A 43,838-nucleotide genomic window follows, 5' to 3' on the forward strand; every position below is an offset into this window, starting at 1 on the left:
AAGGTAATCAGCTCGGCTTCAACAAGATCAATATGCTTTTCTTTGCGGCTCATGCCGCTAAAATAGTTGATCTATTCTAAATTTGCCTAATTACTTAGTTGGTTTGTGTTAATTAAGACGATTTTTCAAATTGAAACTATATAACGTCAACTAAACAATTCGAGAAGGGTTACCTGAGCAGTTGTTGACTTCTCAAGTAGTGTTATCATCACTTTCAATTCGAGAACCACCAAACATAACACAAGAACACAAAAAAGCCGCTTCGATTGGAGCGGCTTGCGTGCACTCGTAGGAATTTGAAGACAGGTGCGTCCTGCACTTCTCACCTATCCGGATGAAGCCCCTACTTGGTCTGATTACCGCGTAGTTGCCCTGAACCCTAAAGAATACTGCTTAACTTTAGCTCGCTTCATTCTGTCCGCTTCGTTATGAATAGCCTGATCCTCAAAGTAATTCTCATGCCTTCCGTCATGGCGATGGTAACCTTAGTCATTCGTAGGTGGGGACCTAAAATCGGGGGGTTAGTTGGGAGTATGCCCTGGGTGGCGGGCCCTATTCTGTTGTTTTTTATCCTCGAACAGGGAAAGGCGTTTGGCATTCAATCCATCCCCGGCGTGATGACGGGCATCCTGGCCCTGATCAGCTTTTGCTACGCGTATGCAGCCCTCTGCCGAACGTTGTTCTGGTTACCTGCGCTGCTTTTGTCCTACGGGGCCTACATCACCACGGCCTTGTTCTTCACCTATCTTCCACTAAGCTTACCCGTCAGGTATGGCCTCGTAATTGGGTGTGTCGTGCTGGCGCTGCGGTTCTTTCCCCAGCCCGGCAGTCAGTCACCAAACGTTCGGCGCTTACCGTTCGACATTCTAATTCGTATGTTGTTGGCCACCCTGTTCGTTTTATTAGTGACGGCCTTAGCGACAGCCCTGGGACCAACCTGGAGCGGGGTTTTAACTCCATTCCCGATTTTAACGACGGTGTTAGCTATTTTCTCCCATACTTTGCAAGGTAGTGATGCGACCATAACCACGCTGCGGGGCTTAGTGATGGGGTTAGTGGGGTTCACCACCTTTCTATTTCTACAGGCTTTTTTGTTGCCCACGTTTTCGGTTGGCAGCTCATTTGGCGTGGCGCTGCTGATTAATGTGGTTATTAATGTAGTGGCTCATCGGGTGTGGTGAGGGCCTATATGGTCAACGTCTGCGGCTATTCAGATTCATAGCGTCCAGGGTCAGTTGATGTGCGGTATTGACGTGTCACCAATACCGAAGGGCGCATCCAGGACACCGAGCCGGTATCAAGCGAGTGGTAGCTCTACGGTCCTGACTGATAACCGAACCGGATGCGGTAGTACAAAGACAGACGATGTGCATGCCATGAAGTACCTGGCTTATTACCGAACTTCTGCCGTAGACTAAGCTGACCTGATAGCAGAAACCTGCGTACCTGCTTATGAGCCCCCGTTCTCACGGATTTTCGCTCAATAAAGCAAGTGTTTTGTTATCCGGAACTCCTTCATAATACCTGGCCAAAACCGCTTCAAAGACGGGATCGGTCGGTTTCACCACGCTAAACAGCGTCATACTGGACTTTACTTTGATGTCGTCCGGACTCCCTAAAATCTGAGTGGCTGTTTTCCCCGCAACACCGAGCAGCGCGTTGGCGATCTCAATGAGTCGGGTGCCCAAGACGGGATGGGCTACGTACTGGGCGGCCTCCTGAAGGTTTTTGATGGCGTAGAATTGAGCCATTTCACTGTAGCCTAAGCCCGCCAACTGGGGGAAAATATACCATATCCAATGGGTTTGCTTGCGGCCGTTTCTAATTTCGGCTAAGGCGCGGGGGTAGTCCCTGGCCTGAGCGTCCAGAAAGCGTAGTAGATTAGGTTCTGGTTGCATAGCGATAGATTCTGCTCAGCAAAGATGGATGATACGGGTTTATTCGCCCCGTAGTTGAGCGGGCGTCAATTCGTTTAGTAACGGCTCTTCCCGGCTAATCCGTTGTGCGTTCTCTCCAAAAATGGCGTACACCCGTTCCAGAAAGCGCGGACTGCCACTGGAGCCGGAGATGTGGGGCGTCATCAGCACGTTGGGCAGGCTCCAGAGCGGATGATCGGGCGGCATGGGATAGTGATAATGCGTGTCGAGCGCGGCCCCGGTAATCCACCCTTCGCGCAGGGCACGCAACAGGGCGTGTTCCTGAACCAACGGGCCACGCGCCGGATTGAGCAAAAACGCGCCCGGCGGTAGCAACCGCAGCTCAGCCTCGCCAACGATGCCCGTCGTGCTGCTGGTCTGGGGAATAGCCAGAATCAGGAAATCCAGCCCCCGGAGAAATTCTTCCTTGTCGGCTTCCCGAAATACGCGGTCGGGCAGTACGCCGTCTGGGTCGCCAGTGCCGGGAACGCAGTAAGTATTAGCTCGCGGACCGATGTCGTGCCGGGCCAGCACGTGAACAGTCATGCCCAGCGCTTTGGCCAAACGGGCGGTTTCGCGCCCGATGCCCCCGTACCCCCAAATGCCCACGACCGATCCCCGAATCTCTTTTTGAAACCGAACCGACCGATCCCAAACACCAGCTTCCTGATTCCTGACCAATCCGCGCACGTCGCGGGCCAGATTGATCATCATTGCCACGTTCCACTCGCCAATTGGCACGTCGAACACACCCAGTGAGTTGCAGGCCCGGATGCCGCGCTCGGTCAATCCTTTGTTCACCAACTGACTATAGCCAGCCGAACTAATCTGAATGAGTTTGAGCTGGGTCATTTCTTCCAGGTTCTCCGGCGGAAACGTGCAAAAAAGCAGGTCGCAGTCGCGGACCAGCTTGGTGGGCAACCGGCGCGATTTCTCTTCCGGGTTTTCCACCGTTCGCACCACCATCCCCGGCAGTGCTTGTAAGGCATTCAGGGCGGGCGGATAGGCGGGCATGTCGATGAGGATATTCACAAGAGGATAGAATTTCAGGTGGTCAGAATTTTGCCGGGTACGCTGTTGAATTCGCCACTGCCGGGCACGAACGGAAAACGCCGGATGGTTTCGGGCCGTAGCTCGATCCCCAGACCGGGCTTTTCGGGGGGCAGGGCGTAACCGTCGCGCAGTTGTAGGCTGTCGCCGATTACTTCGCTGTGCAGCGGCCCGTAGGCTGGGGCTACTTCCAAAATCACCGTATTGGGGCAGGCAAAACCCCCGTGCACATTCTGCATCTGCGAACCTCCCGCTCCCCAGGCGTGGGGAGCGATGCTGTGCCCGCGCCCGGCCAGCAGCGAAGCCACCTCCATAAACGAGTTTAACCCCGCTGTAAACGATGCGTCGGGCTGCCCGATCTGAAAACTATCCTGGTCGATGAAACTTTGCCACTCGCAAACGGCGGTCAGGCACTCGCCCCCGGCAATGGGCGTGGTGGTGTTCCGGCGCAGTTCGGCGTACCAGTCGGGGCGGGTATAGGGGAGGGGTTCTTCGAGCAAAAACAGCCCGTACGGTTCCAGCGCCCGCGCCACGGCGGTGGCCGTTTCGGGTCCCCAGTTACCCACGGGGCTGTTTCCCATGTGCGCGTCGAACAGCAGCCACAAGTCAGGGCCAAAATGCTGCCGGATAAATGCTGCTTTTCCCGCTTCCAAATCAGCCGCGGCTGCGGGTTCGTTCGAGATCGCAAAACCGATGTCTTTCCAGTAGGCCCCGGCGCCAATTTTCACCCCCCGGAACCCCAGCGATTGGTAGTAGTCGATTTTTCCAGCCAGTTTTTCCAGCGGGTAATTGCTGGGACCGCCCGTGGCGTAGCACGGAATTCGGTCGTGGCGGGCGGTGGGTTGGGCAAACCGATCCTGCCAGGCATCGCTCAGCAGTTTGTACACCGGCACGTTGAGCGCTTTCCCTTTCAAATCCCACAGAGCCGCTTCGATGCCCGCCAGCACGATGGCTCCCAACCCCACCCGGCACCAGAAATTGCCGCAGTGGTACATCCGTTGCCACAATTGGGGAATGTCATCGACCGAGTTACCGAGCAGAATAGGCTTGAAAAACTCGACGATGGGCGGTACGCCTTCCGGAAAAAAATACCCAGCGTAGGTTTCGCCCAGCCCGTCGATACCCGAGTCGGTCGTGATTCGGATGAAGGCCGCGCTCCGTAAGGTTCGGGCCTCAGACAGGTACGGGTCGTCCGTGCAGGGACCCGTTAACAAAATGGTTTCAACGTTGGTAATTTTCATGGATGAGCGCGGGCCTACGCTTGTTTGGGCCGAACGGCGAGTTCGATGCAGGCGAGGGTAAGCGGCTGTTTTCCGCCGTTCTCGACCACGATGTCGTTCCAGCCGTCGCGCACCAGCGAAACGGGGAAGCGGTAGTTGTAGCCAACGTGGTCCTTGGTGAAGTGGGTCAGCGGGCCGCAGGGAAACAGAAGGGCCTCCGTGCGTTCGTTGTCAAGTTGGGGCCAGCACCCATTGAACGAAACCGGCAGGTACTTTAGCTCGTCTTCGGCTTTCAGCACGATCTGGACTGTCAACTCCAGGTCGCGGTTGCCCGGTTCGGCACACATGGCCGTTCTGAAGGGCCGCTGCCCGTTCGGTTCCAGCACCACCGGCAATTGCGCGGGTAGCTCAAACGGAGTCAGGTTGAAGGACGTTCCGCCCACGGCAAAAGAATAGTGCTTGGGTTGCCCCCGTAGGGTGTCGAGCTGGGCAATGTTACGCATCGCCGAATAATCGGCCCGCATACCGGGAATGTTAGGCTGGTCGGTGCAGTAGAAATTGAACCACTCAATGCCGTCGGCACCCAGCGCTAATTTACCGGCCGCGTTGGCCCGCAAAATTTCGGGGCTGGCCGAAATGTACCGCATCCGCTGACTCAAGTCCCGTTGCCGGTCTATTGTGGCCAGGCCGTTGGCACCGTCCTCAATAACGCCGTGAATGGCCACCCGGTCGCCGAGTTGCTGGCGCAGGGCGTCGTGGGGCATGTCCCAGGTGGTGCACCAGAAGCCGGACGGGCAAACCAGGTCGATGGTACCTTCTCGGCAGAGGGTTACCACGTCGAGGCCAATGCTTTTGAGAATACCCAACCGGCCGGGAATGCGCAGACTGAGCGGGTAAGGCCGCCCGGTTTTTTTGGCCCGGCGTTGCGTGAGGGTGCGAATTTCCCGAATCCAATCGTTCATCAGGGCCAGCGTTTCCGGCGTGGCGTTGGGTTCGCAGCAAAGCGGTTGCCGCCACCAGTCCAGTTCCAACCCCTCGAAATCATAGTCTTCGACCACTTCCCGAATTTGCTCGAACATGAGTTTGCGCACTTCCGGTTTTTCGTAGTTAAGGCCCTGGCGGTAGAGGGCATTCTGCGCCCCGTAGGAGCTGCGCTGCAACCGCATGTCGGGTTGCTTGAGCAGCGGCACGTTGAAAAAACTACCGTCAAAGTTGTTGCTGCCGTGCAGGTCGTTCATGCGGATGCTCACCCAGGGCGAAATGCCCCGCCGTCGGCAGGCTTTGGTCGTTTCGGCCAGCCAGTCTACGCCCGCGTCGAGCAGGTCCTGGTAGCGGTTCATGAAGAGCGAGAACGAATCGAGGAATTCTTCGACGGCTTCGGGTTCGGTGATGCCCTGACAGATGGCGTGACCCCGGAAAAAGTTACGGTCGCCCCGTTTGTACCCGTCCAGAATGCCAGGAATGGTTTTGCTGGGATACCACGCCCGTGACGCGTTGGCGTTGATGATAAACGTGTCGATACCATTGTCGGCCAGCACGTCCACGTACCGATGAATGGCTTTGGTGGAAAACGGCCCACCCTCTGCCGTGGGCTTGGCATTCAGTTTGCCGGTACGCGGATTGGGGTGAATTTTAAACGTGTAATCCTCCGGCTGCCACAGTTCCGGGTTATAAAAGTAGACGCAGCTATCGCCGTTGAACAGGTTGCGGTGCTTCGCCTTCACCGGGTTGGGCTTTTCTCTTGCTGCGGCCCCCGAAGGAGCTATCAACTCGGGAACTGGATTGCCAAACCCCGGCGATACACCCGGCGCAGCGACGGCCCCGACTACTGTGGTTTTCAGGAAATTTCGGCGGGTGGTTCCCCCATCGTTTGTGTTCATAAGCAATGGGCCGACGAGCCGTCAGCGTCTTCGCCGGGCCTGACCCGGCCGCTTGTTTACTGGTTGTTAACAAGAAATTCCGGCAGCAGTTTCCGGGCCGTCCGCCGAATGGCGTTGACTTCACCGGAGTCGACGCCCCGATAAGGCCAGCGCAGGCGGGTTCCTACTGCGCACCACCCACCCACGGCGGCCAAGAGTTTGTCGAGTGCCGAATCGCAATACCCCGCGTAGTGAAACGGCAGGATGCATTCCCGAAAGAATTGTCCCAACCAACCCTCAACCCGGAGCGCTTCCTCCGGGTCATGTTGCATAAGGTCGTACCACTGCCGGGCACCCGCCGGGCTTAGGCAGGCCACATTGGAATACGACCCCACGCCAACGCGTTCGGCCAGGCCCGTTGCCAGCCGGTGGCCAGGCACGAAAACCGCCAGCGCCGTCGCGTGTTCCCGCATGGCCGCGTACCAGGCCCCGTCGCCGGCCGCCACTTTCACGCCAATCAACTCGGGAACGGCATCGGACAGGCGTCGGAAATCAGCGGGTTGCAGCCTCGCTTTGGCGTGGGGTGGATGGTACAGCACCAGTGGAACCGGTTCGGCTGCCCTGGCCATTCGTCGCAGAAAATCGACCTGCTCGTCCGGGTTCAGCACCAACCAGTCCGGCAGAATTACCTGGAACGCGCCGGGCTGGAGCGATTTTGTTCGCCCGATGCGCTCCAGCGACAGCACCGGACTCGACTGACACGCCCCCAATTGAAACGGCACTTGAAACGCCCGGCATTTGTCCGCGACCAATTCACTGATTTGGTCGTATTCGGCTTCCGTCTGATTATAAAACTCCCCCGCCGAACCGTTCGTGTAAATGCCGTCAATTCCGGAACGTACCAGGATGTCAAGTTCCTCGTCCAGCGCGGCATAGTCGATGCGTTCGTCGGCCTGAATTGGGAGCAGCACCGTGCCCCAGGTCCCCTTCAGCGTGGATTTCGTTAACAGAGCAGTCGAAGCATGCGGTTGCATCAGTAGCCCTGATTTTGTTTTACCTGCGGTTCTAAACTCAGCGTAACGGTCGAGATGGGGAAGAGCAGGGCGTTGTCCTGGCCTTTTTTGCTCACGAGGGAAGGCACGAGATCGAACGCTTTCCCGAACCGGCGCAGGTCCCACCAGCGTTTGCCTTCGTACACTAATTCGAGCAGTCGTTCCTGCAAAATAGCGTCGTCGTTCTGTTCTTTGGTGCCGCTCACGAACAGACGCGAGGCCGAATTGGCTCCGTAAGCCCGCGCCCGTACCAGGTTTATTTCGGGCCCCGGGTCCTGACCGAGGGCATTTTTGGCTTCGGCTTTCAGCAGCAGCACGTCAGCGTAACGGTATAGAACAATATCGCTGGCGAAGTACCGCACGTTATTCTCCACGGTGCCTACGCCTTTCACGATGATGGTGGTGTACAGCCTCCGGGTGCCGGTCGCGTCCATTGTGTAGAGTTCGCGGAAGGTGGCGTTGCGCCGTAGATCATCGGTCGCAAACTGACTTTTGACCACCGCCGACGGACTCCAGACGCTGTTGCCGCCGGGCGTACCCAGCATGGTCACGCTGCTCGGTTCGAGGGTGGTGGGGATGGCCCCGTTTGCCACGTACCCGTTGTTGAAATAATTGTCGACCGACTCTAAGGCCTGAAACCGGACGCCCATCAGCACTTCTTTGTTGCCTTTGTTACCATACTCGAACAGGCTGGCGAAATTGGGCAGCAGGCTTACGTCGGCCGTTTGAACCGCGTTGCAGGCTTCCAGCGCCGTCGTGAAATCCGCCTGACCACCGCTCAACTGTTTGCCCGTCCACAGATATACATCGGCTTTCAGGGCATTGGCGGCTGGTTTCGACCAGATATTGCGCCCGGTGGGAAACGTATTGGTGGAATACAAACCCACGGCTTTGTCTAAATCAGCTTTTATCAGTGCGAACACCTCTTGCACCGACGAACGCCCAATCTGAATCGTCTGTGCGTCGTAGCCTTCAATGGGTTCTGTGCGCAACGGCAGGTCGCCCCAGGTGCGGACCATCGCGTAGTACATGAAGGCGCGGGTCGTGTAGGCCTGCGCCAGGATGTCGTTGCGGCTGGTCTCCGTTCGGAACGGGGTCGTGGGCGTGTATTTGATGAGCAGGTTGGCCGCGTTCACGACTGAATACATGGTTTGCCAGTTGATAAGCAGCCCGAAGTTGGCGTCGAGCGAATTCTGATAGTACCGATCGAAGCTCAGCGTTCCGACCAGCGCCGAGGTGAGCGTTTCGCTCCGCGCTTCGCCCAGCACAAACAGGTTCGATACGGCTTCGCTCCGCAGGCGGATGTACATGCCGTAGAGGGCGCCCCTGGCGTCGTCTTCCTTAGCCCAGAACGAGTCGGTGGTGATGAGGCTGGTGGGTTCAACGTCCAGAGCGTCCTGGCAGGCGGAGCCGGTTCCGAGCAGAATAACGGCCAGCCCGGTGGCTATTTTATGGCGTAAGGTGCGCATGGTGTCGACGGGGTTAGAATGAAACAGTGGCGCCAAAAATGATGTTGCGGGGGTTGGGGAACCGGCCCCGGTCGCCCCAGGTGTTGGGGTTGGTGGTGTAGCCACCATCTTCGGGGTTCAGCCCCTTGTAGCCCGTGAAATAGTGTAGGTTGTTGCCCGTCACGTTGAGCCGGAGGTTGCTCAGTTTGGCCCGCTGGAGAATTTTGGTGGGAACCGTGTAGCTCAGCGTCACTTCGCGCAGGCAGAGGAAATCGAGTTTCTCCACGTAGTTGGAGTTGATACCGGTGTTGCCATTACCCCGCCAGATGTTTTGCTGGGTCTGGTCCTGCCAGTAGTAGCGGGGTACGTCGGTTACGTCACCCTGCTTTTTCCACGATTTTTCGGCAAACTCCCGCGTCATGTTCACGTCGCCCTGCCAGTTGCCGTCCTGGTAGGCGCGGGCGTAATTGTAGGTGCTGTGGCCGGTGGTGTAGTCGGCCCGGACCAGAAACTGGAGGTTCTTGTACGAAAAAGTGTTGGTGAAACCGCCCGTCCAGGTTGGGAACGCATTGCCCACGTATACCTTGTCGCGCTGGTCGATCAGGCCGTTGCCGTCGGTATCCTGCCAGATCACGTCGCCCCCGAACTTGGTTTTGTTGGCCCCGATCACGTTGTCGGTGGGGGCGGCTTTGGCGGCTTCGTCGGTGGCGTAAACGCCGAGGGCTTTGTAGGCGTACCAGTCGCCCAAGCGGCTGCCTTCCATCAGGCCCGCGTTGGCGGGAACCCACACGTAAGTCTTCGACGCGGCATCCCACACTTCAATGCCCCCAACCCGGTTGAACTCGATCCCGTTGTCGGGCAGGCGCAGAATTTTGTTGCGGACCTTCGACGCGTTAAACGCCAGGTTCCACTGGAAACCCGATGGGCGCGACAGAATCTGGGCGTTCATCTCCAGTTCAAGCCCCCTGTTTTCCAAACTGGCTAAGTTGGTGAAGATGCTGGTAAAACCCGTCGACTGGGGCAGCGTAAGGTTTGTGAGCAGGTCGTCGGTCACCCGGCGGTAATAATCGAAGAGGAAGGTGACCCGGTTGTTGAACAAACTCAGATCGGCTCCTACGTCGAAGGTTTTGGAACGCTCCCATTTCAAATCGGCGTTGGGCAGCACAATCTGCTGAATGCCGGGAACCCCGCCGTAGCGCTGCTGCCCCGTGGTGGTCGACAGGCCATACTCGCCCCGCGACTGGAAATCGGTCAGCCCGCTGATGTTGCCGTTCACCCCGTAGCTGCCCCGCAGTTTCAGGCGCGAAATAGCGGACGGAACGTTCTGCCAAAAATCTTCCTGATGGATGTTCCAGCCCACGGCCACGCCAGGGAAAAAGCCCCAGCGGTTGGTGGCTCCCAGGTTGGATGCCCCATCGTAGCGGGCGTTTACGGTTAGCAGGTAGCGCTGGCGGTAGTCGTAATTGATGCGCCCGAAATAGCCCAGAATGACCTGATCGCTAATCGTGCTGCTCACTACCGGAAACACCGCTGCCGCATTCAGCGTGGGGATCAGGTCAGTAGCCGCCCCCTGTCCGCTGGCATTTAACGCCGTTATTTTCCGGCCAAAGTACGAGTAACCCGCTTTCGCTTCCAGGTTATGCGCCGACCCAAATGATTTTACGTACGTGAGCACCGCGTCGGCCTGCGTCTGGAACCATTTGGAATTGAATACCGTCGCGCTCCGGGTGGTATTGAGGTTGGTGGGTCCCGCGCCCCCCTGAAACGAAGGTTGGAACGTGCGGGCTTCGTTGGTCAGCCGGTAGAGCGACACCTGGGGGTCGAAGGATAGGCCGGGTAAAATGTCCCAGTGTCCGCCCGTGGCCAGCGAAATGTTCTCCGAACCGCTCTGATCGTCCCGGTTCGGCAGGTGGTACGACGGATTGCCCAGTCCCCGGCTTTGGCCGGGGGCCAGGGTGCCGTCTTCAAACGTGTACTTGGAGGTTTTCGGCGCGGCAATCGACGTAAAGAAAATCTGACCGATGTTATATACATCAGTCGACGTTGAGTTCGTGAACAGAACCCGCCCGAAAACGCTCACGTTGTCGCGCACCTTCAGGGTTCCGTTCAGGTTGAACGTGAGCCGTTTGTAGCCCGTCGTGATAGCGATTCCCTGATTGCTCAAGTAGCCCAGGTTCGCGTTGAAGGTGGCTTTGTCGGTGCCGCCCGACAGTCCGACGTTGTGATTGTGCGAGTAGCCCGTCTGGAATAAATAATCTTGGTAGTCTGTTTCTTTGAAAATAATCGTTTTGGTTGGGTCAATGGGGTCGGGCATGCTTTGCCAGCCTTCGTTCAATTTCTGCTGATTGGCGGGCGACAGGTACTGGGGGGTGAAACCCGTGTTGTTGGTCAGGTCATTGCCCGTACCCATGCCGTTGGGCAGGATGAGCCGGTTGATGGCCGCCGGAATTTTTTGGGCCGTGGCCTGAATACCGAGCCGCCCCAGTTGAATGTAGTCGCGGGCGGAAGCCATGTCGTAGCGTTTTCCCACGTCGGACACGGTCAGGTCGTAGCCGTACGTAATCCGGGTTTTGCCTTCCTTGCCCGACTTAGTCGTCAGAATCACCACCCCGTTCGAGCCACGAGCGCCGTAGATGGCCGTGGCTGCGGCATCCTTCAGCACCTGCAGACTTTCGATGTCATCGGGGTTGATGTCGTTCATGTTCGTTCGGATGATGCCGTCGACGATGTAGAGGGGAGACGCCCCGTCCGGCCCGTTGATCGACGTACCACCCCGCACGATGACGCGGGGAGCCGCCCCCGGCTGGCCCGAGATGCTCTGCACCCGAACGCCCGACAGGGTGCCCTGCATGGCCGAGGCCGCATTGGCGTACGGAATGTTCTCCAGCACCCGGCTGTCGAGTTTGGTGACGGAGGTCGTTACCGTCTCGCGAGACTGGGTTCCGTAGCCCACAACCAGCACCTCATCCAGTGATTTGGCATCGCCATTCAGGGTAACGTCGATAGTTGTTCGCCCGTTACGGGGAATTTCCTGGGTGAGGTAGCCAATATAAGAAAATACCAGCGTGGCGTCCTCGGGCGTGTTCAGCGTGAACTGGCCCGACGCGTCCGTACTGGCCCCGTTGAGCGCTCCTTTCACGACGATGCTCACGCCCGGCAGCAACTCGCCATTAGCCGAGCGAACCGTACCCCGCACCGGCGAATCGGCCCGGAGGTACTGACTCCTGGTGATCATCGGACTAATTTCCGGGGCAGACAAACGCGGGTTGAGTGCACCCGTCAGGAGCGTTTGGGGCGTGGGGGGATGGGTCGGGCCAGCCGCTGCATCCCCATTTGCGGTTAGCACGGGCAATAGTTTGCTGACGAACAGGACGGTCAAAAGCCACCGAACTGCCTGCTGCGCACACTGTGTACGTAGACGTTTAGTAGTCATGGAGTAAACGGGTTTAGACGGAACGATTGGAGAATACACTGGAAGCATACGAACCCATGCGGGAATGGCATACGCTCCGAAAAATACGCACTAAGGACACCAGTAGTACAAAGGCAATGCAATCAAAAGTATAGGATCGAATCGGTCAATGCTGTTACTTTTATTCTGATTACTAATACTATTTTTTACTACAGTACTGGTGAGCACGCCACCACGATTCGCGGGTTGACCCGGTTAGCAAGTTCCGGCTTAGTTTCCTTCGTTAAAAAACACGGTCAGCCCATCTTTACCCGCCACGATCAGATCGGTTCGGCCCGTTTTGCGCAAATCGGCCAGCGCGAAGTAAATACCGGTGCCTTTGCCCACGCCCGCCGGTCCGTAGGCAATGGTGTGCTTGGTGAAGGCCCGGCCGTCCCACGTGAAATAGTACAGCCCCACCTCGTCGTAGCAGCCGGGATCGGTGTCGTTGTGGGCGCGGAACCGCTTGCCCGTGATGAGGTCGGGGCGTTTGTCGCCGTCAATATCCGCCCACTCTAAGCAATGGTACTGCGAGTTCTTTTCGTCGATAGCGTGCTTCACCCAACTTCGCCGACCCGCCTGCATCTGCTGTTCGTACCAGTGCAGCCCATAGCCGTGGCCCTGCCCCACGATGAGATCGTTTCGGTTGTCGCCGTTGAGGTCCGTCACGATAACCGGCACACTGGCCACGCCGAGGTCAAACTCATCGCGGAGTTCCCACCCGGTCTGCCGGTCCGGTTCGTTGCCGGGGTTTTCCAGCCAGCCTTTGCTGACGATGAAGTCGCCTTTTCCGTCGCCATTGATGTCGCCGAAACCCAGCCCGTGCCCCTGAGTGGGCGCTACGTTTACCTGCCGGAAGGTGTTGGGTTTGTCAAGCGTAAAATACTTCAGGGGTTTGCCGGGGTTGTTAGGCACGATCTCGATTTTGCCGTCGCCGTCCACGTCCCACGCGCGGGTTGTTTCGGTATTGCCCACAGCCGCTACCTCGTGCACGGGCCAGGGTTTGCCATCGTCACCGGTGTTCTCTAACCACCGCAGCGACCCGCCCCAGTAGCCACCCGTGACCACGTCTAAATCGCCGTCGCCGTCCACGTCTAACGGAATGGTCGAAAAATCGTCGTAGTACTGATTGTACCGTTTCTGGTCGCCAATCAGCTTGCGTCGGCGAAATGAGTTTTTCCGGTCGTCGGTATTTTCGTACCAGAAATCGCCCGACACCAAATCAGGTTTGCCGTCTTTGTTCACGTCAATTACTCCAACCGACTCGTAGCTTTCGGCCGCCACAAAATGCCGCGAGAAGCGGACTTCGCGGGGGGCAGGTACGGGCGGGTTGCTGCTCGTAGACGCACTCAGCAGGGCCAGCCCAAGCAGGCAAACTAACGAGGTCAGCGGGGACGATTTCATAGTGACAACGAGGTTGTTCATTTAAGACTTCGGTTCTCTGATAATTCTTGTGGAGTTCGTTACAGGGTTGAGTGCATCCTCGGTCTGTGTCCTCACAGACCGCTGTTTATGCGTTTGCGAGCGGTCTGTGAGGACACAGACCGAGGATGCGTCGGTAGCCTAAAACCATTGATGGCCTGCCTTGACGTGCTACTTAACGCTCAGCAAATACGCCAGGAGATCACTGAATTCCTTTTCGGGTAACACCTTACCGAACTGGTCGGGCATCAGCGTATGCCGCGACGCCTGCAGTTCGGCAATGTCGTTGCGGGGCACCACAAATTCCGCCCCAGCGGCATCCGCGTACGTGATCGACTGGGCATCGTCGCGCCGAAACAAACCCATTTTCACACTGCCCGATTTGAGTTTGATCGTGTAGAGCCGGAACGCTTCGGAGATGTTGCGGTTAGGGTCCAGGATTTTGGTTGCCAGCGATTTGCTGCCCCAACTGCCGATTCCGTCTAATTGCGGGCCAATCAACCCTCCAATTCTGGCGATCTGATGGCAGGCCGCGCAGTTGGCGGCAAATACCTGCCGACCGCTTTCGGCAAGCGCGGGCGTGGCAGTGAATGCGTTCAGTCGGCTGACAATCAGCTGTTCCCGCTCGTCGTCGATGGGCGAGAGGTTAGCCGTTAGCTGCTTGAATTTTTCTTTTTGTTTGTCGCTCATGTTCAGCAGCAGCCGCTCCTCGATGCCGGGCTGCACCAGAATCCGGGTGTAGAGGGTTCCGGCCTGCACCTGAGCCATGATTAACTCTTTCCCAAAGGACGAGGCCGCCAGCGATTTGAGCAACTCCAACTGCACGTCGCCCTTCGTGCGTTTCAGGGTCGATTCCAGCACGACCTGCGTTTGGGACAGTCCCTGGCCACGGCTGGGCGAATCGCCAAGAGTGGTGGCCAGGTCGGTACGGAAACATGGTGGGTTGGTCTCGTCTTCGATGTACGCACCGAGGATAGCCGCGTACCGGTCGGGTGCGAGTTTCATCAGCGCTTTAGCACTCGCTAACCGGAAATAAAGGGGCTGCGCTTTGTCGAGCAACGTCGCTTTGAGCATCGGCTCCAGGGTAGTGATTCCGAACTCCCCGGCCAGTTCCATCCCGAACCGTTTTTGCTCGGCGTGCTCCTTGGGGCTTATGGCGGGCAGTAACGGCGTTAGTAATCCCCCAAAGATACCCACCCGAATGACCCCCGACGAGTTGTCGGCAATTTCGAGCCGGACCGGCTCCCCTGCGTGGGCTGACAGGTCCCAGGTTACCGGCTCAACCTTGTATTCGTTGGTTTTGACAAACTCGGTGCAAATTAGTACGCGGGTGGTGTCGGTGGCTGAAATCAGGCGCACCCAATGCCCTCCGCCAATGGATGTTGCGCCGTTCAGGTTGGTGGCGATAAACGACAGGCTCTTGGGGGCGGTGAACAGGGGCGACCGAATCACGCCCTTGTAACCGCCCTGCTCGTAGCCAATGAATTTGGTGGTTTTGGCCAGCTTCGAGTTCTGCGGGGGCGCTCCAAACAGGACGGGATGGTCTTTCAGATATACCGGTTTGGTCAGCGTATACGACCAGTCCGACGGCTGAAGCGCCACCAACTGATTCGCCAGTACCAGTGCCCACTGCTTAATCGCCCCGTTCATGGGGGCACCCTGTTTCTTCATCGACTCCTGAATAAGCCGGAACAGGATAAACTGACTGCTCTGGTCCGTGTCGTATTTCTGACGGACAAACGCCACCAGCGCATCGCGTTCGGTGGGGGGCAGGAACTGGGCGGCATGACCCAAAAACTTTAGTTCGTCCTCCTTGCTCAGGGTCAGCGTTTTCGCTGAACTGTACAAAAATTGCCCGGCGTAGGCTTCCTTGACCCCGCTCATGGGCGTGGACAGAAGGACGCACTCCGCCGGTGTCCAGGTGGTAACCGATACTTCATTGCCAAGCGGTTTGTTACGCAGTAGGGTTCGCAGAGCCAGGCTGAGGGTGTAGGTCAGGTGCGTGTCCGGGGTGGGAATGCCGGGTTGATAGGCGAGTAGCGTACGGACGGTTTCGAGGGTCGGGTAGTCGGGGAAGTTCTCCACGGCGGCCCGTTGCACGTGGGCATTGGCGTCGCCGAGTGCTCTTTTCAGCGCGGCATAACGCGTCTCGTTCCGCACCGGCGACTCGTGCAGGGCACGGAGGGCGTGGGTGCGGATGAGTGGGTTTTTGTGCTGCATGGCATTGAGCAGCGTTGCTTCGGGCAGGGCGTCGAGCTGATGCAAGGCCCAAAAACAATGCACATACTGGTTGGGTTTGGTCCGCGATTGTTCCAGCGCCTTTTTCAGGGGGGCCACGGCGGCCTGTCCCACCCGATTGACCAACTGATCGGTCACCAGCATCCGTACGGGCAGGTTGCCCACCGCCAGCGCCCGGATTAGCTCGTCGGTGGTCGCCTTTGTCCAGTCCGTATAGCCAATTCTGTCGGTTTTGCCCTGGTAAGTGATGCGCCAGATGCGGCCCCGCTGCCGGTCGCGGCCGGGGTTGTCGAGCGGCACTTCGTAGTGGCCAATAACCCGGTTGTAGAAGTCGGCTACGTAGAGCGCCCCGTCCGGCCCTTCCAGCATGTCGACGGGCCGGAACCAGGGGTCGGGGCTTTGCAGTAGATCGGCTTCGTGGGTAGCGGTTGGCGACGACCCGTTGAAAGTGAACGAGTTGCGGTAGATCCGGCATTTTACCACGTCGCCGATGTACAGGCTGTTTCGGTAAGACTCGGGGAATAAATTGCTCGACGGCAGCGCGATGCCCGATAGCGCAGTGGCTTCCATTTCGTGGGATTTCATGGCCGGAGCAAAGTCCATTCCCTCGGAAATGCGCCCAAAATGCGGGTACTCGGCCCCCCGGATCAACTGCGTCAGGGGCGACGTGTGGCTGTCGGGCGAATACAGGTAACCCCAGTTGTCGTAGACAAGCCCAAAGGGGTTCACCCGGCCCTTGGTGGTCAGTTCGGCCCGGCTGCCGTCGGTCCGAAACCGGAACGTGCTGCCCGACTCCAGCTTCACGGTGTCGCCATCGGCACCCATCACTTTGGAGAAGTTGGTGAAACCGTGACACGCCTGAATCCAGCCGTCGAATCCCCGCGTCAGGTGGTTGACCATGCCGTGGGTGTCTTTGTGCTCAAATGGTCCCAGCAACCGTCGGCTGCTGTCCAACTGTCCATCGCCGTTGGTATCCCGAAAACGGTAGAGATTGGGAATGCTGTAGGTGAGCAGCCCATCCGTCAGGGGCAGCAGGCCAATGGGAATGTTGAGCGAGTCGAGTACCGGCGTGAATTTGTCAGCCTTGCCGTCGTGATCGGTATCTTCCAGAATCGTGATGCGGTCGGCACCCGCGCCCGTTTTTGCGGGGGCCGGGTATTCGGCCGATTGGGTTACCCATAACCGCCCTTTGGCGTCGAAACTCATATTAAGCGGCTTACCAATGAGCGGTTCCGAGGCAAACAGTTCGATTTTGAAACCCGGCTGCAACACGAATCCCGCCTGCTCTTCCTCGGGCGAACACGGCTCTGATTTTCGGATGTGTTCATCAAAATCGCCCCCACTGTATTGCGCGTCGCTACCGGTCACTCGTGAGGCCTGTTGCAGCGAGGTTGTGCAGCCAAGTATGCCGCCGATAATCAATACAATACTGAGTTTTTTCAGCGAAACGTTCATGGTATTTTCAAAAATCGGCACACCTGAATCTATGCAGACAAAACAGCAGTGCCAGCGCACTAATTTCGTTTGCCGTGGAGTTGGTATAAAAATATCAGCATTGGATAAAAAAGTTTAAATCCGTTGTGAAATAGCTTTTGAATCGGTAAAATTTCACTGATCTGCTACGTCGTCAGCGGTAGGGTTTGGCCGGACGAAAAAGAGCAGTAGTCCACAGCAAATCATCGCACCGGACGCCACCTGAAACAGAATCCGCACCTCGATTTGCTGATCCCGCAGTACACCGCCCACATAAATCCCCGCCCCGCCGACAATACAGGCAAACAGGTTCAGCACGCCGTAGCCGGTGGCCCGGTAGCGGTCGTCGGCGACGGTGCACAGAATCGGCATCAGATTGGCGTCGCTGAAGGTGCGGGTAAGCGCGTAAACGATGAACCCAACAACCGCGATGAGCAGCACCGGCGTCGTACTGGCCACGAAGACCGCCGGGGCCGCCAATAACAGGCCGATGGCAGGCAACAACACCCGCGCCCGCTTGTTGGTGAGGCTCCAGCGGTCGGCTAAGAAACCGCCGAGCAGCACCCCAATCAGGCTCGCCGTGTGCAGATAACCCGTTGCATACACACCCGCTTCGCTCTGCGAGAGCCTGAATTCTTCTTTGTAATACGTTGGCAACCAGCCCACAATGAGCCAGCCGACCATACCCAGCATTCCCCAGAATAGTAACAGCAGCACAAACGAAGGCTGATTGAACAAGTGCTGTATCCCAGTAAGGAAATTAACTTTTGGGAATTTTTCAGCGGCTGTAGCACGGCTTGGCGACACGGGCGCATCGGTCAGTACAAACAGTAGAAAAACGGCGTAGATAATACCGACAATACCAAAAATCCGAAATGCGCTGCTCCAGGCGTAGTGTTCGGCGAGGGTGCCGCCCACAAACCCTAAGCTCTGACCAATCATGATGCCGCACATGTGAATGCCGGTCGCCATCGAACGGGTGCTGCCCCGGTGATAATCCATAATCAGCGAAAGAGCCGCTGGCAGGTAACACGCTTCGCTAACCCCCATCAGCGCCCGCGTGGCCAAAAGTTCGTTGTAGGTGGTGGCGTGGGCCGTGAGCCACGTGACGGTCGACCAGATAAACAAGCTGCCGATGATGACCCGGCTGCGCGAAAAACGGTCGGCCAGAAAGCCCGCAAACGGACTCAGCAGGCCGTAAATCCACAAAAACGCGGCCGTGAGCAGCCCAAACTGCGCGTCGGTCATGGGAATGGCGTCCACGATGGAACTCCGCATGGTGGTAATCATGATCCGGTCGAGGTAGTTGAGACACCCGACCACGCAAAGCAGGGCCACCACGAGCCAGGCACGGGTCATGTCGGCACTTTTGGGAATTTCAACAGCCGGTTGTTCGGGCGACATGAGAGCGGGGTTAATGGGTAAGGTAAGTTGGTGGGTGCGTAAGTTTTTGTGTTCAGGCATTCAGGCCACCATCCATCAGGATGTTTTCGCCGTTGATGTAAGCCCCGGCTTCCGAAGCCAACAGCACTGCCAGGCCCTTAATGTCGTCATTATTGGCCATTCGGCCAAGTGGCACCTTGCGGGTGTAGTTAGCCAGAAACGGCTCCGGCTGGTAATTGAACAAACCACCCGGACTGATGCAGTTGACCCGAATCTGCTTGCCAGCCAGCATCCGGGCCATATACCGCGTCAGATTCAGCAGGCCCGCGTTGTGGAAAAAATAATCGGGTGGTGGGTGGCCCATATCGGTGCCTTCGTAGTTGGACAAGTCCGGGCCGAACATGCCCATCATGGAGCCAATGTTGATGATGCTGCCCCCGCCCGACTCCGATATCAGATCGGCCATTTCGCGCAGGATGTCCATCATGCCCGTCGCGTTCACCCGCATCGACTCAGCGAACTGGGTAATGGGCGCGTCGTAGCTTTTCATCGGACGAGAAACGGCGTTGTTGACAAACACGTCCAAGCGGCCAAAGCGGTTCTGGATCGCTTGTTTCAAGGCCAGCACCGAGGCTGGGTCTCCCTGATCGAGCGGCAGGGCCAGCACCGACAAGCCCGCATCACGAAACTGAGCAGCCACGGCTTCACCCGCCGTCTCGTTCCGCGACGCCGTGATGACGGTTCCCCCGGCTTCGGCCAGTCCTTCCACTAAGCAGCGGCCGTAGTTACCGGCTCCGCCCGTGACGAGGATAACCTTGTTTTTCAGACTGAACAGGTCGTTAATGTGCATAGTCGTACGGTAGCTCAATCCGCGCACCACCCCGGTTGCGGCTTTCTTGGGCGGCCAGCAGGGTCTGGATAAGCATTTCAGTCAGGTGATAGTCGAGTCGGGGTTTCCCGTCGGCCACCGACCGGACGAACTCGATCAGGTTATCGCGGAACATGCCATACCAGTTTTTTACCTCAATCAGCCGCCAGCCGCCCGTGCCGAAAACCGAGTATTGAAACGTAGGTGCAATGTCCATGAACAGGTGAATCGTCGCCCGGACGCCCGTGCTGAACTCGATCTGGACAATGTCCCGGTGTTCGCTCCCCACATTGGTTACGGCCACCGGCGGGGGATCGCCGAGGAGCATAAATAGTCCTTCGAGCAGGTGAATCCCGTAGTTGATCCAGTCTTTTTTGCCCACCGCCGTCACCAACTGAATGTCGCCCAGCGCGGCAAACTCGTTTTTGGCGGCCCGGCATTCGGTGGCGTAGCGCATGGACGAGCAGGACATAACGAACTTCCCGGTGGCTTGCTGCTCCGTAAAATAAGCCAGATCAGCGGCTGTACTGGCTAAGGGTTTGTCGATGAAAAGGGGAATGTCAGCGTCGATGAACGGACGGGCCATCGCCACGTGCTGCTCGGCATCGTCGCGGGCCAGAATCACGGCATCCACCGCCCCAATGAGATTCTCAAGCCGGGGTACGATGGTTTCGATACCGGTGGCACCCGCAATGCTTTCGGCGATGGCCCGCTCCTGCGCCCAGACGTGCGTTACCCGCGCCCCCGGAATGCCCAGCGTGTCGCGGTTGGCCGTCAGGTAAGCCGTTACGCCGGGGTAGCCAACGCGGGTAATCTCCGCCCCGTCGAAATAACCGTTTACAATGGCCGACCACGAGTACGGGTGCGCATTACCCGCGCTCATGCCAATGATGCCGATGCGGATCATGATGGGGTTACCGTTAGGGCGGGAGATTGGGTCGAAAACCAGCCCCTGTTCACCCAGTTCGCCATATTTAAAAAGTCGGGGTCGGGGTAAGCCAGTTGGATCGCCCGGCTGACCGTTTCGGGCGACAGACCCGGTCCGTTCACCGTGGCCAGCGACTGGTGCAGGTAATCCCGCTGGTCGATGCCCACCAGCACCGCCGAAACCGGCGGAAACGCCAGCGCAAATTTAGTGGCTAAGGAGACCAGTGTTGGCGCGTCGGTGTTTAGCATACTGTCGTAGCAGTGAATATGATTTTCGACCGCTTTCAGCGCCGGATGAAAGCGGTGCCGCCCGGTGTCAGTGAGCAGACCCCGCATCAGCACCGAGCGCACCATCAGCCCAATACCCCGCTCAGCCGCTCGCCCGAATAGCGGAGCGTGCCGCTGGTCAAGCAGGTTAAAGGGCAACTGAATTACGTCCCACGCTCCTGCGTCAATGGCCAGTTCGGTTTCGGTCGGCGTGTACGTCGAAACGCCCGTTGCCCGAACAAGGCCCTGCTGTTTCAAGCGCGTAAAGGTTTGGGCAATGCGTTCGTTGGTCAAAATTTCTTCGTCGGTATGATGCACCATATACACATCCACGTAATCGGTCTGTAAGGTACTCAAACTCTCTTCCAGCGATTGCCGGATCAGGTTTTGCAGCGTGTCATCGTCCGGCAGGGAACCGTCGGCCCGGCGAAACGGGCGGGATTTGGTCGCCAGCACCACCTGCTGACGGCGGTCGTGGAAGGCCAGCCCCATCAGGCGTTCGCTGTCGCCGTACGTCCGGGCCGTATCGAAAAAAGTAATGCCCGATTCCAGAGCCGCCCGCAGCAGGGCGATGGCCGCCGGTTCGGGCAACATATCGGCCTTGCTCTGAACTCCCAGACTGTACGGAATACCAATTTCCACACCCCCAAAGGCCAGTTCCGAAACTGCTATCCCCGTATTACCTAACATTCGGTATTTCATAGCTACTACGCTGTTTTCACTGGCTGAATTGGCCTACCGATACCCGCCCGCTGCCCGTGCGCTGGTCAATTTATCCGTCGATTCGGCAAAGCGGCTCATCAGGCCCCGGCAATACGTGTTTACCCCGACCACGTCGGCCCCCACGTTGACGAACGTATATCCCAAACCAATGAACTCGTCTAAGCGGTCAATGGACCCGGTGGTGGCGGCAAACTTGCCGTGTCGGCGGGCGGCTTCGGCCACTTGCTGGCGGGCTTCCACTAAGCGCGGGTGGTTCCACTCGCCGGGAGCGCCAATAGCCTGACTAAAATCACTAGGGCCGAAAAACAGCATGTCGACCCCGTCCAGCGCAGCAATGTCGTCCAGTTCAGCCAGCGGTTCGGGGTCTTCGATCTGAAGCACCAGAAATCGTTGTTCATTGGCCTGCCGGAGGTACTCGTCGAAGGTTAAGTTGGTATATAATCCGTCGGCGCTGCCTCCGTCGATGGCCCGTCGGCCAATGGGATGAAAACGAGTCATCTGCACCACCTGCTTCGCGTCGGACAGGCTCATGATGTGCGGCACCATGATGCCCGTAGCGTCGAGTTCGAGGGGTTTTACGTAGTCGCTGTAGCTGCCGCGCGGAACACGCACCATCACATCCACGTTGTGCGCTTTGGCCGCCCACACCTGAGCCGCCACCACCGACCAGTCGTGGGCGAGGTGTTCGCGGTCGAGCCACAGGCAGTCGAAGCCCGCCATGGCCGCTACTTCGGCCGGTTGCCCATCGGCGAAATTGATCTTGAAGCAACTGGCTACCTCGCCCGCCCGTAGTTTTGCCAGTACCCGACTTTTCCGCATGTCCATGACCTGGTAGTAAAGCGTATTTAGCTTTGCGTGTTTACGTGTTTCACTCTCTAAACCGATTCAGATAAAGTCTCACGGAGCAACTGGATTAAGCGTTCGCGGAGTTGACGCTCGGCGTTCGGCCCCAGAAAACTCGTGCGGCACCGCCACGTTTCGTAGCCACCCCGTTCGATTTCGTGGGCGGGCGGCACGTAACCGACGTAGCCATTGGCCATCGTGATGGTAAAGTAAGGCCGGTCGGCGAAAGCCTCCCGGAGGGCGAGACCCGTTTCGGCGAAAAACTCACCCCCCAGCGCCCCAATAACCCCGTTGCCCACCCGGATGGCCTGCACCGGGAACGTGATTTCATCTGGGTATTCATTCAACAGCACCTGCTCGCGAGCGTAAATTTGTTCCAGCGCCCGCTCATCAACAACCCGAATGGCCGCGTAATCCGTGTCGGCCACTACGGCGCGGGCGGCTTCGGTTTCGGCCGGGGTCGGCTTGCGGGTAGGCACCCGTTCATCGGCGTACCGAACCGTGAGTTGGGGGTCCAATGGCCACATTACCGCAGCCAGCGCCCCGTGAACGGCGTTGGCAATGTCGCTGCCGATCAACGCACTCCTGGAGAAAGGCTCCGTGGAATAGCGCGCGGGATTCCTGAAATTCCAGATGTTCACGTCGCCACTCGTGCCGTTGCTCATCATCCCCACAAATGAGTCGTCGGCCCCCAGCCGCTCCCGCAGTTGCCGGGCAAATACGCCGAAATAATCTGCCGACAGCGTTCCATGCGGCCAGTCGCCCACGTAATGCAGTGCGTAGTTGGCTAATACGCTCAGCCAGTCCCCATCGGTGCCCTGCACGGCCATGAAACTCACCCGTGGATCAACCGGCGCAATTGGGTGGTCGATGGCCGATTCGTCCCCGAACGGGTTGGTCTTCACCCCGTCGGTTCCGCCCGTAACGGGGTTGCGGGCTACATAGCCCGGCCGCATCACATACCGGCGGCAAAGCACGTGCTGCGGCACGTCGACGGCTCCGAAACCCACGCGGGCCGGGCGCCGTTGGTCCCAGGCTCTCCGCACTGCTTCGACCAGGAGGGCGGGTAGTTTTTGGCTATATGGTAGGTCGGTCGCCCCCAGCAATAGGCTCATCACCGAACCACCCGCGTGGGTATGTGTGCTGGCAATCAACACGCTCTCCGGTTTGATGCCTGTTACTGCCTGAATGGTTTGCTTGACAGCGGTGATCAACTCACTCGGCATGGCGCAGATGTCCACCAGCACCAGGGCTACGCACGTTTCGCCCTGCTCCATCACCAGCGCTTTGGCGTAGAGTGGGTCATGCACCGAGCGGGCGTAGTGGGTCACAAAGTCGCCGTTAATGAGCGTTCCGAGGGGCGGGGTAATGTCGACGATGGCGGCCCCGGCCCGGAACGAGTTGGTTGTTGCTGCCTTCATTGGGGGAGCGCCCGGCGGAGAAACCGGAGCCAGTTGCCGTGAAAAATATTCTCAATATCCGCCGGACTGTAGCCGCGCCGGGCCAGAATGGCTCCGTACTTGGTCAGGTCGGCCACCGAGTTCAGGTCCCAGGGCGACTGCTCGGTGCCGAACAGCCCGTCGAGGTCGCTGCCAATGGCGACGTGCCGACTGTTACCCGCCATCTGACAAATGTGATCCCAATGGTCGACTAAGTTTTCCAGCCGGATATTCAGTTGCCAGGGGTCCGAAATGGTATCAATAAAGCGAATGTCCATCGCCCAGCAGTCGAGCATACCCCCAATCACCGCATCGCGTTCAATCAACTGCCGAATCTGTTCGTCGCTGAGCTGGCGCTGGGTCGGCGCAATCTGCCGAACATTATGGTGACTGGCCCAGATCGGTCCGGTGTACCGGTCCATGACCTGCTCAAACCCCACATCGGTCAGGTGCGTTACGTCCAAAATCAGGTTCAGCCGCGCCATTTCGTCCAGCAACTGAAAACCCAGGTCCGTCAGTGGCCCTTCCATCCGCGTGCCGGGGGCGTAGCGGCCCGGTCCGAAATGCGACAGGCCCACCGCCCGCAGGCCGTAGTCGTAGGCGCGTTGCAGGTACTCGACGGTCACTAAGGAATCGGCCCCTTCGAGGCTCAGGATATACCCAATGGGTTTCTGGCTGTCGGGCGTCGTTTCATCGTCCCAGAGCCTTAGTTGAGCGTCTAAGCCAGTACGATTGGTAATCTGCACCATTTCGCCCGCAGCCTCCATCTCCCGGTACCACGCTAATTGCGCCTGCGTAGTGGCCCACGCCTGCTGGGGCGAATGCCAGCCCGCCAGCGCACTGCCAATGGGCGTTACTCGTGCCAGTTGCGTGGCCACCACCAGCCCAATGCCTCCTTTCCGCAGTTCGGGCAGGCAAACGGTGTTTTTTCCCCGGTCGGGCTGGTCCTTGCGGTGCATCTCGCGCTCCCGGATTTCGGCCAGCGGGCGGGTGAGGTCGCGGTTAAACTCCAGCGCGTTCATGGCCAGGTCGAGGTGCGCGTCGATGATGAAGGGCCTATTCATAGACGTACGGCAGCGGGCTGGGTAGTGAGGGAGCCAAAATGGGGTCGTACGGGTAGCGGGCGATCAAAGCCTGAATCTGGTAGCTGAACTGCCGGAACTGTTCCGCCCGTTCCGCCACTTCCCCCTCGGCGTAGTCGTAAAAACCTTTGCCGCTAACCATGCCCCGATGGCCCTGGCCGGTTAATTCCTTAAAAAAATCGGGAACGTCGCTGCTCTGGCTCAGTTCCGGGTTCAGGTCCTGCATCACGACCCCGTAAACGAATGTTCCCATCAGGTCCATGTACCGAAAATTTCCGGCAAACGGCAGGTAATACCCCGCATCGTTGCGACAGGCCCGGTCAATATCGTCTACGGTCACGTAGCCATTTTCGACGAGGTAAAACGCTTCCCGAATCAGGGCGCACAACATCCGGGACCGAATGCCAGACCCCGTTCGGAGTACGTATGGATCTTTCTGCCAGTAACCGCGGGCGTGTTCGCAAAACCGCTCTGTGCGCCCGGCGTCGTTTTGTTCGTTGGTAATGATTTCCAGAAAGTAGGTCGTATGCGCGGGTTCCGACCAGTTCAACCCCATAACGCGTTCAGGGTGACGGGTGTCTGCTTGCAGCGTATCGAGGTGAATGCTTTCGGTGTTGACGGCAATCAGCGTGTCGGGCGTCAGCACCGCGTCTAACCGTCGGATGGCGTCCTGCTTCACGCTCTGAACCTCTTCCGTTAACAAAATCGCTGCGGCCACGTCCACCGAAGCAGTCAGCGCAGGCAGGAACGTCCACCGGGGCGATTCTGTAGCGGGCCGTAGCGGGTTTTCGTGACTCAGGTGTTGCCGGATGCTCTTGTCCATTCGGATCTCATCGTCGGTGAGAAGCAGCACCGGGTGTCCCGCCTGGAGCAGACAGGCCACTACGCTGGGGGTCAACTGAATGGAACCCATCACCAAAACGGGGTCGTGCTGATTCATGCGTCGGGCGTTGGAATGGCTGAAAGTACCGACCGGGCCGCGTCGATGGCCTGCTGAATGTCGGCTTCGGTGTGGGCCGTGCTGATGTACCAGAGGCCCCGGCCAATGATTCGGATGCCCCGGTCGTGTAATCCCGCCACGAACTGGTTCTGTCTGGCTTTGTCGTAGGTCAGCGTATCGCGGTAGTCGCGCACGGAACTCAGATGGGTAAAGCCCGCGTGAACCATCGGTCCCAGCCCCTGCACCAGCAGTGGATGACCGGTTTCATGAGCCACCCCGCGCAGGCCATCCATCAGTTGCTGACCCAATTCATATAGCCGTTGGTGGGGCTGCTCGGCCTGTAATATTCGCAGCGTGGCAAGGGCAGCGGCCACCGTGGGGTTGCCCGCGTTCATGGTGCCCGCGTGGATCACCTGCCCGGTTTCGATCAACCCCATCCAGTCGCGTTTGCCCACCACCGCGCTGATCGGGTAGCCGCTGGCAATGGCTTTGGCAAAGATAGCCAGGTCGGGCGTAACACCGAATCGTTGCTGCGCCCCACCCAGGTCCACCCGGAAACCGGTGATGACCTCGTCGAAAATAAGGGCAATTCCGTAGTCATCGCACAACGCCCGGAGACCCTCCAGAAAGCCTGGCTCCGGCACAATGCAGCCGTTGTTGCACATGATTGGTTCGGTAATGATGGCGGCTAACTCGTGGTAGTGAGCGGCCACCGTCTGCTGCACCAGGTCCAGATCATTCCAGGGCAGGATCATGAATTCATCGCGCGATTGGGCCGCCAGCCCTTCGCTCCACGGAAAAACGGCGGGGTGTTCGCGTTCGCCAAGGGCCTCGGCCGACGGCGTCGAAACGCCCCAGGCCACGTTGTCGAGCCAGCCGTGGTAATGCCCCTCGAACCGCAAAAACCGCTGCCGCCCCGTTTTGGCCCGCGCCACCCGCAGGGCCGTTTGCACGGCTTCGGACCCATCCAGACAAAACCGCATCAGCTCCGCCGACGGAATCAGGTCGTGCAGGGTTTCGGCCAGTTCTATTTCCTGCTCGTGCTGCCCGGCAAACAACTGGCCTTTTTGGGAGTACTTGGTCACGGCGTCCAGCACGGCCGGGTGCGAATGGCCCAGCAGGAGCGGCCCCTGACTGAGCGTAAAGTCGAGGTATTCGTTGCCGTCCACGTCATAAATCCGACTCCCCAACCCATGGGTGTAGGTGATGGCGTGGGGGTGGTTGTACTTACGAAATTCCGACGAAACGCCCCCCGCCAGCACGCGTCGGGCGCGTTCGAGCATGGTTGCCGACTGCGCGTAAGTAGGTGAAACAGGAGCCGTTGTCATACCGGGCGTGGTTAGGTGCGGTGCGGGTCGTTGCCGGAGGGATACCGGGCGGCTAACCGAAATATTTCCTCATTATAGCGGGCAAATGCGGCATCCCACTCCCGGGCTTCCTGCCCGGTGTAGTCATACAGGCCCTGTTCGGTTTGGGTGCCCCGCGCTTTCATTGCCATCAGTTCGCGCATCCGGGGCGGCACCGTCTCGGCGTTGGAAAGTAGGGGAAAGATCGTCTGGAAAATGGCCGGGTAATCGTCCAGCCCCACGTAATCTAACCGCCGGAAAATGCCCATCAGCGTCATCCACGACCCCGTATCGTACCGAAATGCTTTGTCGGCGGCTTCGAGCGTGGCCCCGCCCGACTCGACTAAGTGCAGCGCTTCCCGGTAGACGGCGTACATGAGTCGGTTGGTCACAAAACCGCGAATGTCTCTGCGGAGCAGGGTCGGTTCTTTCTGCCACGAATGCGCCAGGGCGAACACCCAGTCGGCCCGCTCGGAAATTGTTTTTTCGCCACAGGTGATCTCCAGAAAGCGAGTCATGTAGGCGGGTTCGGCCCAGTGAATGCCGAGGAAACGAGCCGGGTGTTTGAGGTACTGCTGCAGCAGGCTGATGGGAATGGCCGATGTGTTGGTAGCAATGATGGCGTCGGGCGCAACGGTGGCTTCGATCTGACGGTAAACACCCTCTTTCACCGGCAACTGTTCCACCACACATTCTAAAATCAACAGACAGTGGGCCAGATCGTCGTAGTTTTCGGACAAAATCAGTTGTTGCCAGTAGGCATCGACGGGTTTCTGGAGTAGGCCCGACGCCTGGCAGTGCGCGAGTTGCTGCCGAATGCGGGCGGGGGCCGACGCCACGTCGGTAGGTAGGGGCGTTAACGCGACCACCGGATGCCCGGCCAGTAACAGGGCCACGACAATGCTGCTGCCCATTAGGCCGGTCCCAACCACGCCCACCCGAATTTGGGACGTATCTGTCCTGTTTTCCGTCACGATGCGCAAAAGTTAAACGGGTAATGCCACAATACAGTCGATTTCTACTTTTAGCCCCTCGGCCAGCACCGACTGCACCGTGGTGCGAGCCGGTTTGATCCCCTCAAAATAGGTCGCATAAGCCACGTTGTACCGATCAAAGTCGCTAATATCAGCTAAGTGAACCGTGCATTTCAGCACGTCGGCCAGCGACGCACCGGCCGCTTCGACGATAGCCCGGATGTTGGCCAGCGTCCGGTGCGTTTCGTCCTCGATGCTACCCAGTACAAATTCGGACGTTGTAAAATCGACCGAAGCCTGCCCGCTCACAAACAGTAGTCCGTTGTGAATGACCCCGTCGGAGTAGGCCCCGGTTACGAAATCGGGTTGTCGGTCAGGATGTTTGACGAGTTGCTTGGGCATAGTGCGTCGGGACGGACCGGTTCGGGTTATGAGTAGTTTGAGGAGCGCGTGCAGGCTGAGCAAAAGTAGCGGTCAGCGTAGGAAAGGGCTGTTACTTTTGTATAGATTCGTGGTACTATCTTTCAGCGCGGCTACCCTATTTTGTTCAATCCGTTCGTGTATATTGAGAGCCGATTTTACCCGCTCATTTGCCATGAAGTCCGTAGAACAACGCCTACCCCAGGAGTTTGACAAGTCGTTCATCGTTTTTCAGGAAAAAGGCCAGTTTTTTCCTTGTCCCTGGCACTACCACCCGGAGTATGAATTAGTATTAGTCATGAAAAGTACGGGACGCCGGATGGTGGGCGACCACATCGGCTATTTCGACGAGGGCGACCTGGTTTTCATGGGGCCGTCGCTCCCGCATGTGTGGGTAAGTGATCCTGAATACCTGGACGGGCAGCGGGACCATCCGGCGCACGGCATTGTGGTGCAGTTTGTTGGCTCATTTCTGGGCGAGACGTTTATGCGTATTCCCGAAATGGGAGTGTTACAACGGTTTCTGGCGCAGTCGGCGCGGGGGGTGGTTCTTCTGGGAGAAACCCGGAGCCGCATTGCCGCGATCATGCAGGCGATGATCGGCCAGAACGGACTACAGCGGCTGTCGTCGCTGCTCACTATTTTCGACCTGCTCGCCCGCACTCACGAGTATGAGTTGCTGGCCAGTCCGGGGTTTGTGCAGACGATGCCGCCCAAATCGCTGGATCACTTCCGGCGCATCAACGAACACATCATGCAGCATTTTCAGGATGATATTTCCCTCCCCCAAATCGCCGACATCGCCAACATGGCAGTGACTACATTCTGCAACTTTTTTAAGGAACACTACCGGGTCACGTTCGTGGAATATCTGAACACGGTCCGGGTGGGGCACGCCTGCCGACTGCTGGCTGAAGAAGACCGCAACGTGGTTGAAGTGGCTTACGAGTGCGGTTTTAACAACTTAGCCAATTTTAACCGGCAGTTCAAAAAGCTGAAGCAGATGACGCCGAGCGAATACCGCAAAAAGCTGGTGATCTACTAACCGTTCGGTTCGAACAGCCCGGCTATTTTTTCAGAAGCGTATATTTCAATTCAGCCAATTGCCAGTCATTAAAATCATCAATATCCTGCATCTCAAATTCGGGAATTTCGATGGTACTCGTGTTGGTCGTCAAGAGTTTACCCGTCTGTAGAAAGTGCGGCACGGCAAATACGTAAAACTGACCGGCATCGTGGAAAACGGGCGGTAACTCGGCTGGATTGGTTAAACGGTGTTCGGGCTGAAACCAGCTAATCCGATTATCAGTCAGTTTCACCGCCTGCTGCACGGGATGCCGGAAACGCGCCACGGGATAAACGACGTCAAAATTGCCTCTCTCAAGTTTAGCTGCGGCCTCCTGAAGCCGACCGGGCGTAATGAACGGAGCCGTGGAATACAGGCAGCAGGCCATCTCAAAAAACTGACCGCGCTGCTCATACTGCAACAGCACTTCGGTTAGTACCTCGGCCGTGGTGGCGTGGTCACTGGCCGTTTCGGCACTCCGAAAAAAGGGTACTGAAGCACCGTAGCTCCTCGACACCCCGGCTACTTCCGGGTCGTCGGTAGAGACCATCACTTCGTCAAATAAACCCGACTGTTGGGCGGCTTCAATGGAATAGGCTATAATCGGTTTACCCAAAAAAGAACGGATATTTTTCCGGGGAATCCGTTTGCTGCCGCCACGGGCCGGAATAATGCAGACTGATTTCATGGATGGTTGCGACTTTTGGAATAGCCCGACTGGTCAACGAGTAGAGCGTCACCTGTTGCTCAGCGTGAGCTATTTAGGTAAATAAAGCAGGAGAAATGGCGAACTTAGTCAATTGGTTTCTTGCTGAGCGAGTAGGTGGATTTTGTCGTCGGCGAATTGCGGGCGCACCCGTTGGTAACCCTCGATGGTTGGTCGGTCGGGTTGGGGCTGGCTTTCGTGGGTATGAATGAGCGCATTGAGCCGGGCAACGCGGTTTAGCACGTCTTCAATATCATCGAGCGGTTTGTTGATCATGTGGTTATGTGCTGTTTCAATAATTCGAAGGCATCGAAGCTCAGCAAACCAACTTTCGGGAATGGAATAGTGGGCAGGTGCTTGAAATGTCCGTCGTTCGTCACTACATAATCGGTGTTGCCCACCACGGCCGCATCGGTGAATTTATTATCATCAAGATCGTCGGGAATGAGCAGGAACCGGAACGCCGGTTCTACCCGAATAACGGTTGGAAAATTGGCTAAAGCCAGCAAGGTACGCTCGGCAAATATGGTCGAGTACTGACGTTCGAGCAGTTCGGCATACTCGTCCAGAATTTCGGTCGAAACGACCAATTCAAACTGGCCATCGCGCAGGGCATCAGACACCCAGCGGTAGGTTGAGAAGTACGGAGTAATGACCAGCATGATGTTGGTATCCAGCAGAACCCTCATTGTGGTTTGTAGGGTGTGCGGAGGTGGGTCGTTAGTAGAGTATCCAGGTCGGCTCGGCTGGTTGGGTGTTGCGCTTGCAGGCGGTTCATTTCCTCATCGGCTTTTTGGACAAAATAATCAGCCAGCAGTGTTTTAATATCTGCCAATTCGTTTTGGCCCAAATCGTGCGAAAACAATTGGAGCAGGTGAAGTTGCACCGGGTTGAGCCTTGTGGTCGTCATAGCTGGTCTGTTGACTGATTGCCCAATTTACAATATTTTCCCAATCATGCCCGCTGTCTGTTCTTCCAGAGCCAGAATCTCGGTCTCGATAACTTTACGAGCCTATCCTGACGGATTTGGCGACGGTAGAGCGGGTGTTTGTAGAGGAGTTTGCGGAGTCGGCGACGCGCTGGGGATTGTTCGTCAGGTATCAGGAGTACGTTGACCAGTTGCGCGCATTCATGCCGGGCGGATTCAGCCAGTGGGTAGACGGGAGTTTTGTCGGCCAAAAACTGAATCCGACCGGCATTGATTTTGTGACGTTCGTGGATTACCGAATCTACCAACAGAATGAACCAGCCATTGACAACCTGCGACGTTTACGGCTCGAGTGGGGGATGGGCATGGATGGGTATTTTGTGAAGACCTACCCTGATGACCATCCGGAATATAGAAACTACCGGGCTGACTTGATCGAGTGGGAACACCGGTTTAGCAGGACGCGCGATTTCAAACATAAAGGATTTATTGAACTCATTTACTAACTATGCGAATCAAGGGTTGAAAACCAAAATGTATAAACCGGCTGCCAGGCGACCCATACAATGAAGTAACGCCCCTTTTTCAGAGCGCACTTTGGACCCAGTCTGAATCTGAGTATGCTCGATGAGCCAATTAAAGAGTGATTCAATCGGTTGGCGCATTCGGCTCACATAGCTGGAAAACAGCCTATCGGCCGCATCAAGGCGCTTTTGGTCTTTCTTGAGTTTGACCGGTGTGAACAAATCAAGCTGCTGCTGGGCCAGCAAGTGTTCGTTGAGCGAGGCTGACCAATACGCTTTGTCGCCCACTAAGCAACCTTGGGGCAGGCAAGCTACCTACTGCCGCAAGGCAGTTAAGTCATGGACGGAGGCCTTGCTCAACTGCATACGCTCGGGTAAAGGCATGGTCCCCAGCCGGTCAACACCGACAAGATGTAGTTTAAAACCGTGATGGTAGAGTTGTTTAGTGGGGCAATAGCCTTTGTTGGCGATTTGGCGGGCCACCCGAGCCGAGTTAGGCCGCTTACTGAGAATGATGGGTAAGGAGTCGGTCAGGCGAACATCGGTCAGTGTGGGCCAGTCTTGTAGGCTCGTCGTTAAGGCATCCACAACCGGCTCAAAATGCCACCCTATCGGATTGATCTGCTTTTTAAAGGCTTGATAGGAAGGCAGTTGAGGAAACCAACCGGCCCAGTGCTGTTGGATGTAGTCGTAGGTGTCCTGCATAGTAAAGCGTCGCTGGATGATACCAAAGAGGTAAATCGTCATCAGTTCCTGGTCAGTGAAGTCAGGCTGGTCATTGTTACTTTGTCGCTGGAAATGCAGGGCCAAATTTGTGTCATAGCAGCGGCAAACGTAGTCGTAGAGGGTAATGAGTTGTAGTTGTAGCATTCTACAAACATATACTCAATGCTACGTTTGCTGTTTAAGACCTGTCCTCAACCCTTGATCCGCATTAGTAGTAGGACTCTTAACCTCGTTAAGGAAACGGGGTGTTTATTTTATAGTATTACTGACTGATAATGAGAAATAAATGACTTCATTTGACAATTTTCAGTGCCTATTCTTGCTAATTAACAGTGTCTTAAAACGCCCGTTTTTACCAGATTGATCCCCAATTTCTCTACCGCCCTTGAAGCTTGACTAAAAGAGTCCGGTTCGCCGACGGTCAGCCGCTGCTGTGCGATCAAGTTGTCATCTCCCAAATCAACCGCAACGGCCGGTACGCCGGAGCGGGACCGTGTCTCATTTCGATAGCTACAGATGGGTTTGTAAAACAGCGGAATAATTATTCATCCGATGGCAACTACATTTCCGGCAATGAAAAATTTTAATAGTGACCTACAGGAAATGTACAATTTTAAAAAGCTCCATATGCTTAACATTGCATTATTAGCTTAATCACCTAATAATGCAATGAGCCATAATCTTAATTCCGCCCACTGAATCTCTCCGATTATTGCCGAGAATGGCCAGGATGTGAACGGGAATTAGACAAGATATTTATTCCCTTCCCAATCGAATATGCCAAATTAACCACTGTTCCAAAAAGCCCTATCAGCAGGATCAGGACGGGGCTTTTTGGTGCCATTTACTGGTCTGACTCACCACTATTTGCCCATCTTAATACTTCATCTCGCCCCGGTCTTTCTCAACCGATGTGCGGCCTTCCTTCATCCAAACCGGCATCGGGGCGTCCTTGAGGTGATGATCGAAAAACTGGTACATCCGAATGCTCAGGTCCTTGGAGTTATGACGTTGCGTCAGGTTGTGGCCTTCGCCGTTGTAAACCAGCATCCAGACGGGCTTGTTCAGCCGACGCAACGCTGAAAACAATTCGATACCCTGCTGCCACGGCACGGCCCCATCGGCATCGTTGTGCATGAGCAACAAGGGCGTCTGCACCCGATTGGCATAAAATAAGGGTGAGTTTTCGATGTAATTCATCGGCTTGTCCCAAAGCGTACCGCCGATCCGACTCTGGGTTTTTTCGTATTGAAAAGCCCGGCTAACGCCCGTCTCCCAGCGAATACCACCATACGCGGAAGTCATGTTGGCAACGGCAGCCCCGGCTTCGGCGGCCCGGAACAGGTTAGTACGGGTGATGATATAGGCGGTTTGGTAACCACCCCAGCTTTGTCCCTGAATGCCAAGCCGGTCGCGGTCCACAAACCCTTTATCGAGTAGGCTCAGCACGCCCGGCACCACGCAGTCGTAGGCATTCGGACCGGGTTGCCCCATGGTATAGACAATATCCGGCACAAACACTAAATACCCGTTCGACACACAGTAGGGAATGTTGATGGTGGACCGACTTGGCGCCGGTGCGCGGTAATCGTTCAGGGTTTCGGCGTTGCGTTCGTAGAAATACGTTAACATCGGGTATTTCTTGGTAGGGTCAAAACCTTCCGGCTTGAAGAGCAGCCCTTCCAGCTTCGTGCCGTTGGTACCCACCCAGTTCACCAGTTCAACGCTACCCCACCGAATGCTGTCCTGCTGCGGATTGACACGCGTTAACTGAACGGGCGACGTTAAGGTCGTATCCGTTTGAAAGAGGTTGATCGGCTCCTGAAAATTGCCCCGGTAAAATGTCATCGTGGCCGCGTTCTTCGCCTTGCTCAACCCAAAATAACGGTGATTGCTGCGGGTCAGCACCGCTGGCTCAGCCGATGCCAGCCCGGTCTTGCTCTTCAGGATGCCCGTGGCTTTGTCACTCTCCCAGATACCCGTCAGAAATAACTCGCCCTTCGGGTCAATCGCTTTGTCGACGGTACGACGGCTGGGCCGGTCCTCGTCGCTGTCCAGCTCGGCGCGCCGGAGTCGAATCTTGTTTTTACGACCCCAGCCGGCCGTTAGATTCAAGGGTTTTTCGGCACCCGTGGGGTCAATTTGCCAAATGTCATACCGGTCATACAGCCAGAGGTACCGGTCGCCGGTTGTCCAGCCCGCCGAACCGTAGGAGCCGGGCAAATTCGGGGTGTCGTGTTGTTCATCGAAAAATTTGCTGGGCAGGCCGCGCGTTAGTTCAATGCGTTTGCCATCGGCAATGGCCCAGGCGCGCCAGAGTGAATCCCGCTCATCGAACCAATACGCATACTTCCCGGCGGGCGACAGTTTAGGCGTCGACGCCATGATGTCGTTGGCAATCCGTTTTTTCTCGCCCGTTTGCGTGTCAATCAGGTACAAATCCGTATGGCCGGGATCCCACGAGGCCTGAACCTGATAGGGCAGGTCGCTCAGACCCAACAGGTAGCGGGTGCTGACCTTCTCGTCAAAAGCGACGGTTGGCACTTCGCGATTGGCCAACAGCGTGATTTTGCCAGAGGAGAGATCATAAACGGTCAGAAAACCCCGTTCTTTTTCTTCCTTGAGCCGTCGCTGCTGCATAGGCTGGAGCCGACTGTCGGTCCAACTCCAGACGTCCATTTTCACCTTCTCGTCGTCGGGCGTCAACGTGTCTTTGATGGGCTTGGGAGCGATGGGAGACGTGGAGAAATACAGCCGTTTACCATCATCCGCGAAAGTCGGCTCCCGGTACTCATTCACCGACCAGCCTTTGGGTAACGCCGACGTCAGGGTGTCGGCGATCACGGTAAACGGTGCTGCGGGCGTCACCCCTTTGCCCCGTTTGCCCTTGGCCAGCACGGGTGGCGTCATGTTTTTGTAGTACAGAGCGAACACTTTCACGTCGCTGCCCGCGCTGTCGGCGGAGGCCATCCAGGTGAGCTGTTTACCCAGTTTGTCGATGGCTAACCCTTTGTAAACCTTGCGCGCCGAATTGGTATCGACGAGGGTCGTCTGCCCATTGGCGGTCGTGAACAGAAACACCCCTGGCACACTTTTGTCACCCGTCTTCAGGGAATCAATTGCTGATTCTTTGCTGTAAAATACGGCTTGCCCATTGTCCGATATCACAACGTTGGAGACGTAGCGAACGGTTTTGGTAGAACCGTCGGCCATGTTCAGCAGCGTCAGATCGTCGCCCTTGGGTTTCTTCGACGTGCCTTTGCTGGTGGTCACCGTCGTTGTGGAAACGGGTGGCAGGGGAATGAGCGTGTCGTTTTGGGTGACCGCTTTAGGAGCAGGCCGTTGGCTCTCGGCTTTGCGTTCCTGCAACACCGCCAGCCATGAGCCCGTCTCCTTGCCAAACACAAATGACTTCACGTTGGGGAGTTTTGTGGGCTTGCCCGTGGCCAGATTCAACGCCAGCAAGCTGTCTTTGGGCATGTCATCGGGCTTCTTTTTCTTGAGCTTGGCTTTCCGCGTGTCCGCCACCGGCACCTTCAGCCGCATCACCAGAAACTTGCTGTCGGGTGTGAACTGAGCCATGTACCCCCGAGGGAATGCGTGACGCGTGCGACTACTGGCGGGACCGGTGGTACTGGTAATTTCCAGTCGGCCATCGCCTTCCTGCGGGTCGATCTGGTAAGCAATCCAACGGCCATCGGGCGAAATTTTCTCGGACCATACCCGTTGCCAGCGGTCATAATCAGCAGCCGTCAGGGGGCGTTTCTGGCTTTTAGCCGTGAATGACGCAATGAGACATAAACAAAGCAGCAGTCGACTGAACAAATTCATAAATGCGGAATAATAGCAATAAAGGAAATGTACTGGCTGATCAACATTCTGTTTACCAGTAACGCTCGTAAACAGGGCGAAATAACGGATAATCAAGGCGACTACGATAAGGTGACAATGAAAAACAATAAACATTCATTAAATAGTGAAAATAGTGCTATTTGCCATATTAATTACTTTCATGATCTGGTATTAAAGAATAATATATGCACTTTTGTTGCAAATTCAATAATCTCTATATTAGAAGTAAGCGGTCCATCTACCTTCTCCAAAACAATCTATGAAAAAATTTTTCCTGTTCAGTTGGTTACTAACTGTACTTACTGTCCTGCCCGCGCTGGCTCAGGACGTTACCGTGAGTGGCCGGGTTACCTCATCGGAAGACAAGTCAGGGCTGCCCGGGGTGAGTGTGCAACTTAAAGGTACTACGCGTGGCACTACCACCGACGCCGACGGCAACTACCAGATCAACGCCCCGGCTACCGGCCGATTAGTATTCAGTTTTATTGGGTTTGCCTCGCAGGAGTTTGCCATCGGCAACCAGTCGACGATTACCGTGAGCCTGGTCCCGGACGCGGCCAACTTAGACGAGGTGATTGTTACCACGTTTGGTACGGCCAAGCGGGCCTCTTTCACCGGCTCGGCCGGTACACTTTCACCTGCCCAAATTCAAAACCGTCCCATTAACAATCTGGCTCAGGCCCTTTCGGGAGCCGTGTCGGGCGTTCAGACAAATATCGGTAATGGGCAACCGGGTACGGCTCCGGATATTCGAATCCGGGGTTTCGGGTCGATTTCGTCGGGGAATGATCCGCTCTATGTGGTGGATGGTATTCCATACTCGGGCAACATTGCCAACCTGAATCCTAATGACATCGAAAGTATTTCGGTGCTCAAAGACGCGGCTTCAACGGCGCTCTACGGTGCCCGGGCCGCCAACGGGGTAGTGGTGGTGACGACGAAAAAGGGCCAGAAAGACCGGAGCACGATCAACGTTCGGTATACGAAAGGAATAAGCAGCCGGGCGTTGCCGGAATATGAGCGGGTGGGCGTCGGCGAGTATTACCCGCTGATGTGGGAAACCTACCGCAATAGCGTTGCTTACCGAGCCACCAACCCCGTATCCTTGAGCACCGCGAATGCGGATGCGTCCCGGTTATTGGGGGGGTTAGTTGGCTACAACGCCTATAACGTCCCAGATAATCAGTTAGTCGATAATAACGGGCAATTCAATCCCAACGCCACGCTCCGGTTTTCGCCGGACGACCTGAACTGGGAAAAACCAATAACGCGTCAGGGAAACCGGAATGAACTGAACGTGAACTTTGCGGGTGGCCAGAAAAATTCGGATTATTTTCTGTCGCTGTCGTACCTGAGCGACAAATCTTACCTGATCCGTTCCGACTTTGAGCGATACACGGGCCGACTCAACATCAACTCCCAGATGAAACCCTGGCTTCGGGTTGGCGCCAATCTGTCGGCGACGATTACCAAGTCGAATCAGGCCGACGCGGGTGGTAATGCGGGCAGTACGACCTTCGTTAACCCGTTCTTTTTCTCCCGCAATATCGGGCCAATTTATCCGGTCTACGCCTACGACCCTAACAACCCCGGCCAGTTTCTCACCCTACCCAACGGTGACCGACGCTGGGACTTTGGTAATCTGACGGCATTGGGGTTACCGGCCCGCCCCCAGTTTGGCGGGCGCCATTCGGTAGCCGAAACGACGCTGAACCAGAATTTTAATCGTCGGAACGTCCTGGGCGCTCGAGGGTATGCGGAGATTACGTTTCTGAAGAATTTCAAATTCACCACGAATGTGGGTACCGACATCACCAACTTTAACACGTTCACCTATGGCAACCCGCAGGTGGGCGATGGTGCTCCGGCGGGCCGGGCGACGCACGAATTCCAAAATATTTCCAGTTTCAATCTAAACCAACTGCTAAATTATAACCGGTCGTTCGGGAAGCACGGCTTCGATGTGCTGCTGGGCCACGAAAACTTCAGCCTGAACGACAATAACCTCGAAGGATCACGTTCGCAGCAAATTGTAGATGGCAACTATGAACTGCTTAATTTCACGACGACGACCAACCTTGAATCGATTTACAACACGCGCCGGATCGAAGGGTATTTTTCTCGGATCAATTACGATTACGATCAGCGGTATTTTCTTTCGTTTTCGGCCCGGCGCGACGGTTCGAGCAAATTCTACCGGGATACCCGCTGGGGAACGTTTTATTCGGTCAGTGGGGCGTGGCGTTTAGATCAGGAAAATTTTATGCGGTCGATTCCCGCTATCAACTCGCTGAAGCTGAGAGCTTCCTACGGGCAGACCGGCAACGACGGAGGGGGCAATACCGCCGAATTTGCCGAGGACAACACCATCAGTTACTACGCCTGGCGGCCGCTGTACGATCTGAACCGGAACAACGCAACGGAGGCTGGTATTTTGCAGACGAGTTTAGGAAACCAACGTCTGGAGTGGGAGTCAAGTAACTCCTTCGACGTAGCGCTGGAGTTCGGTCTGTTCAAAGGCCGGGTATCGGGGACCCTCGAATACTTCGACCGCCGGTCTTCCAACCTGATCTTCGATGTACCGCTACCCTTGTCAGGGGGGATTTTAACCGCTACGCGCAACATTGGAACGATGTACAACCGGGGCGTTGAAGTTGAGTTGGGCATTGAGCCGATTCGGGCGAAAAACTTTACTTGGCGCATTGACCTGAATGCGACCCGGATTAGGAATGAAATTACGAAAATGCCCACTGAAACTCCCGAAATTATCGACGGCACCAAGAAACTCGCGGTGGGTCGGTCCATCTACGATTATTGGCTGCGGGAATACCGGGGCGTCAGAGCATCAACGGGCGAAGCACAATACCGGGCCGCTAACTACGTAGCCAGTAATTCCTACATCAACGAAACCGGTGATACGCTCACGACCAGCGTTAATAACGCTCGTTTTCATTACAACGGCACCTCCATTCCGGCCCTGTCGGGCGGAGTTACCAACACGTTTCGGTACAAAGGGCTTTCACTTTCGGCTCTGATGGTGTATCAGTTAGGCGGCAAAACCTACGACGGGGCTTACGCGGCACTGATGAGTTCGGGTGGGTATGGCAGCGCCAAATCAGTGGATATTCTGGACCGGTGGCGCAATCCCGGTGACGTTACCAACGTACCCCGGATGGACGCAGCCCGGACGTCGGACTTTGACGCTGCTTCGGACCGGTGGCTCATCGACGCCAGCTATCTGAATATCCGTTCAGTAACGCTTTCCTACGAAATACCCAAATTATTTGCCCGTAAGATATTCATGGAGAACGCCCAGGTGTACGTAAGTGGCGAGAACTTCTTTCTGTTGTCCCGCCGGAAAGGGATGAACGTTCAGCAGGCCTTCTCGGGAGTGACCAGTAATGTGTTCAGCCCGGCCCGGAGTTTGGTGCTGGGTGTTTCCTTCACGCTTTAAATTTCTGACGACTCATGAAAGCAAGAATACTGACGATAGTAATGGCCCTGAGCCTGCTCACGAGCGGTTGTGAGCAAGAATACCTCGAAACCTCGCCCACCGGTGGTATTGACGCCGGGTCTGTGTATGCCACTACCAAGAACGGGGCCGCTGCTATTAATGGAATTTACCGGGCCATGGTACTGCGGTACATGGATTCGCAGCCGCATTTTGGTCATCCGGCGGTGATGATTATTCTCGATGCACTGGGCGAAGACTTAGTGTTGAGTAACACATCGAACGCCGGACACCTTGCCGAGCAACGCTGGCAGGCGCACCGCTCGGAGACATCTAACGGAGACCGATTGCCCTACGAGCTGTACTACCGGCTTATTGGAAACGCCAACCTCGCGGTTGCCAACGTCGACAATGCCACTGGCCCGGAATCCGAACGAAATCAGATCAAGGGTGAAGCGCTGGCGATTCGGGCTTTCTCGTATTTTTACTTAGTGCAGATTTACGGGAAGCGATACAGCGGGGCGGCCAAGCCCAACGCCCAACCTGGGGTGCCGCTGGTCGTGACGCCCACCACCGACGGATTACCAAGAGCGACCGTTGAGGAAATCTACACGCAAATCAACAAAGACCTGACCGATGCAGCCGCGCTCCTGACCTCGGCCCGCAGCTTTAAGTCGCACATCAACCTGGAGGTGGTCAAAGGCTTACAGGCCCGGGTGGCGCTGACCCAACAGAACTGGGCCGAGGCCGCAAAATTTGCCGCCGAAGCCCGCAAAGGTTTTTCGCTTATGAGCGTGGCTCAGTACCAAGAGGGTTTTTCGGATATCGGCAATCCCGAATGGATGTGGGGATTTGACCATCAGGAAGATCAGTCGGAATTTTTTGGGGCGTTTCACTCCTACATTTCCAGTAATTACAACTCGACGAACATTCGCCTGACGCCGAAGGTGATTAACAGCTTGCTCTACAACCAAATTCCGGCCACAGACGTACGCGCCAGAATGTGGGTGAGAGCGCCAACAGCGGCCAACTCAGTAGTACCAACGGGTGGGGTGCGTGCGCCATACATGAACCAGAAATTCCGCTTGCCGGGCAACCCCTCAACCAGCGCTATGGGCGACATTCCATACATGCGTTTGGCCGAGATGCACTTGATCGAAGCTGAGGCACAGGCACGGCTTGGGAATGCCACGGGCGCGGCCACGGCGCTGTTCGATCTGGTCAGCAAACGTGACCCGTCCTACAAGCTGTCGACCAAAACGGGCGTGGATTTGATGGACGAGATTCTGTTTAACCGGCGCGTTGAGCTTTGGGGCGAGGGCTTCCGGTTTACCGACCTGAAACGCATGAATCTGCCCCTGAACCGGAACGGGGCCAACATCAGCTCTGCCGTAGCCGTGCTTTTCGACGTAGTTCCGGGCGACAACCAATGGGAGTTTCTGATTCCGCGTCGCGAAATCAACGCGAACAAGGCCATTGTGCAGAATCCACTGTAGAACGTAGCGCTCAGCTGTTTGACCGAGTCATTGACCCGGTCAAACAGCTGAGCTCATTTATTACTCATGTTAGTTAAAAAAACTTCTTTTCCAATGGCTTACAATCGAACTGCTGTCCGCCAGAGCCGACCGGTCCTGCTTGTTTTGTGGCTTTTTTCGTTCGCGGGTTACGCGCAGGATGCCCAATCGTACCAAATCCCACCCAAAGCCTTAGCGGATCTGGTGACGGTACCGCTCACTCCTACCGTGAGCGTGTCGGACAAGGGGGATGTCCTGCTGATTCTCGAACAGGCGTCGGCCCCGACCATTGCCGAACTGTCACAGCCCGAACTCAAACTGGCGGGGCTGCGCCTGAACCCGGCGAACAACGGACCCAGTCGCGCCCGGTATGTAACAGGCCTGAAGCTGAAGAAGCTGACCGATAAGGCCGAGAAAGCGATAACGGGCCTGCCCGCCACACCCCTGATCAGTTTTATTCAGTGGTCGCCCGACGGCACAAAAGTTGCGTTTGCCCAGTCGACCGACAGCCGGATCGACCTCTACGTGGCCGATGTGGCCACCGCCACCGCGAAGAAAATAGGCTCGGCCGCGCTCAACGCAACGCTGGGCGTACCATACCACTGGGTGTCGGACGGCAAGAGCCTGATCGTGAAAACGATTCCGGCCGGGCGTGGCCCAGCCCCTGACATTAGCCGGGTGCCAAGTGGCCCCACCATCCAAGAGAACGTCAAAGGAACACGCGGTCAGGCACCTACTTACCAGGACTTACTTAAAAACCCGTCCGACGAAAAGCAGTTTGCCTATTACACTACGGCGCAGGTTGTGAGGATGGGCCTCGATGGCACAACGACCAACATTGGTCAGCCAAGCATTATTCGCTCGGCCGAACCATCGCCAGATGGTCGGTACGTTATGATCGAGACCGTACACACGCCGTTTTCGTATTTGGTACCGGTTGGGCGGTTTCCACTCAAAACCGACGTTTACGCCCTGACTGGTTCGCTGGTTAAAACGCTGAACGACGGGCCATTGCAGGAAAGTGTGCCCTACAGCCGCGACGGAGCACCCACTGGTCCGCGTGACTTCAACTGGCGCGCCGATGCGCCGGCGTCGGTTTATTACACGGTGGCTCAGGACAAAGGCGATCCAAAAGTGAAAGCCGACATCCGGGATAAGGTGTACCTGACCGAAGCGCCTTTTTCGGCTGAACCCAAAGAGATCTATGCCGCTCAGTTTCGGTTTGGAGGTTTCGAGTGGGGAAATGAATCGACGGCCCTGGCCAATGAACGGTGGTGGCAAAGCCGCAAAATCCTCACGAAAACCGTTAATCCGGGCAACTGGCAAACAGCCGTCCTCTTCGACCGCTCCTACGAAGACCGCTATAGCAACCCGGGCCAACCCGACACGAAGCACAACCAATACGGGCGTGCGGTATTGAATCTGCTCCCGAACAATGAAATCCTTATGCTGAACGAGCAAGGTGCGTCGGCCGGGGGTGATCGGCCGTTTGTGAGTTTGCTAAACCTAAAAACAAGGCAGAGCCGCGAACTGTGGCGGTCGGCATCTCCGTATTTTGAGCGCCCCATTGCCGTCTTGGATGCGGCTAAGCAGGTCATTTTAACCACCCGTGAAACCCCCGACGAGAGTCCAAATTATTTCGTGCGCAACCTGAAAGCCCGGATCGCGCCGGTTCAGGCGACGTTTTTCCCCCACCCGTACCCGCAATTGAAGGGCATTCAAAAGCAGCAACTTCGGTATAAACGGGCGGATGGCGTTGAGCTGACGGCCACCTTGTATCTGCCGGTTGGGTACAAGAAAGAGCAGGGGCCACTGCCCGCGTTCCTGTGGGCATATCCCGCCGAGTTTAAGAGTAAGGACGCGGCCAGTCAGGTGTCTGGTTCGCCGTACCAGTTCAACCGGATCAGTTACTGGGGCGCGGCTGCCTTTGTGACAATGGGCTACGCGATCCTGGATAACGCCAGCATCCCCATTGTGGGCGAGGGCGACAAAGAGCCCAACGATACGTACATTGAGCAGTTGGTGTCGAGTGCCAAAGCGGCCATAGACGAGGGCGTTCGACTGGGCGTAGTCGATTCGAGCCGGGTGGGCGTCGGTGGGCACTCTTACGGGGCCTTTATGACGGCGAACCTGTTATCGCACAGTAAATTGTTCAAAGGGGGCATTGCCCGTAGTGGTGCCTACAACAGGACGCTAACTCCGTTTGGCTTCCAAAACGAACAACGCAGTTACTGGCAGGCTCCCGAGGTGTACAGCACAATGTCGCCGTTTATGAATGCTGATAAGATGAAGACGCCATTGCTACTGGTTCATGGAGAAGCTGATAATAACACGGGGACGTTTCCGATCCAGTCTGAACGTTATTACAACGCGCTGAAAGGTTTCGGAGCGACAACGCGGTTAGTCTTCCTACCGTACGAAAGCCATCACTATGATGCTAAAGAGTCATTGCTTCACATGTTGTGGGAAATGAATGGCTGGTTAGACAAATACGTCAAGAATGCAGCGCCCATCGGACAAACCAGCACCAGTAAAGCGGGGAAAATGGGGGGTGGAAACAATGAACGTTAATACGCAGTCGCCGGAAACAGAACGTAGTTTTCAGGACGGGTCAAGTTCGGAAACGTTCAGCAAATCGCTTGTGACTGTTGCACAACGCTAATAGCCTAATATTGAGGTAGATACTTATCTTGAAGGATGGTAGGCAAAAAACTCAACGCTCCCCAACAA

General features: G+C 56.5%; 34 protein-coding genes. 7 read left to right on the forward strand and 27 right to left on the reverse strand.

What is annotated here, in order from left to right:
- The first annotated feature begins 428 nt into the window (after nucleotides 1-428).
- Nucleotides 429-1,181, forward strand: coding sequence for a hypothetical protein (locus ACYVHB_RS31335; protein WP_461055987.1), 753 nt, complete (start codon nucleotides 429-431; stop codon nucleotides 1,179-1,181).
- 285 nt (nucleotides 1,182-1,466) lie between these two features.
- Here ACYVHB_RS31335 and ACYVHB_RS31340 read toward each other — a convergent pair whose 3' ends face one another.
- The 20 genes from ACYVHB_RS31340 to ACYVHB_RS31435 all read right to left on the reverse strand — a co-directional run bounded on the left by ACYVHB_RS31340 (nucleotide 1,467) and on the right by ACYVHB_RS31435 (nucleotide 28,323).
- A complete protein-coding gene (locus ACYVHB_RS31340) occupies nucleotides 1,467-1,898 on the reverse strand; it encodes a DUF1810 domain-containing protein (RefSeq protein ID WP_461055988.1) in 432 nt (143 codons plus the stop codon).
- A gap of 39 nt (nucleotides 1,899-1,937) precedes the next feature.
- Complete coding sequence (locus tag ACYVHB_RS31345; RefSeq protein WP_461055989.1) at nucleotides 1,938-2,948, reverse strand: D-2-hydroxyacid dehydrogenase; 1,011 nt, start codon at nucleotides 2,946-2,948, stop codon at nucleotides 1,938-1,940.
- 14 nt (nucleotides 2,949-2,962) lie between these two features.
- The gene (locus tag ACYVHB_RS31350; RefSeq protein ID WP_461055990.1) at nucleotides 2,963-4,207 is read right to left on the reverse strand and encodes a mandelate racemase/muconate lactonizing enzyme family protein; all 1,245 of its coding nucleotides are present in this window, start codon (nucleotides 4,205-4,207) and stop codon (nucleotides 2,963-2,965) included.
- 14 nt (nucleotides 4,208-4,221) lie between these two features.
- Complete coding sequence (locus tag ACYVHB_RS31355; RefSeq protein WP_461055991.1) at nucleotides 4,222-6,066, reverse strand: hypothetical protein; 1,845 nt, start codon at nucleotides 6,064-6,066, stop codon at nucleotides 4,222-4,224.
- Between the two features lie 56 nt (nucleotides 6,067-6,122).
- Complete coding sequence (locus tag ACYVHB_RS31360) at nucleotides 6,123-7,079, reverse strand: dihydrodipicolinate synthase family protein (protein WP_461055992.1); 957 nt, start codon at nucleotides 7,077-7,079, stop codon at nucleotides 6,123-6,125.
- Nucleotides 7,079-8,566 carry a RagB/SusD family nutrient uptake outer membrane protein gene (locus ACYVHB_RS31365; RefSeq protein ID WP_461055993.1) on the reverse strand — a complete coding sequence of 496 codons (1,488 nt, stop codon included), beginning with the start codon at nucleotides 8,564-8,566 and terminating at the stop codon, nucleotides 7,079-7,081. Before ACYVHB_RS31365 ends, ACYVHB_RS31360 begins: the two co-directional genes overlap by 1 nt.
- 13 nt (nucleotides 8,567-8,579) lie before the next feature.
- Complete coding sequence (locus ACYVHB_RS31370) at nucleotides 8,580-11,978, reverse strand: SusC/RagA family TonB-linked outer membrane protein (RefSeq protein ID WP_461055994.1); 3,399 nt, start codon at nucleotides 11,976-11,978, stop codon at nucleotides 8,580-8,582.
- Nucleotides 11,979-12,227: 249 nt separating this feature from the next.
- A complete protein-coding gene (locus ACYVHB_RS31375; RefSeq protein WP_461055995.1) occupies nucleotides 12,228-13,421 on the reverse strand; it encodes an FG-GAP repeat domain-containing protein in 1,194 nt (397 codons plus the stop codon).
- A gap of 168 nt (nucleotides 13,422-13,589) precedes the next feature.
- On the reverse strand, nucleotides 13,590-17,111 hold the full coding sequence (locus tag ACYVHB_RS31380; protein ID WP_461055996.1) for a PVC-type heme-binding CxxCH protein: 3,522 nt from the start codon (nucleotides 17,109-17,111) through the stop codon (nucleotides 13,590-13,592).
- Nucleotides 17,112-17,264: 153 nt separating this feature from the next.
- The gene (locus tag ACYVHB_RS31385) at nucleotides 17,265-18,533 is read right to left on the reverse strand and encodes an MFS transporter (RefSeq protein WP_461055997.1); all 1,269 of its coding nucleotides are present in this window, start codon (nucleotides 18,531-18,533) and stop codon (nucleotides 17,265-17,267) included.
- A gap of 52 nt (nucleotides 18,534-18,585) precedes the next feature.
- Nucleotides 18,586-19,362 carry an SDR family oxidoreductase gene (locus ACYVHB_RS31390; RefSeq protein WP_461055998.1) on the reverse strand — a complete coding sequence of 259 codons (777 nt, stop codon included), beginning with the start codon at nucleotides 19,360-19,362 and terminating at the stop codon, nucleotides 18,586-18,588.
- Nucleotides 19,352-20,287, reverse strand: a complete 936-nt coding sequence (locus ACYVHB_RS31395) for a Gfo/Idh/MocA family protein (protein ID WP_461055999.1) — start codon at nucleotides 20,285-20,287, stop codon at nucleotides 19,352-19,354. Before ACYVHB_RS31395 ends, ACYVHB_RS31390 begins: the two co-directional genes overlap by 11 nt.
- Complete coding sequence (locus ACYVHB_RS31400) at nucleotides 20,284-21,276, reverse strand: aldo/keto reductase (protein ID WP_461056000.1); 993 nt, start codon at nucleotides 21,274-21,276, stop codon at nucleotides 20,284-20,286. The genes ACYVHB_RS31395 and ACYVHB_RS31400 overlap by 4 nt, the downstream gene beginning before the upstream one ends.
- 33 nt (nucleotides 21,277-21,309) lie before the next feature.
- Entirely contained in the window at nucleotides 21,310-22,116 is an 807-nt protein-coding gene (locus tag ACYVHB_RS31405) for an HpcH/HpaI aldolase family protein (RefSeq protein ID WP_461056001.1), read from the reverse strand.
- A 56-nt stretch (nucleotides 22,117-22,172) separates the two neighbouring features.
- Complete coding sequence (locus ACYVHB_RS31410) at nucleotides 22,173-23,561, reverse strand: hypothetical protein (protein WP_461056002.1); 1,389 nt, start codon at nucleotides 23,559-23,561, stop codon at nucleotides 22,173-22,175.
- Nucleotides 23,558-24,643 carry a dipeptidase gene (locus ACYVHB_RS31415; protein ID WP_461056003.1) on the reverse strand — a complete coding sequence of 362 codons (1,086 nt, stop codon included), beginning with the start codon at nucleotides 24,641-24,643 and terminating at the stop codon, nucleotides 23,558-23,560. The genes ACYVHB_RS31410 and ACYVHB_RS31415 overlap by 4 nt, the downstream gene beginning before the upstream one ends.
- Entirely contained in the window at nucleotides 24,636-25,601 is a 966-nt protein-coding gene (locus tag ACYVHB_RS31420) for a 3-hydroxyacyl-CoA dehydrogenase family protein (protein WP_461056004.1), read from the reverse strand. Before ACYVHB_RS31420 ends, ACYVHB_RS31415 begins: the two co-directional genes overlap by 8 nt.
- Entirely contained in the window at nucleotides 25,598-26,929 is a 1,332-nt protein-coding gene (locus ACYVHB_RS31425; RefSeq protein ID WP_461056005.1) for an aspartate aminotransferase family protein, read from the reverse strand. Before ACYVHB_RS31425 ends, ACYVHB_RS31420 begins: the two co-directional genes overlap by 4 nt.
- Before the next feature lie 11 nt (nucleotides 26,930-26,940).
- The gene (locus ACYVHB_RS31430; protein WP_461056020.1) at nucleotides 26,941-27,921 is read right to left on the reverse strand and encodes a 3-hydroxyacyl-CoA dehydrogenase family protein; all 981 of its coding nucleotides are present in this window, start codon (nucleotides 27,919-27,921) and stop codon (nucleotides 26,941-26,943) included.
- Nucleotides 27,922-27,933: 12 nt separating this feature from the next.
- Nucleotides 27,934-28,323 carry a RidA family protein gene (locus tag ACYVHB_RS31435; protein WP_461056006.1) on the reverse strand — a complete coding sequence of 130 codons (390 nt, stop codon included), beginning with the start codon at nucleotides 28,321-28,323 and terminating at the stop codon, nucleotides 27,934-27,936.
- A gap of 193 nt (nucleotides 28,324-28,516) precedes the next feature.
- Here ACYVHB_RS31435 and ACYVHB_RS31440 point away from each other — a divergent pair, with 193 nt between their 5' ends.
- Entirely contained in the window at nucleotides 28,517-29,386 is an 870-nt protein-coding gene (locus tag ACYVHB_RS31440) for an AraC family transcriptional regulator (protein WP_461056007.1), read from the forward strand.
- A 22-nt stretch (nucleotides 29,387-29,408) separates the two neighbouring features.
- Here the strand turns inward: ACYVHB_RS31440 and pseF are convergent, their stop codons facing one another.
- The 4 genes from pseF to ACYVHB_RS31460 all read right to left on the reverse strand — a co-directional run bounded on the left by pseF (nucleotide 29,409) and on the right by ACYVHB_RS31460 (nucleotide 31,023).
- Nucleotides 29,409-30,095, reverse strand: coding sequence for a pseudaminic acid cytidylyltransferase (gene pseF / locus ACYVHB_RS31445; protein WP_461056008.1), 687 nt, complete (start codon nucleotides 30,093-30,095; stop codon nucleotides 29,409-29,411).
- 108 nt (nucleotides 30,096-30,203) lie between these two features.
- Nucleotides 30,204-30,389, reverse strand: a complete 186-nt coding sequence (locus ACYVHB_RS31450) for a hypothetical protein (RefSeq protein ID WP_461056009.1) — start codon at nucleotides 30,387-30,389, stop codon at nucleotides 30,204-30,206.
- Nucleotides 30,386-30,802 (reverse strand): putative toxin-antitoxin system toxin component, PIN family, encoded by a 417-nt coding sequence (locus ACYVHB_RS31455; protein WP_461056010.1) that lies wholly within the window; start codon nucleotides 30,800-30,802, stop codon nucleotides 30,386-30,388. Before ACYVHB_RS31455 ends, ACYVHB_RS31450 begins: the two co-directional genes overlap by 4 nt.
- Entirely contained in the window at nucleotides 30,799-31,023 is a 225-nt protein-coding gene (locus ACYVHB_RS31460; protein ID WP_461056011.1) for a hypothetical protein, read from the reverse strand. Before ACYVHB_RS31460 ends, ACYVHB_RS31455 begins: the two co-directional genes overlap by 4 nt.
- Before the next feature lie 116 nt (nucleotides 31,024-31,139).
- On the opposite strand from ACYVHB_RS31460, the gene ACYVHB_RS31465 reads away from it, so the two are divergent.
- Nucleotides 31,140-31,547 (forward strand): DUF6932 family protein, encoded by a 408-nt coding sequence (locus tag ACYVHB_RS31465; protein ID WP_461056012.1) that lies wholly within the window; start codon nucleotides 31,140-31,142, stop codon nucleotides 31,545-31,547.
- 9 nt (nucleotides 31,548-31,556) lie between these two features.
- On the opposite strand, the gene ACYVHB_RS31470 is transcribed toward ACYVHB_RS31465, so the two are convergent.
- Nucleotides 31,557-31,853 (reverse strand): hypothetical protein, encoded by a 297-nt coding sequence (locus ACYVHB_RS31470; protein ID WP_461056013.1) that lies wholly within the window; start codon nucleotides 31,851-31,853, stop codon nucleotides 31,557-31,559.
- A gap of 27 nt (nucleotides 31,854-31,880) precedes the next feature.
- Nucleotides 31,881-32,435 carry a transposase family protein gene (locus ACYVHB_RS31475; RefSeq protein ID WP_461056014.1) on the reverse strand — a complete coding sequence of 185 codons (555 nt, stop codon included), beginning with the start codon at nucleotides 32,433-32,435 and terminating at the stop codon, nucleotides 31,881-31,883.
- A gap of 248 nt (nucleotides 32,436-32,683) precedes the next feature.
- On the opposite strand from ACYVHB_RS31475, the gene ACYVHB_RS31480 reads away from it, so the two are divergent.
- Complete coding sequence (locus ACYVHB_RS31480) at nucleotides 32,684-32,878, forward strand: hypothetical protein (protein ID WP_461056015.1); 195 nt, start codon at nucleotides 32,684-32,686, stop codon at nucleotides 32,876-32,878.
- 289 nt (nucleotides 32,879-33,167) lie between these two features.
- Here the strand turns inward: ACYVHB_RS31480 and ACYVHB_RS31485 are convergent, their stop codons facing one another.
- A complete protein-coding gene (locus tag ACYVHB_RS31485; protein WP_461056016.1) occupies nucleotides 33,168-36,122 on the reverse strand; it encodes a S9 family peptidase in 2,955 nt (984 codons plus the stop codon).
- Between the two features lie 280 nt (nucleotides 36,123-36,402).
- Here ACYVHB_RS31485 and ACYVHB_RS31490 point away from each other — a divergent pair, with 280 nt between their 5' ends.
- From ACYVHB_RS31490 to ACYVHB_RS31500, 3 genes are all read left to right on the forward strand, one after another.
- Nucleotides 36,403-39,597, forward strand: a complete 3,195-nt coding sequence (locus ACYVHB_RS31490; protein WP_461056017.1) for a SusC/RagA family TonB-linked outer membrane protein — start codon at nucleotides 36,403-36,405, stop codon at nucleotides 39,595-39,597.
- Nucleotides 39,598-39,611: 14 nt separating this feature from the next.
- The gene (locus tag ACYVHB_RS31495) at nucleotides 39,612-41,090 is read left to right on the forward strand and encodes a RagB/SusD family nutrient uptake outer membrane protein (protein WP_461056018.1); all 1,479 of its coding nucleotides are present in this window, start codon (nucleotides 39,612-39,614) and stop codon (nucleotides 41,088-41,090) included.
- 93 nt (nucleotides 41,091-41,183) lie between these two features.
- A complete protein-coding gene (locus tag ACYVHB_RS31500) occupies nucleotides 41,184-43,679 on the forward strand; it encodes a S9 family peptidase (RefSeq protein ID WP_461056019.1) in 2,496 nt (831 codons plus the stop codon).
- Nucleotides 43,680-43,838: the final 159 nt, after the last annotated feature.

Source organism: Spirosoma arcticum, from assembly GCF_054779955.1.

Coding starts and splice junctions, on each gene's coding strand:
- ACYVHB_RS31335 (WP_461055987.1), top strand. CDS start 429: ATGAATAGCCTGATCCTCAAAGTAATTCTCATGCCTTCCGTCATGGCG.
- ACYVHB_RS31340 (WP_461055988.1), bottom strand. CDS start 1,898: ATGCAACCAGAACCTAATCTACTACGCTTTCTGGACGCTCAGGCCAGG.
- ACYVHB_RS31350 (WP_461055990.1), bottom strand. CDS start 4,207: ATGAAAATTACCAACGTTGAAACCATTTTGTTAACGGGTCCCTGCACG.
- ACYVHB_RS31355 (WP_461055991.1), bottom strand. CDS start 6,066: ATGAACACAAACGATGGGGGAACCACCCGCCGAAATTTCCTGAAAACC.
- ACYVHB_RS31360 (WP_461055992.1), bottom strand. CDS start 7,079: ATGCAACCGCATGCTTCGACTGCTCTGTTAACGAAATCCACGCTGAAG.
- ACYVHB_RS31365 (WP_461055993.1), bottom strand. CDS start 8,566: ATGCGCACCTTACGCCATAAAATAGCCACCGGGCTGGCCGTTATTCTG.
- ACYVHB_RS31370 (WP_461055994.1), bottom strand. CDS start 11,978: ATGACTACTAAACGTCTACGTACACAGTGTGCGCAGCAGGCAGTTCGG.
- ACYVHB_RS31375 (WP_461055995.1), bottom strand. CDS start 13,421: ATGAACAACCTCGTTGTCACTATGAAATCGTCCCCGCTGACCTCGTTA.
- ACYVHB_RS31380 (WP_461055996.1), bottom strand. CDS start 17,111: ATGAACGTTTCGCTGAAAAAACTCAGTATTGTATTGATTATCGGCGGC.
- ACYVHB_RS31385 (WP_461055997.1), bottom strand. CDS start 18,533: ATGTCGCCCGAACAACCGGCTGTTGAAATTCCCAAAAGTGCCGACATG.
- ACYVHB_RS31390 (WP_461055998.1), bottom strand. CDS start 19,362: ATGCACATTAACGACCTGTTCAGTCTGAAAAACAAGGTTATCCTCGTC.
- ACYVHB_RS31395 (WP_461055999.1), bottom strand. CDS start 20,287: ATGATCCGCATCGGCATCATTGGCATGAGCGCGGGTAATGCGCACCCG.
- ACYVHB_RS31400 (WP_461056000.1), bottom strand. CDS start 21,276: ATGAAATACCGAATGTTAGGTAATACGGGGATAGCAGTTTCGGAACTG.
- ACYVHB_RS31405 (WP_461056001.1), bottom strand. CDS start 22,116: ATGCGGAAAAGTCGGGTACTGGCAAAACTACGGGCGGGCGAGGTAGCC.
- ACYVHB_RS31410 (WP_461056002.1), bottom strand. CDS start 23,561: ATGAAGGCAGCAACAACCAACTCGTTCCGGGCCGGGGCCGCCATCGTC.
- ACYVHB_RS31415 (WP_461056003.1), bottom strand. CDS start 24,643: ATGAATAGGCCCTTCATCATCGACGCGCACCTCGACCTGGCCATGAAC.
- ACYVHB_RS31420 (WP_461056004.1), bottom strand. CDS start 25,601: ATGAATCAGCACGACCCCGTTTTGGTGATGGGTTCCATTCAGTTGACC.
- ACYVHB_RS31425 (WP_461056005.1), bottom strand. CDS start 26,929: ATGACAACGGCTCCTGTTTCACCTACTTACGCGCAGTCGGCAACCATG.
- ACYVHB_RS31435 (WP_461056006.1), bottom strand. CDS start 28,323: ATGCCCAAGCAACTCGTCAAACATCCTGACCGACAACCCGATTTCGTA.
- ACYVHB_RS31440 (WP_461056007.1), top strand. CDS start 28,517: ATGAAGTCCGTAGAACAACGCCTACCCCAGGAGTTTGACAAGTCGTTC.
- pseF (WP_461056008.1), bottom strand. CDS start 30,095: ATGAAATCAGTCTGCATTATTCCGGCCCGTGGCGGCAGCAAACGGATT.
- ACYVHB_RS31450 (WP_461056009.1), bottom strand. CDS start 30,389: ATGATCAACAAACCGCTCGATGATATTGAAGACGTGCTAAACCGCGTT.
- ACYVHB_RS31455 (WP_461056010.1), bottom strand. CDS start 30,802: ATGAGGGTTCTGCTGGATACCAACATCATGCTGGTCATTACTCCGTAC.
- ACYVHB_RS31460 (WP_461056011.1), bottom strand. CDS start 31,023: ATGACGACCACAAGGCTCAACCCGGTGCAACTTCACCTGCTCCAATTG.
- ACYVHB_RS31475 (WP_461056014.1), bottom strand. CDS start 32,435: ATGCTACAACTACAACTCATTACCCTCTACGACTACGTTTGCCGCTGC.
- ACYVHB_RS31485 (WP_461056016.1), bottom strand. CDS start 36,122: ATGAATTTGTTCAGTCGACTGCTGCTTTGTTTATGTCTCATTGCGTCA.
- ACYVHB_RS31490 (WP_461056017.1), top strand. CDS start 36,403: ATGAAAAAATTTTTCCTGTTCAGTTGGTTACTAACTGTACTTACTGTC.
- ACYVHB_RS31495 (WP_461056018.1), top strand. CDS start 39,612: ATGAAAGCAAGAATACTGACGATAGTAATGGCCCTGAGCCTGCTCACG.
- ACYVHB_RS31500 (WP_461056019.1), top strand. CDS start 41,184: ATGGCTTACAATCGAACTGCTGTCCGCCAGAGCCGACCGGTCCTGCTT.